General features: G+C 73.7%; 49 protein-coding genes (1 of these 49 only partly in view). 18 read left to right on the plus strand and 31 right to left on the minus strand.

What is annotated here, in order from left to right; all coding sequences use genetic code 11:
* Positions 1 to 78 precede the first annotated feature (78 nt).
* From CXR44_RS24925 to CXR44_RS39655, 10 genes are all read right to left on the minus strand, one after another.
* Positions 79 to 2,715, minus strand: coding sequence for an RNA polymerase sigma factor (locus CXR44_RS24925; RefSeq protein ID WP_101788542.1), 2,637 nt, complete (start codon positions 2,713 to 2,715; stop codon positions 79 to 81).
* Between the two features lie 74 nt (positions 2,716 to 2,789).
* Positions 2,790 to 3,767: a porphobilinogen synthase gene (gene hemB, locus CXR44_RS24930; RefSeq protein ID WP_101788543.1), complete on the minus strand. Its 978-nt coding sequence runs from the start codon at positions 3,765 to 3,767 to the stop codon at positions 2,790 to 2,792.
* Positions 3,768 to 3,769: 2 nt separating this feature from the next.
* Positions 3,770 to 4,570 (minus strand): aspartate/glutamate racemase family protein, encoded by an 801-nt coding sequence (locus tag CXR44_RS24935; RefSeq protein WP_101788544.1) that lies wholly within the window; start codon positions 4,568 to 4,570, stop codon positions 3,770 to 3,772.
* A gap of 1 nt (position 4,571) precedes the next feature.
* Positions 4,572 to 5,747 (minus strand): FAD-dependent oxidoreductase, encoded by a 1,176-nt coding sequence (locus tag CXR44_RS24940; RefSeq protein ID WP_101788545.1) that lies wholly within the window; start codon positions 5,745 to 5,747, stop codon positions 4,572 to 4,574.
* Positions 5,744 to 6,472: a maleate cis-trans isomerase family protein gene (locus tag CXR44_RS24945; protein ID WP_101788546.1), complete on the minus strand. Its 729-nt coding sequence runs from the start codon at positions 6,470 to 6,472 to the stop codon at positions 5,744 to 5,746. Before CXR44_RS24945 ends, CXR44_RS24940 begins: the two co-directional genes overlap by 4 nt.
* Positions 6,469 to 7,056: a hypothetical protein gene (locus CXR44_RS24950; protein WP_101788547.1), complete on the minus strand. Its 588-nt coding sequence runs from the start codon at positions 7,054 to 7,056 to the stop codon at positions 6,469 to 6,471. Before CXR44_RS24950 ends, CXR44_RS24945 begins: the two co-directional genes overlap by 4 nt.
* Positions 7,056 to 7,280, minus strand: a complete 225-nt coding sequence (locus tag CXR44_RS24955) for a hypothetical protein (RefSeq protein WP_101788548.1) — start codon at positions 7,278 to 7,280, stop codon at positions 7,056 to 7,058. Before CXR44_RS24955 ends, CXR44_RS24950 begins: the two co-directional genes overlap by 1 nt.
* A 25-nt stretch (positions 7,281 to 7,305) precedes the next feature.
* Positions 7,306 to 7,563: a hypothetical protein gene (locus CXR44_RS24960; RefSeq protein ID WP_101788549.1), complete on the minus strand. Its 258-nt coding sequence runs from the start codon at positions 7,561 to 7,563 to the stop codon at positions 7,306 to 7,308.
* 8 nt (positions 7,564 to 7,571) lie between these two features.
* Positions 7,572 to 9,161 carry an MFS transporter gene (locus tag CXR44_RS24965; protein ID WP_180903691.1) on the minus strand — a complete coding sequence of 530 codons (1,590 nt, stop codon included), beginning with the start codon at positions 9,159 to 9,161 and terminating at the stop codon, positions 7,572 to 7,574.
* On the minus strand, positions 9,158 to 9,916 hold the full coding sequence (locus CXR44_RS39655) for a hypothetical protein (protein WP_180903692.1): 759 nt from the start codon (positions 9,914 to 9,916) through the stop codon (positions 9,158 to 9,160). Before CXR44_RS39655 ends, CXR44_RS24965 begins: the two co-directional genes overlap by 4 nt.
* 228 nt (positions 9,917 to 10,144) lie before the next feature.
* On the opposite strand from CXR44_RS39655, the gene CXR44_RS24970 reads away from it, so the two are divergent.
* Positions 10,145 to 11,377: a helix-turn-helix domain-containing protein gene (locus CXR44_RS24970; protein ID WP_180903693.1), complete on the plus strand. Its 1,233-nt coding sequence runs from the start codon at positions 10,145 to 10,147 to the stop codon at positions 11,375 to 11,377.
* Between the two features lie 185 nt (positions 11,378 to 11,562).
* Complete coding sequence (locus CXR44_RS24975; RefSeq protein WP_245899383.1) at positions 11,563 to 12,363, plus strand: SAM-dependent methyltransferase; 801 nt, start codon at positions 11,563 to 11,565, stop codon at positions 12,361 to 12,363.
* Positions 12,364 to 12,399: 36 nt separating this feature from the next.
* Here the strand turns inward: CXR44_RS24975 and CXR44_RS24980 are convergent, their stop codons facing one another.
* A complete protein-coding gene (locus CXR44_RS24980) occupies positions 12,400 to 13,218 on the minus strand; it encodes a DUF4253 domain-containing protein (protein ID WP_101788553.1) in 819 nt (272 codons plus the stop codon).
* Positions 13,219 to 13,360: 142 nt separating this feature from the next.
* Here CXR44_RS24980 and CXR44_RS24985 point away from each other — a divergent pair, with 142 nt between their 5' ends.
* From CXR44_RS24985 to CXR44_RS41760, 3 genes are read left to right on the plus strand one after another with little or no spacing between them, the layout of a single operon-like run.
* Positions 13,361 to 14,896 (plus strand): carboxylesterase/lipase family protein, encoded by a 1,536-nt coding sequence (locus CXR44_RS24985; protein ID WP_101788554.1) that lies wholly within the window; start codon positions 13,361 to 13,363, stop codon positions 14,894 to 14,896.
* 11 nt (positions 14,897 to 14,907) lie between these two features.
* Positions 14,908 to 15,513, plus strand: a complete 606-nt coding sequence (locus CXR44_RS24990) for a response regulator transcription factor (protein ID WP_101788555.1) — start codon at positions 14,908 to 14,910, stop codon at positions 15,511 to 15,513.
* A complete protein-coding gene (locus tag CXR44_RS41760; RefSeq protein ID WP_281260298.1) occupies positions 15,510 to 15,632 on the plus strand; it encodes a hypothetical protein in 123 nt (40 codons plus the stop codon). Before CXR44_RS24990 ends, CXR44_RS41760 begins: the two co-directional genes overlap by 4 nt.
* A gap of 49 nt (positions 15,633 to 15,681) precedes the next feature.
* On the opposite strand, the gene CXR44_RS24995 is transcribed toward CXR44_RS41760, so the two are convergent.
* Positions 15,682 to 16,326, minus strand: a complete 645-nt coding sequence (locus CXR44_RS24995; RefSeq protein ID WP_101788556.1) for a TenA family protein — start codon at positions 16,324 to 16,326, stop codon at positions 15,682 to 15,684.
* 239 nt (positions 16,327 to 16,565) lie between these two features.
* Positions 16,566 to 17,681, minus strand: a complete 1,116-nt coding sequence (locus CXR44_RS25000; RefSeq protein WP_101788557.1) for a TIGR03118 family protein — start codon at positions 17,679 to 17,681, stop codon at positions 16,566 to 16,568.
* Positions 17,682 to 17,804: 123 nt separating this feature from the next.
* On the opposite strand from CXR44_RS25000, the gene ppgK reads away from it, so the two are divergent.
* From ppgK to hrpA, 4 genes are all read left to right on the plus strand, one after another.
* Positions 17,805 to 18,611: a polyphosphate--glucose phosphotransferase gene (gene ppgK, locus CXR44_RS25005; protein ID WP_101788558.1), complete on the plus strand. Its 807-nt coding sequence runs from the start codon at positions 17,805 to 17,807 to the stop codon at positions 18,609 to 18,611.
* 412 nt (positions 18,612 to 19,023) lie between these two features.
* Positions 19,024 to 19,410 (plus strand): hypothetical protein, encoded by a 387-nt coding sequence (locus CXR44_RS25010; protein WP_101788559.1) that lies wholly within the window; start codon positions 19,024 to 19,026, stop codon positions 19,408 to 19,410.
* A complete protein-coding gene (locus CXR44_RS25015) occupies positions 19,407 to 20,867 on the plus strand; it encodes a multicopper oxidase family protein (RefSeq protein ID WP_101788560.1) in 1,461 nt (486 codons plus the stop codon). Before CXR44_RS25010 ends, CXR44_RS25015 begins: the two co-directional genes overlap by 4 nt.
* Positions 20,868 to 21,108: 241 nt before the next feature.
* The gene (gene hrpA, locus CXR44_RS25020) at positions 21,109 to 24,981 is read left to right on the plus strand and encodes an ATP-dependent RNA helicase HrpA (protein WP_101788561.1); all 3,873 of its coding nucleotides are present in this window, start codon (positions 21,109 to 21,111) and stop codon (positions 24,979 to 24,981) included.
* A gap of 200 nt (positions 24,982 to 25,181) precedes the next feature.
* Here the strand turns inward: hrpA and CXR44_RS25025 are convergent, their stop codons facing one another.
* Positions 25,182 to 25,769, minus strand: coding sequence for a DinB family protein (locus CXR44_RS25025; RefSeq protein WP_101788670.1), 588 nt, complete (start codon positions 25,767 to 25,769; stop codon positions 25,182 to 25,184).
* A 28-nt stretch (positions 25,770 to 25,797) separates the two neighbouring features.
* On the minus strand, positions 25,798 to 26,805 hold the full coding sequence (locus tag CXR44_RS25030) for an RNA polymerase subunit sigma-70 (protein ID WP_101788562.1): 1,008 nt from the start codon (positions 26,803 to 26,805) through the stop codon (positions 25,798 to 25,800).
* A 158-nt stretch (positions 26,806 to 26,963) separates the two neighbouring features.
* Between CXR44_RS25030 and CXR44_RS25035 the strand changes: the two genes are divergently transcribed.
* The gene (locus CXR44_RS25035) at positions 26,964 to 27,629 is read left to right on the plus strand and encodes an HAD family hydrolase (RefSeq protein ID WP_180903694.1); all 666 of its coding nucleotides are present in this window, start codon (positions 26,964 to 26,966) and stop codon (positions 27,627 to 27,629) included.
* 43 nt (positions 27,630 to 27,672) lie between these two features.
* Here the strand turns inward: CXR44_RS25035 and CXR44_RS25040 are convergent, their stop codons facing one another.
* The 4 genes from CXR44_RS25040 to CXR44_RS25055 form a co-directional block, all read right to left on the minus strand.
* Positions 27,673 to 27,999, minus strand: a complete 327-nt coding sequence (locus tag CXR44_RS25040) for a DUF5709 domain-containing protein (RefSeq protein ID WP_101788563.1) — start codon at positions 27,997 to 27,999, stop codon at positions 27,673 to 27,675.
* Positions 28,000 to 28,032: 33 nt separating this feature from the next.
* Positions 28,033 to 28,599 (minus strand): hemerythrin domain-containing protein, encoded by a 567-nt coding sequence (locus CXR44_RS25045; protein WP_101788564.1) that lies wholly within the window; start codon positions 28,597 to 28,599, stop codon positions 28,033 to 28,035.
* Between the two features lie 22 nt (positions 28,600 to 28,621).
* Positions 28,622 to 30,187 (minus strand): gamma-glutamyltransferase family protein, encoded by a 1,566-nt coding sequence (locus CXR44_RS25050; protein WP_101788565.1) that lies wholly within the window; start codon positions 30,185 to 30,187, stop codon positions 28,622 to 28,624.
* A gap of 63 nt (positions 30,188 to 30,250) precedes the next feature.
* Positions 30,251 to 31,984: an ABC transporter ATP-binding protein gene (locus CXR44_RS25055; protein WP_245899384.1), complete on the minus strand. Its 1,734-nt coding sequence runs from the start codon at positions 31,982 to 31,984 to the stop codon at positions 30,251 to 30,253.
* Between the two features lie 71 nt (positions 31,985 to 32,055).
* Here CXR44_RS25055 and CXR44_RS25060 point away from each other — a divergent pair, with 71 nt between their 5' ends.
* Positions 32,056 to 32,475, plus strand: a complete 420-nt coding sequence (locus tag CXR44_RS25060) for a MarR family winged helix-turn-helix transcriptional regulator (protein ID WP_101788567.1) — start codon at positions 32,056 to 32,058, stop codon at positions 32,473 to 32,475.
* 36 nt (positions 32,476 to 32,511) lie between these two features.
* Here CXR44_RS25060 and CXR44_RS25065 read toward each other — a convergent pair whose 3' ends face one another.
* Entirely contained in the window at positions 32,512 to 33,636 is a 1,125-nt protein-coding gene (locus tag CXR44_RS25065; protein ID WP_101788568.1) for an amidohydrolase family protein, read from the minus strand.
* A 61-nt stretch (positions 33,637 to 33,697) separates the two neighbouring features.
* Positions 33,698 to 34,867, minus strand: coding sequence for a PucR family transcriptional regulator (locus CXR44_RS25070; RefSeq protein WP_144070075.1), 1,170 nt, complete (start codon positions 34,865 to 34,867; stop codon positions 33,698 to 33,700).
* A 101-nt stretch (positions 34,868 to 34,968) separates the two neighbouring features.
* Between CXR44_RS25070 and CXR44_RS25075 the strand changes: the two genes are divergently transcribed.
* A complete protein-coding gene (locus CXR44_RS25075) occupies positions 34,969 to 37,068 on the plus strand; it encodes a M6 family metalloprotease domain-containing protein (RefSeq protein WP_245899385.1) in 2,100 nt (699 codons plus the stop codon).
* A gap of 71 nt (positions 37,069 to 37,139) precedes the next feature.
* Entirely contained in the window at positions 37,140 to 39,662 is a 2,523-nt protein-coding gene (locus CXR44_RS25080) for an ATP-binding protein (protein WP_101788570.1), read from the plus strand.
* 132 nt (positions 39,663 to 39,794) lie between these two features.
* Here CXR44_RS25080 and CXR44_RS25085 read toward each other — a convergent pair whose 3' ends face one another.
* Positions 39,795 to 41,138: a hypothetical protein gene (locus CXR44_RS25085; RefSeq protein ID WP_101788571.1), complete on the minus strand. Its 1,344-nt coding sequence runs from the start codon at positions 41,136 to 41,138 to the stop codon at positions 39,795 to 39,797.
* A gap of 368 nt (positions 41,139 to 41,506) precedes the next feature.
* Between CXR44_RS25085 and CXR44_RS41135 the strand changes: the two genes are divergently transcribed.
* Together CXR44_RS41135 and CXR44_RS25100 are read left to right on the plus strand one after the other, a co-directional pair.
* Entirely contained in the window at positions 41,507 to 41,770 is a 264-nt protein-coding gene (locus CXR44_RS41135) for a zinc ribbon domain-containing protein (protein WP_342748598.1), read from the plus strand.
* Positions 41,771 to 41,790: 20 nt separating this feature from the next.
* The gene (locus CXR44_RS25100) at positions 41,791 to 42,573 is read left to right on the plus strand and encodes a tyrosine-protein phosphatase (protein WP_342748597.1); all 783 of its coding nucleotides are present in this window, start codon (positions 41,791 to 41,793) and stop codon (positions 42,571 to 42,573) included.
* A gap of 203 nt (positions 42,574 to 42,776) precedes the next feature.
* Here CXR44_RS25100 and CXR44_RS25105 read toward each other — a convergent pair whose 3' ends face one another.
* Entirely contained in the window at positions 42,777 to 43,850 is a 1,074-nt protein-coding gene (locus tag CXR44_RS25105; RefSeq protein ID WP_101788573.1) for a Gfo/Idh/MocA family oxidoreductase, read from the minus strand.
* A gap of 14 nt (positions 43,851 to 43,864) precedes the next feature.
* The gene (locus CXR44_RS25110) at positions 43,865 to 44,764 is read right to left on the minus strand and encodes a proteasome assembly chaperone family protein (RefSeq protein WP_101788574.1); all 900 of its coding nucleotides are present in this window, start codon (positions 44,762 to 44,764) and stop codon (positions 43,865 to 43,867) included.
* Between the two features lie 366 nt (positions 44,765 to 45,130).
* Here CXR44_RS25110 and CXR44_RS25115 point away from each other — a divergent pair, with 366 nt between their 5' ends.
* Complete coding sequence (locus tag CXR44_RS25115) at positions 45,131 to 46,135, plus strand: terpene synthase family protein (protein WP_144070076.1); 1,005 nt, start codon at positions 45,131 to 45,133, stop codon at positions 46,133 to 46,135.
* A gap of 15 nt (positions 46,136 to 46,150) precedes the next feature.
* Here CXR44_RS25115 and CXR44_RS25120 read toward each other — a convergent pair whose 3' ends face one another.
* The 5 genes from CXR44_RS25120 to CXR44_RS25155 form a co-directional block, all read right to left on the minus strand.
* Entirely contained in the window at positions 46,151 to 48,247 is a 2,097-nt protein-coding gene (locus CXR44_RS25120; protein ID WP_101788576.1) for an ATP-binding protein, read from the minus strand.
* Between the two features lie 295 nt (positions 48,248 to 48,542).
* Positions 48,543 to 49,007: a nitroreductase family deazaflavin-dependent oxidoreductase gene (locus CXR44_RS25130; protein WP_101788578.1), complete on the minus strand. Its 465-nt coding sequence runs from the start codon at positions 49,005 to 49,007 to the stop codon at positions 48,543 to 48,545.
* Between the two features lie 280 nt (positions 49,008 to 49,287).
* Positions 49,288 to 50,154, minus strand: a complete 867-nt coding sequence (locus CXR44_RS25135; protein WP_219601981.1) for an ABC transporter permease — start codon at positions 50,152 to 50,154, stop codon at positions 49,288 to 49,290.
* Positions 50,151 to 53,006 carry an alpha/beta fold hydrolase gene (locus tag CXR44_RS41140; protein WP_180903695.1) on the minus strand — a complete coding sequence of 952 codons (2,856 nt, stop codon included), beginning with the start codon at positions 53,004 to 53,006 and terminating at the stop codon, positions 50,151 to 50,153. The genes CXR44_RS25135 and CXR44_RS41140 overlap by 4 nt, the downstream gene beginning before the upstream one ends.
* A 318-nt stretch (positions 53,007 to 53,324) precedes the next feature.
* Complete coding sequence (locus CXR44_RS25155; RefSeq protein ID WP_101788580.1) at positions 53,325 to 53,732, minus strand: PaaI family thioesterase; 408 nt, start codon at positions 53,730 to 53,732, stop codon at positions 53,325 to 53,327.
* An 82-nt stretch (positions 53,733 to 53,814) separates the two neighbouring features.
* Here CXR44_RS25155 and CXR44_RS25160 point away from each other — a divergent pair, with 82 nt between their 5' ends.
* Together CXR44_RS25160 and CXR44_RS25165 are read left to right on the plus strand one after the other, a co-directional pair.
* Complete coding sequence (locus tag CXR44_RS25160) at positions 53,815 to 55,098, plus strand: cytochrome P450 (protein ID WP_101788673.1); 1,284 nt, start codon at positions 53,815 to 53,817, stop codon at positions 55,096 to 55,098.
* A gap of 95 nt (positions 55,099 to 55,193) precedes the next feature.
* The gene (locus CXR44_RS25165) at positions 55,194 to 56,363 is read left to right on the plus strand and encodes a hypothetical protein (protein ID WP_245899386.1); all 1,170 of its coding nucleotides are present in this window, start codon (positions 55,194 to 55,196) and stop codon (positions 56,361 to 56,363) included.
* On the opposite strand, the gene CXR44_RS25170 is transcribed toward CXR44_RS25165, so the two are convergent.
* Complete coding sequence (locus CXR44_RS25170) at positions 56,321 to 57,346, minus strand: copper resistance D family protein (protein WP_101788582.1); 1,026 nt, start codon at positions 57,344 to 57,346, stop codon at positions 56,321 to 56,323. The two genes, CXR44_RS25165 and CXR44_RS25170, sit on opposite strands and share 43 nt — an antisense overlap.
* Positions 57,343 to 57,393, minus strand: partial view of a copper resistance CopC family protein gene (locus tag CXR44_RS25175; protein WP_101788583.1) — the end only. It continues 840 nt past the right edge of the window; the window shows 51 of its 891 coding nt (coding positions 841–891); its start codon lies off the right edge, out of view; its stop codon occupies positions 57,343 to 57,345. The genes CXR44_RS25170 and CXR44_RS25175 overlap by 4 nt, the downstream gene beginning before the upstream one ends.

Raw genomic sequence — 57,393 nt, forward strand, 5'->3', positions numbered from 1 at the left:
CCGGCGGTGGGGCGCCGGCCGGGCCGTGCAGCGGTGTGGGCGCGGGCCGGGCCGGTGATGGGCGCGGTCGGCGGCGGATCAGTACCGGCCGCAGTTCGTCCAGGTGCCGCCGCCCTCGTCGCTGAGCATGTACGTGCCCGGGTCCCTGGCGATCGTCCACGTCACCCGCAGCCTGAGCGTCCCGCCGCCCGTCGCGGTGCCCGCCGTGGCGCGGCCGTCGCCCCGGGCGACACCGGTCCAGCGGACGAGGATCGTACCGGTGCGCGTGACGGCGGGGCCGGCGCAGCCGGGGAGCGCGGCCGGCGCCTTCACCCGGAACGTCCGCCCCGACACCACGATGCCGGACGAGCCGCGCGCCGACGTCACGCGGCACGACCCGCCCCTGCAGGCCAGCGCGAACGTGCCGGTGCGGCGGGAGCCGAGCCGGACCGCGGCCTGGGACAGGGACGCCACCGGAGGCCGGGGGCGGGGGAGAGCCTGCCGGGTGGGCCGGGGCTCCCGGTCCTGTCCCGCCTCGTTGCTGGTCATGGCGCCCGGCTCGGCCCGCTTCCGGGAGGCCGGGCTCATGGTCCCCGCCGGCGCCGGGCGTTCCGTGGCCTCGCGGGCGGGCGCCGGGGTGGGGGTCGCCGGGGCCGGGCTCGCGGCGAGGGAGGGTGCGCCGTCCCTTCCGCGTTCGGCGTCCCTGTCCTGCGCGGTGTCCCTGCCGGGCCCGGTGTCCGTCAGGGGCCCGGCGCCGGTACCGGCGTCGGCGGGCGGGGGGACCGCCACCGCAGGGCCGGGCGACGGGCGGTCCTGCGGGGCGGGGGTCACCGCGGGCCCCGGGGCCGACACCTCGTTCATCACCGGCATGCGCTGGCGGGCGTTGAGCCCCGACCAGGCCAGGCCCGCCACCAGGAGGCCGACGCCGACCAGCAGCCCGACGCGGGCCACGGCCCTGACCGTGAGCACGGTGTCCGGGTCCGCGTCGCCGGGGCGGTTGCGCCAGAACTCCTCGCCGCCGTGCAGGTCCACGATCTCGCCGAACTCGGCCCGGCGCGCGCTGGGGAACGGGACGCTCCCGGCCGCCGGAAGGCCTCGCGGCGGCTCGGCCGGACGGGTGCCCAGCGCCCAAGCCGGGGTGTCCGCCTGCCGCGGCACCGGCCGCCGGCCCGGCCCGTTCGCCGCGGGAAGCGCGGAGGGCGGCGCGGGAAGCGCGGAGGGCGGCGCGGCCCGCTCGGGGCGCGGTGAGACGGCCGGCGCGGGACGTGCCGGGCCGGGAGGGGCGGGACGGGGCCGGGGAACTCGCGCGGCGGGCGAGAGGGTGGGCCGCTCCCGGGGCGGGGCGACGGCGAGCTCGTCGCCGGGGATCGGGGCGCTGAGGATCAGGCGGTCCTTGGACGGGGTGCGGGGGGTGCCGGCCACGTGGCGGTCCGTGGGAAGGGCGGTGGGGAGCCGGCGGCCGGCGGGGGGCGGGGGCACCGCCGGGCGGCGCTGGGCGGGAACGGCGGCGGCGCCCGTCCCGCCGGTCCATGGTGGGCCATCGTCCGGGTGGTGCTCCCAGGGCGGGCCACCTTCGGCCCGGCGTGAGGGGTCCCGCTCCTGACCGGCCGGGCCGCTGCTGCTCCGGTCACGAACGGACGCCGCTGGAAGGTTCCGGTATGGCACGCCTCCGCGGTTGCGGCGGACGATGGCCCACTCTGGAGACCGGTCCGGGGACCGGTCGGCACCCGAAACCGCGCCGGCACCGTCACCGGCTCTCGCGCGGCCGCCCGCGCGAGAGCCCGTGAGGGAGCCGGTGGCGGCGTCCTCGCCGGCGGCCGGACCCTGGTCCGGCGGGCCCGGCCGGGCGTGCTTGCTGGTCGGGCGGGGCGCGGCCGGTTCAGGTGTGTGCTCCGGGCCGGCGGCGGCCGCGCCCGCCGCCGGCCCGGAGCTTTCCCAGGTCCCCGTCGTGGGGCCGGGGACCGGAGACAGCGGCGGGGGGACGGGCTCCCGGTGCAGGCCGTGCGCCTGCGCGGGGAACCCGTCCGCCCGCCACAGCCCGTCGTCGCCCGGGAGAGGCAGCGCCCAGGCGAGCTGCTCGTGCAGCGTGCCGGGCGCGGGCGCGATGGGCATCTGCCGCAGAAGCGTGTCCGCCACCATGGTGCGCGGCGCACGCCGGCAGGCGTCACAGTGGGCGATGTGGCGGCTGATCCGCGCGCGGGTACGCCTGCCCGGAGCCGAGGCCCAGTCCGTCACCCGCGACTCCAGCGCCGGGCACCCGTGGCGGGTCCGGGCGGCGATGACGGCCGCGAACCACTCCTCCAGCCCGTCGGCCGCCTCCAGCACGACCGTCTCCACCTCGTCCGGCGTGACATCGAAGATCGCCGCGATCTCGCCGTGCGTCAGCCCGTGCCGTACCGACAGGTCGAGCAGCTCGCGGTGCGGCGCGTCCAGGGCGCGCAGCGCCTCCGGCAGCAGGTCCGACATCCGGCCGGGCCGCGACCACGAGCCGACGCTGGTGGGGGTGGACAGGTAGGTGCGGTGCGCGCGGGCCAGCGCGTACAGCCAGGGGCGCAGGAGCGAGCTCTGGTCGACTCGGTCGGCTCGGGCGTGCGCCGACAGCAGGGCCCCCGCCACGGCCAGCTCGGCGTCGCTCGACGAGAGCTCCGTCCGGCAGTAGTCGTAGAGATGGGGACCGTAGCCGTCGCACAGCTCGCGGACGGCCTCGCGAGCGTCCTCCGACAGCGTGCGCCACATCCGAGTCGCCTCTCCTCCCGTGGTTTCCGGCGCGCCCGTGCGCGGTGGCCGGGCGCGGTGGTCAGGGGTGGTGCTCAGCGGAGCAGGTGCTCGGCGACCTCCGTCGCCCAGTACGTGACGACGCTGCCCGCCCCCGCCCGGCGGATCGCGGTGAGGCTCTCCAGGATGGCGCGCTCGCGCGCCAGCCAGCCGTTCGCCACGGCCGCCTCGATCGCCGCGTACTCACCCGACACCTGGTACGCCGCCACCGGGACGTTGACGGCGTCGGCGACCCGGCGCACCACGTCCAGGTACAGGCCGGCCGGCTTGACCATCACCATGTCCGCCCCCTCCTCCACGTCGAGCAGCACCTCGCGCAGCGACTCGCGCAGGTTCGCGGGGTCCTGCTGGTGGGTGGAGCGGGTGCCGACCAGCCGCGACTCCACCGCGTCACGGAACGGGCCGTAGAAGGCGGAGTCGTACTTGGCGGCGTAGGCGAGGATCGGCACGCGCTCGTGCCCGGCGGCGTCGAGGGCGCGGCGGATGGCGCCGACCTGACCGTCCATCATCCCGCTGGGCGCCACCACGTGGGCGCCGGCGGCGGCCTGCGCCTCGGCGACCCGGGCGTAGGCCTGGAGCGTGGCGTCGTTGTCGACGTCGCCGTCCGGGCCGAGGATGCCGACGTGGCCGTGCCGGGTGTACTCGTCGAGGTTGATGTCGCCGATCACCACGGTGGCGTCGCCCACCTCGGCGGCGACGTCGGCGATGGCGAGCTGGGTGATGCCGTCGGGGGCCCACGCGCCGCGTCCGTCGGCGTCCTTGGCCTCCGGGATGCCGAAGATCAGCAGCCCGCCGACGCCGGCCCGCACGGCCGCGGCGGCGGCCTTGCGCACGCTGTCGCGCGTGTGCTGGACCTGGCCGGGCATGCAGGCGATCGGGCGCGGCTCGTCGATGCCCTCGCGGACGAACAGTGGCTGGATCAGGTCGGCGGGGTGCAGGCGGGTCTCGGCGACCAGGCCGCGCAGGGCGGAGGTGCGCCGCAGGCGGCGGGGACGTTCTGCGGGAAAACTCACGGCTAGCCTCCGATGACCTTGCCGAGCAGGACGCGCTCGGCGTGTTCGACGGCGGCGGCGGGGGGACGCCGCAGCCAGTAACCGGCCGTGCTGCGCGCCGTGATGTGCAGCGCGCGCAGCTCGCACAGATGCTCGGCCGTCTTGATCGCCAGCCCGCCGGGGTCGATGACCGGCAGGCCGTGCAGCTCGTGGACGCGCAGGTGGACGAGGATGACGTTCGGGATGCCCTCGGCGGGCACCAGCCACTGCGCCCCCGCCTCGGCGGCGCGCAGGGCGGCCTGGGTGTAGGCGTCGAGGAACGGCTCGAAGTCGCCGTCCAGGGCCCGCTCGACGACCGCCCGGCCGTCCTCGACGACCTGGTAGGAGGCCAGGTCGGCGCCGGCGGCGCGGATGTTGTCGGTGATCGGCTCCCTCAGGTGGCCGATGAAGCCGAGCACGCCCAGCCGGTGCCGCTCCATCCGGGCGGCCTGCCAGACGGCGTCGCCGTACCCGACGACGGGGATCGACACGCGGGTGCGGGCCGCCGCCAGGCCGGGGTCCTGCCCGGCGCCGCTGATCCAGGCGGCGCAGCCGTCCCGCTCGGCCTGCACGGCCGTCCGGGCGAAGTAGTGGCCGAACAGCAGCCCGATCTCCCCGTAACCGACCAGGTGCTCGGGCAGCGCGGTGCCGTACGTCTCGGGCGGCAGCGTGTGGACCTCCACGGTCGTGCCCGGGCCGGTGACCATGGCCAGGTGCTCGGCGTACATCTTGTCCAGAAGTGCCGAACGGCCCTCGACGGTGTGCTTCTGGAACCAGATCCGCATGTCAGCGATTCCTTACCGCTTGGGGGAGGGTGTCGAGCATGGACGCCTGCGCCAGGTAGACGCGGGTGGCCCCCGGGTCACCGGCGATGGCCCGCAGTCCCGCCATCGCCGCGGCCAGGCGGGAGGTGTCGCGGTCCTGCACGCCGGCCACGCGCGCCTCGCTGCGCGGGATGACCTGGTCGAGCAGGACGGCCCGCCGCCGCGCCGCCCAGGTGTCGAGCGCGCCGGGCCCCGCCTCGCCGGCCAGCACCTCGGCGAGGGCCCGGCCCAGCTCGACGGCGTCGTGGATGCCGGCGTTCATGTTCAGCCCGCCGGCGGTGGAGGTCAGGTGCGCGGCGTCGCCGGCGAACAGGACCCGGCCGCACCGGTAGGAGGGCAGCACGCCGCGGGCCAGGCCGTACCGGTCGGCGCCGACGACGCGGACCGGGCGGCTGACGCCGGGCAGCGCCCGCCGGACGAGCGCGGCGACGCTGGAGGTGGCCAGGGGGTTGCGGGCGTCGCACGGGATGCGCACGACGATCCGCCAGTGGTCGGGCAGCGCGAGCAGGCTGCACGACTGTCCGACGTCGCGCACGTACGTGAGCGGCGCGAGCCGCGGCAGCAGCTCGTCCAGCGGCGAGTCGGTGAAGACCCGCAGCGCCTGGGTCGGGTAGGCGACGCGGTGGAACGGCAGGCCGAGCGAGCTGCGCACCGTGCTGTGCGCGCCGTCGGCGGCGACCACGTACCTGGCCCTGGCCCAGCTGCGGCCCATCCGGATCCGCACCCCGGTGCCGCCCTCGGCCAGGCCGTCCACCCGCGTCCCGAACCGCACGTCGGCCTCCGGGAAGGCCTCCAGCGCCGACAGCAGCAGCGGGGTGAGCGCCGACTGCTCGGCGTGCAGCCGGAACGGGTGCCGGGTCAGCCCGTCGAGGCTGCCCATCCCCATCTCGGCCAGCACGAGCCCGGCCCGGTCGCGCCACTGGACGCGGTCCACCACCCGGCCGCGGGCGATGAGCGGCCCGGCGACACCCAGGTCGTCGAGCAGGTCGAGCGTGGCCGGGTGGAACGTGGAGGCGCGCGACTGCGAGCCGAGCCCCTCCTCCCGCTCGAACACGGTGACCGGCACGCCGGCCCTGGCCAGCGTGAGCGCCGCCGTCAGCCCGACGGGCCCGGCACCGACCACGATGACGCCCTTCATGTCCGCTGCCCCTGCGCCGCCGGCCGGTACGGAACCCGGCCCAGCCCGATCGGCATGCCCGTCACCCGGGACAGCGCCCACCACGCGCTGCACAGGTTCGAGGTGAGCAGGACCCGGTCGTTCCCCGCGCCGATCGAGACCAGCGCGGGCAGCGTCAGCATGCCGGTGCCGCTGATCAGCACCACCGCGTCGTCCGGCAGGGCCGCCTGCTCGACCTGCTCGACCAGCTCGGCCTGGGTGACCTTGTACGGGGCGAACCGGCCGCGGGCCCGCACCTCGACCACCCGCCCGACGTGCACGCCCGCCGCCTTCCAGAACCGCTCGGCCAGCTCCGTCAGCCACGGCTCGTACGGCGAGACGAGGATGATCTCCTCGGCGCCCAGATGCTCGATGGCCTCCAGCGTGGCCAGCGTCGCCGTGGCGAACGGCACGCCGAACCTCCTGCTCAGCTCGTCGCAGGCGAGGCGGTCCTCGTCGGGGCCGAGCAGGTAGCGCGAGCCGCTGCACGCCGAGACGATCGCGTCGAGGCGCAGGCCGCCGAACGAGCAGATCATCGCGGGCAGGGCCTCGTTGTAGGCCTCCAGCCGCTCGGCGAGCGTCAGGCCGGGCCGTACCGGGAAGCGGGTGACATGCATGTCGGCGCGGGAGCCCAGCAGCCGGGCCAGCTCCGGCTCGGCCGCCGGGTTGGCCGGGGGCACGATCACGCCCGCCCTGCCGCGGCTCATGCGGTCCTCCCCTTCCGCGGCTCCGGCCGGGCGCGCCGGTCTCCGCCCGGGGCGCCCGGCGCGTCGAGGGCGAACAGGGCGCGCATCGCGTCGGCGTAGCTCTCGCCGAGCGGGGAGCCGGCGTTGCTGGTGAGCCGTGTGATGGGGCAGGCCAGGAACTCGTCCACCACCCGCTGGATCGCCAGCCGGACCTCGTCGCGCGCCTCCTCGTCCAGGGCGGGCGCCCGGGAGGCGAGCCGGCCCAGCTCGGCGTCGGCGACGGCGTCCGCCCTGCGCCGCAGCGCGACCACGACCGTGCGCGCCCCGGAGGCCGCCGTGCGCAGCCGCGACGCCGCCCGCCAGGCCCCGGCCGGGACCGCCTGGGCGCCCGGCGCGCCGTGCGGGTCCGGGGCCCGGCGGCGCGCCCCGAGCGTCGTCACCGGGGTCCTCGGCGTCGCGGTGCGGGCCGCCGGGAGGGGGACCGGCACCGTGCCGATCCGCGCCGTTCCGGCGGCGCCGATCGGGACCGGGCGGACCGGGACCGGGGCGTCGTCCCGGCCGCGGTCGTCCGGCAGGACCGGCGTGGGGGCGAGGGTGGCGGTCATCAGCAACCCGACCAAGCCGCTGCCCAGAAGGCCGCCTCCCGCCGGGCGGCCTCGTCCTCGGCGGTGGTGTCGTGCCGGGCGCCGTCACGCTCGCCGACGTGGAGCAGCACGCCGGTGCGCTCGGCGCCGAGCAGGTCCACCGCGGCCCCGATCACGGTGTCGGCGAACTCCCGCCGCTGGTCGGCGGCGACGTCGTCCGGGCAATCGACCTTGATGGTGACCATGGTCTCCTCCTGCGATGGGGGGTTGTCAGGACGCGTGCTCGAGCACCTGGTCGATCACGCTGATCGCCTGGTCGGACACCAGCCGGATGTGGTGCAGCCGGTGCACGGTCCGCTCGGGGGCGGGCTCCCCGGGGCGCTCGCCGGGCTGCGCCCCGGTGAACTCGCGGGCGGCCTCGATCCGGTCGCGGAGGGCGCCGGCAGGGGGAGGCGGCAGGCGCCGCTCGCCACGCGAGGTGACCTCGTAGGGGTGCGGGTACGGCCTGCGGACATCGTCGGCGATCATGACAACTCCTAGTTCTGGACGGCCCTATGTGGGGCCAGGTCGCGCGTGCCGAAGCGGGCGAGCTCCTCCTCGGCCTCGTCGCGCACCTGGACGAAACTGGCGCGGAGCTCGGTGAGGAGCCGCCGCAGCATGATGTTCTCGGCCTCCACCTCGCGCCGGGACATGCGCGCGGCCCGGCGGCGTGGCCGCCCGGCGACCCGCATCAGGGCCACGGTGCCGAGCACCAGGGCCACGACGAGGCAGCCGACCAGCACCGAGGCAAAGCCCGGCAGCGGCCCGTCGAGCACCGGCTGGTCGACCAGCGCCGAGGCGCCGGCCACGCCGAGCGCGCCGCCGAGCATGCGGGCGGTGTTGATCGCGCCGACCGCGGAGGCGTACTGGGTGGGATGGGCGGCCATCGTGCCGACCGTGAACGTGCCGGTGGACAGGGCGCCGAACCCGCCGCCGAGCAGCAGCGCCGCCAGCACCGTCCACCAGGTGGGGTAGGGGTGGGCGAGCATGAGGGCGCAGCCGCCGCCGAGCGCGAGCGCGCCGGCGTAGATGACGCCGTTGAGGCCGATGCGCCGGCCGGCCAGCATCGCCAGCGGACTGGAGACGATCATCGCGATCGAGATGGGCGTCAGCCAGAGCCCGATGGTGACCGGGTCGAAGCCTGAGGTGCGCAGGTACAGCGGCCCCATGGTGAGCACCACGAACGACGCGGCGCCGTACAGCAGCGACGCGCCGCCCGCCCACAGGAAGCCGGGGCGCCGCCACAGCCGCATGTCGATCGCGCCGGCCGCGTGCCGCCACGAGGTGGCGACGGCGCCGGCCAGCAGCAGCCCGGCCACCGCCGCGCAGGCCAGCGTCCGCCCGGACGTCCAGCCCCAGGTGCCGCCCCGGGAGACCGCGAGCACGAGCGCCGTGATGGCGCCGACCAGCAGCACCGTGCCGAACACGTCGGGCACGCGGCGGGCCGTGTCGCGGGAGCGGGGCAGCATCGGGGTGAGCATCAGCAGCGCGGCCGCCAGGCCGGCGCTGGGCAGGAACAGCCCCCGCCAGCCGTACTCGGCCACCAGCAGCCCGCCGCCGGCCTGCAGCGTCAGCGCGCCGATCCCCGACGACGCGCTCCACAGCGCCACGGCCCCGGCCCGCTTGTTCGCGGGCAGCTCGCCCAGCAGCAGGCCGAGCGAGGCGGGGAACATCAGCGCCGCGCCGACGCCCTGGGCCAGCCGGCCGCCCAGCAGCAGCGGCCACGACGTGGTCGCGATGACCGCCGCCGCGCCGAGCCCGTACAGGGCCAGCCCGAAGGCGAGCACGGTGCGCCGGCCGAGCAGGTCGGCGAAGCGTCCGGCGGTGGCCAGCAGCGCGGCCACGGCGGCGAAGTTGACCGTGCTCACCCAGGTGACCTCGGTCATCGGCAGGGAGGCGGCGATCGGGTCGCTGCCGAGCACGGGGATGGCCAGCGTCGTCGCCGTGCTGTCCGCCATGATCGCGATGACCACGCCACAGGCGATCAGGCGGAGCACGGCGAAACGTCCCCGGACCTGGGTCCGTGGCCGCGCCACGGGCCCCATGAACGGTCCGGCGACTCGCTCGCCGACGGGGGACAGCGTCATCGCGGCGTCTCCGCGAGGTCTCTGCGGGCGACGGTGACGGGGTCGGGGCGGGGGACCTCGGGACGGTTGGGCACGCTGGCCGCCACCATCCGCTCGGTCAGCCCGGTGTACCGGCCGGGCACCCGGGCCCAGGGCTGTGCCCGCCCGCCGACCAGCGACATGACGACCTGCGCCGCCAGGGTCAGGTGCTCCGCGCAGCGGCGGCTCACCTTGGCCTCCAGCCCGGCGACCTGGGCCAGGCGCAGCCGCAGCGACTCCAGGGAGGCGGTCCGCTCCAGGCCGTCCAGCTCGGCGAGCCGGTCGGGCCAGCGCAGCTCGCGGCCCAGCCGGGCGCGGACCTCCGTGGCGATCTGGTCGTCGGGGCAGTTCTCCTGGCGCAGCCGCGTGCCGATGGCGAAGGCCGTGCGGGCGGTGCGCCCGTAGTCGGCGAGCCGGCCGGACAGCGCCGCGTCGAGCACGCGCACCCGGTGGACGAGCAGTTCGGCGCTCCAGCCGAGCACCATGAGGCGCTCGGGGCTGACCTCGGTGTGCCAGCCGGCCAGCCGCAGTTCGCGGGCCATCCGGTGGTAGTGCACCCACCGGTCGCCGTTGCCGTCCACCCACACCTCCACGCCGCCGAGCGGCAGGTTGGCGACGTGGACGCGCTTGGTGTCGGGAACCACGCGGGCGCAGATGCGCTGGATCACCCGGTCCGGCGCCAGCACGGCCCTGGGCCGCCTGGCGAACCAGGAACCGTTCTGGGTTTCGACGGTCACCTCCGGCCACCTCCTCGCCGGCGACTCTCCAGAACCGTCCGGCTGTCAAGTCTCACTTTCCACGTGTCGCACTGATAGTGACGTCGTGCCCGAAGGTGTGTCAACTGGTACTTTTCAAAGGGTATGGACGACCGGCGGGCGGCCCGCCCGCCGGACCCGGGCGCGACACACGCGCGCCCGGCCTCCCCTACGCTGGTGGCCCTTGACGGGCGCGGCAGGAGGTGCGAGGTGGCGAACTTCGCCGAGCGACTGGACCTGGCGCTGAGAAGGCGCGGCTTCAGCGGCGCCCAGGTGGCGGCCGAGCTGACCGAGGCGGGCATCCCGATCACCCGGGCCTACGTCAGCCAGCTGCGCACGGGCAAGCAGACCAACCCGACGCTCCAGGTGCTGCGCGCCCTCGCCGCCTGCCTCCAGGTCAGCGTGGGCTGGCTGGTGGGGGAGGAGCGCCTGGAGTCGGGCGCCGCCGACGACCCGAGCCCGGAGGGGCTCGCGGGGCTGTCCGAGGGCTCACGTGAGGTGGTGCGCGGCGTGATCGAGCTGGCCCGCAGGGCCGAGGGCCTGGCCGAGCCGGCCACGACGGAGCCCGCCGGCGAGCCTGTCGTGCCGGCGCCCGCGCTCGCCGCGCCCCAGCGCGCGGCGCTCGGCGAGCGGCTGCGCGGCCTGCGGCTGGCCGCCGGACTGTCGGCGGAGCGGGCCGAGGCCGCCCTCGGGCGGGGCGCCGTCCGGATCGAGGCCGTCGAGGCGGGCCGCGCCGCGCCGCCGCCCGCCACCGTGGAACGCCTGCTCGACGTGTACGGCGTGGCCGCGCTGCCGGTCCGCGAGCACGTGCTGTCGCTGGCGCGCGGCGAGCGCGAGCCCGCCTGGTGGGACGCCGGCTCCGTCCCCGTCTGGCTGGCCACCACCTACGCGCTGGAGCAGCGCGCCTCGGTCATCCGCACCTATCATCCGCAGGTGGTGCCGCCGCTGCTGCAGACGGAGGACTACGCGCGGGCCGCGATCACCGTGGCCGGCCTCGACACGCTCGGCCAGGACTCCCTGGATGCCGCCGTCCGGCTCGTCCTGGCCCGCCAGGAGATGGTGGCCGAGGGGCGCGGCCCCGTCGTGTGGGCGATCATCGACGAGGGCGTGCTGCTGCGCGTGATCGCCGAGCCGCACGTCCACCTCGCCCAGCTCGACGCCCTCATCGCGCACGCCAAGCGGCCCAACGTCTCGCTGCACGTGGTCCCCATGCGGGATCCCGCCTATCTGCCGCGCACGGGGCCGTTCACGCTGTGGCGTTTTCCGGAGGCGTTCGAGCCCGACATCGCCTGCGCCCACGCCGTGGAGGCCGACGAACTGATCACCGATCCGGCCGCCGTCGAGGCCTATCACCAGGCCTTCGCCAAGCTCTCGGTCACCACGACCACGCGCGACGAGACGCTCGAACTGCTGAACACATACCGTGACGGCCTCGGCCGGTGATGATCAGCGATAACGCGGTAACAGATATTTCCCCATTCCGTTTCGCTCCAATGGGTTGTTTTGTTGGGACATTTGGCTCATTTTTAACTTGGTCTGCCGAGTAGGGGTCGAGGCCGGAACTTCCCGATAGAGGTTTGTCGGAGGGAAGGGGCGATACGCAAATGCGTCAACGTGCCATCCGAAATTTGGCCAAGCTGAACACGACCCAGGCGCGTATCACCCGTATGCTCGACGCGGCCGCGGGAGGCAAGAACAACTTCGTCGCCGACCGCGAGGCGGTGCGCCGCTACGACGAGGCCGCCCCCGTCACGACCGAGGCGGCGCGGGCCGTGCTCGGCTTCCTGGCACGGGTGGTCAGGCACCTCGCGATCCGCGGCGTCGACCAGTTCCTCGTCATCGGCAGCGGCGTGCCCAGCGGCCTGCCCGCCGGCCGCCAGCTCCACGACCTGGCCCGCCAGGCGCCCGGCCGCCCCGACGCCCGGGTGCTGTACGTGGAGAACGACCCGATGGTGCTGGCCAACGCCCAGGCCACCATCGAGCCGGTCACCGACCTCGTGCGGGTGGTCGACGGGGACGCCGCCGAGATCGAGGACCTGCTCGCCGACCGCGTCGTGCGGACCTTCATCGACTGGGACCGGCCCGTGGGCATGATCCTGGTCTCCACGCACGGCCTCGACGACGAGGAGGCGCGGCACGCGGTCAAGTGCCTCGGCCACGCCGCCGCCCCCGGCAGCTACCTCGCCCTGCTGCAGACCACGTTCGACGGGATACCGCCGGAGCTGCTGCCCGCCGTCGAGGACCTGCTGGCGATGACCCTGCCCGGCCACGTCGTCCGCGGCCGCGACGCGTTCGCCGCGCTGCTGGAGGGCCTCGACCTCGTGGACCCCGGACTGGTGTGGGTCAGCGAGTGGCGGCCCGACGCGACCGCCGGCTCCAGCCCGCCCGCCGTCTGCGGCAACTACGGAGCCCTCGCGCGGATCCTGTGACGGCCGCGCCGGCGTACGGGCCGACCCGGAGCCCCGTCAGTCCCACCAGAACGACCAGGTGTGCCGCCCGATGATCTGCTCCGCGTAGCCGCGCAGGTCACCCGGCCCCTGCACGACGTTGTCCGGGCAGAACGTCCAGTGCTCGGCGGCCACGTGCAGCGCGTGCTCGGCGTCCACCGGAGGCGCGGCCACGCTCAGCTCCAGGGTGTTGAAGCCGACGCACACCACCCGCGCGCCGAACCGCTCCTCCCAGCTGCGCACCACCGCCGCCAGCGGCACCATCCACTCGTTGTGGTGCAGCGCCCCCTGCCAGCCCATCACCGCCAGCGCGTCGGCGCCGCGGCGGGCCGCCACCAGACCGAGCGGCATGCCCCGGGCGGCGAGCTGGTCGGCGCACCAGTCGGCGACCTCGCCGGGGTCGGCCTTCGGCACCCCCGGAGCCGCCAGGCCGGGACAGAACGCCCCGTAGGGGTCGAGCTCCTCCAACGCGCCGGACGGCATCTGCGCCACCCACTCCTGCCACACCTCGGCCATGAACCCCTCGGCCGTGAAGTGGTCGATCTGCGCCGCCTCGTCCGGCACCACCTGACCGATCGACCACGGCTGCGCCGACTCGTCGAGCAGCACCGGCCACAGGCCGCTGCCGGCGTGCTCGGCGCGGAAGCGCGCCCACTCCCGGCCGGTCACCGGGACCTCGCTCATCCAGAACGCCGGCCGGGCCGGCTCGCCCTGCCCGGTGTAGCCGGCGTCGGGCCAGACGACGTCGCCCGGCGGGAGGGCGGCCCTGAGCGCCCGCCCCCTGCCGCCGTCGGCGAACAGCTGGCACAGCTCCTGCGGCAGCCGGTGATCGTTCATGCCCTACCGTTCCGATCTGGACCCGTCGGGGAGATGGTAATGCCGAGCACCGACACGCCCTCGGGGGCCAGGACATTTGTCCCACGCGATCCCGGATCCATGAACCTTCTGCCGGAGCAAGGCGGTCCGGGACCGTGGAGTCATGAAAATCTTCCTGGCCACGGCCGTGCTGCTCGCCGGATGCGCCACCGGCGCCGGGAGCCCGGCCGCTCGACCGGACACCGCGGACCCCGCGGTCGTCACGACGGACAAAGGCGCGGTGCGGGGCACCGTGACCCGGACCCACCGCCTGTTCCAGGGCATCCGCTACGCCACCGCCGGCCGCTGGGAGGCGCCCCGTCCCACCCCCTCCTGGCGGGGCGTCAAGGACGCCAAGCAGCCCGGCGCCCTGTGCCCGCAGGTCGGAGCCGAGTACGCCGACACCCGCAGCGAGGAGGAGGACTGCCTCTTCCTCAACGTCACCACGCCCGCCGGCCCCGCCACCGGCGGCCGCCGCCCGGTGATGGTGTGGATCCACGGCGACGGCGCCGTGGGCGGCGGCCACTTCTCCGACGCCGGTGAGCTGGCGGCCCGGGGCGCGGTCGTCGTCACCGTCAACTACCGGCTGGGCGTCTTCAACGGCTTCGGGTACCCCGGCCTGCGCGACCCCGGCACGTACGGACTGCAGGACCAGCAGGAGGCGCTGCGCTGGGTGCGCCGCAACGCGGCGGCCTTCGGCGGCGACCCCGGCAACGTGACCCTCTTCGGCGTCTCCTTCGGCGGCCTGGCGATCAACGCCCACCTGACCGCGCCCGCGTCCAAGGGCCTGTTCCACCGGGCGATCCTGCAGAGCTCCCCGGGCATGCTCGACATGCCGGCCGGCAGCATGGTGCCCGGCCTGCCCGCCATGGACTCCTTCGGGTACCGGACGGGAGCCGAGGTCACCGCCATGGGACAGCTGTTCGCCAAGCAACTCGGCTGCGCCGACCTGGCCTGCCTGCGCGCCCTGCCGGTGAAGAAGATCCTGGAGGTGCCGCAGATCATGAACGCCTTCCAGGTGTACGCCCACGGCGGCGGCGTGCTGCCCGACCGGCCCGACCGGGCGCTGCGCGCCGGGCGCTTCCACCGGGTGCCGGTGCTGGCCGGCGCCACCAGGGACGAGCACCGCATCTTCGTCGGGATGACCTACGACGTGCAGGAGAAGAAGCCCGACTATCCCGCGCTGGTGCGCACCGCGTTCGGCCGCGAGGCCGCGGCCGTGCTCCGCAGGTACCCCGTCAAGGCGTACGGGTCGCCGAGCCTCGCCTGGGCCGCCGTGCTGACCGACCGCATGTGGGCCCGCGGCACCCATGAGCAGAACACCCTGCTCGCCCGGCACGTCCCCGTCTACGGCTACGAGTTCGCCGACCGCGAGGCGCCGATGTTCCTGCCCTTCGAGACCGACTTCGACTGGGGCGCCTACCACGCGGGCGACCTGCCGTACCTCTTCCCCGAGCCGAAGGCCGTCTTCACGCCCGCGCAGCGCGAGCTGGCGGGACGGATGGCCGGCTACTGGACCAACTTCGCCCGCACCGGTGATCCCAACGGCCCCGGACTGCCCGCCTGGCCGCGCGTCGCGAAGGGCACGCTGTCGCTGGCCCCGGACGCGATCCGGCCGATCGACTACGCTGCCGAGCACCGGCTGGGCTTCTGGAAGTAGGCACGCACCCCGTGATCAGGATCATGATCGCCGAGGACCAGGGCATGATGCGCGACGCCCTGGCCCTCCTCCTCGGGCTGGAGGACGACCTGGAGATCGTCGCCCGGGTGCCGTCGGGCGACGCGATCGTGCCGGCCGCGCTGGAGCACCGGCCCGACGCGGCGCTGCTCGACATCGAGCTGCCCGGCCGCAGCGGTCTCGACGTGCTGCCGGAGCTGCTGGCCGCGCTGCCGGAGTGCGCGGTGCTGATCCTGACGACGTTCGCCAGGCCCGGCTACCTGCGGCGGGCGATGGAGGCGGGGGCCGCGGGGTTCCTGGTCAAGGACGGGCCGGTCGAGGAGCTGGCGGCGGCCGTGCGGCGGGCGGTGGCGGGGGAGCGGGTCGTCGACCCGGCCCTGGCCGCCGCCGCGCTGCACGCCGGCCCCAGCCCGCTGACCCCCCGCGAGCGCGACGTGCTGGCGGCGGCGCTCGACGGGTCCACGATCGCCGACATGGCGGCCCGGCTGCACCTGTCGGAGAGCACGGTGCGCAACCACCTGTCCTCCGCCATCGGCAAGACCCACACCCGCAACAGGATCGAAGCGGCGCGCCTGGCACGCCACAAGGGGTGGCTGTGACCCCTTCCGACGCGGTGCTCCGCGATCGCGACGGCGTCCTGCGCCGGTTCGACCGCGTCTACGAGATCGCCGCCGAGCGGGACCGCACCGCGGCCGACCTCGCGGCCGTGCTGCCCTGACCCGGCCTGCTAAGCCGACCGCGCGGCCGTGCTGCCCTGACCCGGCCTGCTAACCGGCGGCCATGTCGAAGAAGCGCCGCTCCAGCTCGACCGCGCGGGCGAACACGCCGAGCACCTCCCGGCGGCGCGGCTCGTCCATGCCGGCGCCCAGCCGGTCCAGCTCGCCGCGCAGGAACCGCACCCAGCCCCGGAACTCCACCCCGTCATGCAGCTCGATCCACTCGCGGTGCACGAAGCTCTCGGGCAGCGGCTCCACGGCCCGCGACGCCCACCCGAGGTAGGTCCACTCCGCAACGCACAGCACCGCGACGATCAGCGCGTAGTCCTGCGAGGCCCGCGCCTCGTCCATGAGCCGCCGGAAGTCCGCCGTCACCGGCTCGGGCGCCACCTCGGCGCGCCCGCCGAGCTCCGCCAGCGCCCGGTGGAAGTACGTCTTCTCCTCGGTCGTCGCCACCTGGCCGAGGAAGCGGCCGAACGGCACCCGCGCCTCGAAGGAGTCGGCGCAGGCCACGGCCGCCCCGAGCAGGGCGGTGAAGGAGTCGACGAACTGGAAGTCCTGCTCCAGGTAGCGCCGCATCGCGTCGTCGGGCACCGTGCCGTCGTTGATCGCCATCGCGAAGGGATGGGTCACCACGCCGGTCCACTCGTCCGCGCACTGCTCACGCAGCCAGTCGCTGAAGGGTCGCTCGCTCACCCGGCCACTGTAGAGGATCTCCGTCCGGCGCCCGTGGCGGGCCTGGCCTGCGGCATGGCCTGGCTTGTGGCATGGCCTGGCTTGTCGTGTGGCCTGGCTTGCGGTCCGGCCTGGCTTGCGGTCCGGCCTGGCTTGTGGTGCGGCCTGGGTTGTGGTGTGGCGCGGGTTGCGGTGCGGCCGGGTTTCCGGCACGGCCGCGCCGACCGTACCGGAAACGTCGGTGCCCGCGCCGGGAGCCGTCAGTAGCCGCCGTACGGTGATCCGCTCGACGACCTGGCGGGCGAGGTCGGCGAGGCGGAGGGCGAGGAGGACGGCGAGGCCGCCCGCGAGCCGCCCGATCCGGCCGGCCTGATCAGTCCCAGCAGGCCGTGCTTGCCGCCGTCGCTGCCGGCCGCGAACCACAGCGCGTCGTCGCCGCCGTTCTCCGCGGTGCCCACCTCCAGGTCCCACAGGCCGGGCAGCCTGATGGGACGGCCGTCCGGGCCGCGCAGCGCGCCCAGGTGGCGGCCCTGCCGGTAGGCGTGGACGGTGCCGTCGCCGAAGTTGCCGACCAGCAGCGCCCCGGCGTACGCGCCCCGCGGCGCGGCGGTGATCGCCCACGGTGCGTTGAGCCCGGTGCGCGCGATGCGGCCGGTCAGCCGGCCCTCGCCGTTGAAGCGGCTGACGAACCCCTTGCCGGCGCCCGGGACCGACTTGCCGGTCCGCGGGTCGCGCAGCGCGTACGCCACCCAGATGTTGCCGTTGGCGACCGCGACGTTGAACGGCGAGTAGTTCGACGGGAGCTCGGGGTCGCGGAACTGCCAGCGCTTGAGGCGCATCCGCTCGAAGTCGGAGTTCCAGGCGTGGATCCGCCCGCCCGCGAAGTCGGCGGCCAGCAGGTAGTCCTGGTCCTCGGTCTGCACGAGGGCGAGGCCCTTGTAGTCGGCGCCCCGGGTGAACGCCGCGATCACCGCGTTCTTCGGGTCGGCCTCGGCGTTCCAGCCGGTGATCGCCCCGCTGGGGCTGGCGAAGATGAACGTGGCGGGCTTGCCCTTGACGGTGAACCCCTCGGTGGGGTTGTGCACCTGCCCGGTCGGCGCGCCGCCCGGGATGGCGACCTCCGTCCGCTCCTTCCTGCCGGTGCCGGAGTACACGGTGGCGGTGCCGGTGCCCGTGCCGGACACCCACAGCGTCTTGCCCATGGCCAGCCCCCACGGGTTGACCAGCTTGGAGTCGGTGACCGGGGCCCTGCCCCTGACGTCGGAGACCAGGTTCACGACCTCGTACCGGGGCCGCGGGGTGGCGTGTGCGGGGGTGGCGAGCGTGGCGCCCAGAACGACCCCAACAGCGCAGAGTGTGATGATGCGTGGCCGCATCCTTGCCTCCTTGTTAGCGCTTGTGACGCGAGATACGCGGGAGCCGGGTCGCCAGGTTCAGTTAAGGTCCGGAAATATCGGCCGATACGTTTCTTGCGGGCCGTCTGCGGGAGAGGAACGGACATGAATGTGCTGGGAATCGACATCGGAGGCTCCGGGATCAAAGGGGCGCCCGTCGACACGACGACGGGACGGCTCGTCGCCGAGCGCCACCGCATTCCCACGCCGCAGCCGGCCGGGCCGGGTCCCGTCGCCGAGGTGGTCCGCGCGCTGGCCGCCCACTTCTCGTGGACGGGTCCGGTGGGGGTGACCTTTCCCGGGGTCGTGCGCGACGGCGTGGTCATGACGGCGGCGAACGTCGACCGCTCGTGGATCGGCGTGGACGCGGGCGAGCTGTTCGGCGGCGCCGCGGTGCTCAACGACGCCGACGCGGCCGGCATCGCCGAGATGACGTTCGGCGAGGGCAGAGGCCGGCGCGGCACCGTGCTCATGCTGACGTTCGGCACGGGCATCGGCAGCGCCCTCTTCGTGGACGGCGTCCTCGTGCCCAACACCGAGTTCGGCCATCTGGAGCTGCACGGCAAGGAGGCCGAGCACCGCGCCTCCGACCGGGCCCGCGAGGAGCACGACCTGAGCTGGGAGAAGTGGGCCGAGCGGGTGGAGGAGTACCTCCGGCACATGGAGATGCTGCTGTCGCCCGCGCTGATCGTGGTTGGCGGCGGCGTCAGCAAGAAGGCGGCCAAGTGGCTGCCGCACATCCGCCTCGACACGCCCGTCGTGCCGGCCGCGCTGCAGAACGAGGCGGGCATCATCGGCGCCGCCCAGACAGCCGCCCAGATAGCCGCCCAGGCGGGCGGCGGCCGGGCGGGCGTCCGGACGGCCGCTGGGGCCGGCCCAGGCGCTCCGGCGCAGTCGCCGGGCGACCGCTGACCTGCAAGATCGAAAAAGTCGTCCCGGAGGGCAACCACGGGGCGTCCTGGGGAGTCCAATCAGAGACCGCGACCGTCCACGACGACGACTCTGGGGAGAGTGGGCCCGCCGTGGGCGGTCGCGGTGCCCACCCCACACCCCACGGCCGCACCCCCACGGCCGCACCCCCACGGCCGCACCCCCACGGCCGCACCCCCACGGCCGCACCCCCACCCAGGCACCCCACCCCGGCGGCCCCACCCCCGGAACCGCCGGGCACCGCCGCTCGCCGGTGTCCGCGGCGCAGGGCGCGATGCGGCGACGGGTGTACTCCGGATGGCGTAGAACGGCCCGCGGTCATCCCGGCGTGGTACGCCAGGTCTCTCCTCCGGGGTGACGACCCGAAGCGGTGCGCCGGAGGACGATCACGTCCATGACAGCCACCGACAAGTCACCGACGTTCCTGCGCATCGCGCTCCTCCTGCAGACCCTGGCGCTCCTCCTCCAGGCGGTCACCGCCGGGCTGCTGCTGTCCTCGCCGGGCGGGCGGGCCGCGCACGCCGCCTCGGCGATCGCCGTGGCGGTCACGGTGCTGCTGCACCTGGTGGCCGCGCTCGTCATCCGGCGCCGGGACGTCATCCTGCCCGCCGTCGGCATGCTGGTCATGACGCTGGCGCAGATGGCGCTGGGCATGGCGCACCAGAAGACGCTGCACGTCCCGCTCGGCGTGCTGATGTTCGGCGGGAGCATGCTGCAGCTCGCCCGGGTCTGGGCCGGCCGCCGTGGCGCCGCCTCCACGGCCACCGCGGCGACGGCATGAGGGTGACCAGACGGCGGGCGCTGGGCTTGCTCGGCCTCGGCGCGGCGCTGACCGTCTCGGGATGCTCCCTCCTGGGCAGCACCCCGCTGCCCAGGATGCTGACGAGCACCGCGCCGCTGCCGGAGCCGTACACCGTGCCGCTGCCGCTGCCCGCGGTGGCGAAGCCCGGCCGGACCGACGCCACGACCGACTACTACGAGCTGGTCCAGCGCGCCGCCGAGGTGGAGATCCTGCCCGGCCTGCGCACCCCGATCTGGGGGTACGACGGCAGCTTCCCCGGCCCGGCCATCCGGGCGCGCAGCGGCCGCCGGACGGTCGTGCGCGTCTCCAACGGGCTCGCCGTGCCGACGGTGACCCATCTGCACGGCGGGCACACCCCGCCGGAGTCGGACGGGTTCCCCACCGACCTGGTCCAGCCGGGCGCACACCGCGACTACGTCTTCCCGCTGGAGCAACGCGCGGCCACGCTGTGGTACCACGACCATCGCATGGACTTCACCGGGCCGCAGGTGTGGCGCGGGCTGGCCGGGTTCTTCCTGGTCGGCGACGACGAGGAGGCCGCGCTGCCGCTGCCGGCCGGCGAGCGCGACGTGCCGCTGATGATCTGCGACCGCTCGTTCGACGCCGACGGCGCCATGCCCTACCCCGCCCGGCACGACGGGCCCGGCGCCCGCGAGGCGTTCATGGGCGGCGTGCTCGGCGACGTCATCCTCGTCAACGGCGCGCCCTGGCCGCGGCACGGCGTGGACCGGGCCCGCCACCGGTTGCGGCTGCTCAACGCCTCCAACGCGCGCACCTACGAGCTGGCCCTCTCGCCCGGCGGCAGGCTGATCCGGATCGGCGGCGACGGCGGGCTGCTCGCGGCCCCGGTACCGGCCGACCGGGTCCGGCTGGCGCCGGGCGAGCGCGCGGACGTGGTCGTCGACTTCGCCGCCTACCGGGTGGGCGAGCAGGTCGAGCTGCGCAACCTCCTGGGCGAGGGCGCCCAGGCGCGGGTGATGCGCTTCGTCGTGGAGCGTGACGCGCGCGACGACTCGGCGGTCCCGCGGACGCTCTCCCGGGTCGAGCGCCTCGACCCGGCCAGGGCCGCGGTGACGCGCGACTTCGAGTTCACCAGCGGCGACCTGCACGGCCACACCGGCTGGCTGATCAACGGCAAGCCCTTCGACGCCCGCCGCGCCGACGCCCGGCCGAAGCTCGGCCAGGTCGAGATCTGGCGGCTGACCAGCGACGTCGCCCACCCGGTGCATCTGCATCTGGACCACTTCCAGGTGCTGTCCGTCGCCGGCGAGCGCCGCGCCGGTCCACCCGAGTGGAAGGACACCATCGAGCTGAGGGAGGCGCAGACGGTCGAGATCGTCACCCGGTTCACCGGCTACCGCGGCCGGTACGTCATGCACTGCCACAACCTGGAGCACGAGGACATGGCGATGATGAGCACCTTCGAGGTGGTGTGACGGCCGATCTCTCCGCCCTCTGACCGGCCGCGCGGGCGCCGACGGTCGAGGTCCAGACGGTCGAGGTCCACCTGTTCGCGCCGCTCGCCGGCGGCGGGAGGGTGTGCCGGGCCGGTCCGTCAGCCGGACGGTGACCGGGGAGGAGCGACCGTAGGCGTTATTGGGATGCGGCCGGGCGGGTGGTCGGGCAGCATGGTGCGTTGGCTCCGGCCGCGCGGGGCTCAAATATCCTGAAAGCAGTATGGGAACCTCTGCGTTGTCCTCTCCACTCACCGAGCTCCAGTCCCGCCTGCCCGAGCTCATGCCCCGTGACCAGCGCCGGCTGCGCCGCCGGCTCGACGGCGCGCGCCGCGTGCGCTCCCGCGAAGCGCGGGAGAAGATCGCCGCGGAGATCCTCGCCGAGGTGGAGCGGGCCGAGCAACGGCTGGCCCGCCGCCGCGAAGCCGTCCCGGTGGTGAAATATCCCGACAACCTGCCGGTCTCGCAGCGCAAGGACGACATCCTCGACGCCATCCGCGACCACCAGGTCGTGATCATCGCCGGTGAGACCGGCTCCGGCAAGACCACCCAGATCCCCAAGATCTGCCTGGAGCTGGGCCGCGGCGTGCGCGGCCTGATCGGCCACACCCAGCCGCGCCGCATCGCCGCCCGCACGGTCGCCGAGCGCATCGCCGAGGAGCTCGGCACCGACCTCGGCGAGGTCGTCGGCTACAAGGTGCGCTTCACCGACCAGGCGAGCGACCGCACGCTGGTCAAGCTGATGACCGACGGCATCCTGCTCGCCGAGCTGCAGCACGACCGGCTGCTGGAGCAGTACGACACCCTCATCATCGACGAGGCGCACGAGCGCAGCCTCAACATCGACTTCATCCTCGGCTACGTCAAGCAGCTCCTGCCCAGGCGTCCCGACCTCAAGGTCGTCATCACCAGCGCCACGATCGACCCCGAGCGGTTCTCCCGCCACTTCGGCGACGCCCCGATCATCGAGGTCTCCGGCCGCACCTACCCCGTCGAGGTCCGCTACCGGCCGCTCGGCGACGACGACGACCAGACGCAGGGCATCGTCGAGGCGTGCCGCGAGCTGGCCGGTGAGGGCCCGGGCGACGTCCTCGTCTTCCTCAGCGGCGAACGCGAGATCCGCGACGCGGCCGACGCGCTGGTCAAGGCCGACTTCCGCAACACCGAGGTGCTGCCGCTCTACGCCCGGCTCAGCGCGGCCGAGCAGCACCGCGTCTTCCAGAGTCACACCGGCCGGCGCATCGTGCTGGCCACCAACGTGGCCGAGACGTCGTTGACCGTCCCCGGCATCAAGTACGTCGTCGACCCCGGCTACGCCCGCATCTCCCGCTACAGCCACCGCACCAAGGTGCAGCGCCTGCCCATCGAGGCGATCTCGCAGGCCAGCGCCAACCAGCGCAAGGGCCGCTCGGGCCGCACCTCCGACGGCATCTGCATCCGGCTGTACGAGGAGGAGGACTTCCTCAGCCGGCCGGAGTTCACCGACCCCGAGATCCTGCGCACCAACCTCGCCTCGGTCATCCTGCAGATGACCTCGATCGGGCTGGGCGACATCGAGGCGTTCCCGTTCGTCGAGCCGCCGGACCGCCGCCAGGTGCGCGACGGCGTCAACCTGCTGCACGAGCTGGGCGCGTTCGACGCGCAGGGCCGGCTCACCCCCGTCGGCCGGCGGCTCGCCACCCTGCCGGTCGACCCGCGCCTGGGCCGCATGGTGCTGGAGGCCGAGAAGAACGGCTGCCTGCGCGAGGTGATGGTGATCGCCGCCGCGCTGTCCATCCAGGACCCGCGCGAGCGTCCGGCCGACAAGCAGCAGCAGGCCGACGAGAAGCACCGGCGCTTCGCCGACCCCGAGTCCGACTTCCTGACCTACGTCAACCTCTGGCACTACCTGCAGGACAAGCAGAGGGAGCTGTCCTCCAGCGCCTTCCGCAGGCTGTGCAAGGCGGAGTTCCTCAACTACCTGCGCGTGCGCGAGTGGCAGGACATCTACAGCCAGCTCCGCCAGGCGCTCGGCGCCCACCCCAACAGCGCGCCCGCCGACCCGCACAGCGTCCACGTGTCGCTGCTGGCCGGGCTGCTGTCGCACATCGGCGTCAAGGACGTCGTGGACAAGCAGCGGCCCTCCGACGGGCGCCGCCCCATCCAGGAGTACCTCGGCGCGCGGGGCGCCCGCTTCGCCGTCTTCCCCGGCTCGGCGCTGGCCAAGAAGCAGCCGCAGTGGGTGATGTCCGCCGAGCTCGTCGAGACCTCGCGGCTGTGGGCCCGGGTCAACGCCAAGATCGAGCCGGGCTGGGTCGAGCCGCTCGCCCAGCACCTCGTCAAACGCTCCTACTCCGAGCCCCACTGGGAGAAGGACCAGGGCGCGGTCATCGCGCTGGAGAAGGTCACCCTGTACGGGGTGCCGCTCGTCGTCGGCCGCAAGGTCAACTACGGCCGCATCGACCCGGAGCTGTCGCGCGAGCTGTTCATCAGGCACGCCCTCGTCCAGGGCGAGTGGGACAGCCACCACACCTTCCTGCGCGAGAACCGCCGGCTGCTGCAGGAGGTCGAGGAGCTCGAGAACCGAGCCCGCCGGCGCGACATCATGGTCGACGACGAGGCCCTGTTCGACTTCTACGACCAGCGGGTGCCCGCCGAGGTGGTCTCCGCCCGGCACTTCGACTCCTGGTGGAAGAAGGCCAGGACCACCGATCCCGGGCTGCTCACGTTCTCGCCCGAGATGCTCGTCAACGAGGGCGCCGACGTCAGCACCCGCGACTACCCCGACACCTGGCGGCAGCTCGGCCAGCGGATGAAGCTGACCTACCAGTTCGAGCCCGGGGCCGACGCCGACGGTGTGACCGTGCACGTGCCGCTCCAGGTGCTCAATCAGGTCAGCTCCGAGGGGTTCGACTGGCAGATCCCCGGCCTGCGCGAGGAGCTGATCACCGAGCTGATCCGGTCGCTGCCCAAGCACCTGCGCCGCAACTTCGTGCCCGCCCCCGACTACGCCCGCCGGATTCTGGAGCACGTCCGCCAGGGCGGCGAGCCGCTGCTGGAGGCCGTCGAGCGGGAGCTGCTGCGGCTGACCGGCATCCGGGTGCCGCGTGACGCCTGGCAGCTCGACCAGGTGCCCGACCACCTGCGGATCACCTACCGGGTGATCGACGAGCGCAGGCGCACGGTCGCCGAGGACAAGGACCTCGACGCTCTCAAGCGCCGCCTGGCTCCCCGGCTGCGGCAGACGCTGTCGGCCGCCGGCGACGACCTGGAGCAGTCGGGCCTGCACACGTGGAGCATCGGCACCCTGCCCAAGGTGTTCGAGCAGGGCCGCATGAAGGGCTACCCGGCGCTGGTGGACGACGGCGACGCGGTGTCCGTCAAGATCTTCGAGACGGAGGCGGAGCAGCGTCGTTCCCACTGGCCGGGCACCCGGCGCCTGCTGCTGCTGGGCGTCACCAACCCGGCCAGGTCGCTGCTCGGCGGCCTGTCCAACCAGGCCAAGCTGGCGCTGTCCCGCAGCCCGCACGGTGGCGCGGTGGCCCTGTTCGAGGACGTGGTCAACGCCGCGGTCGACAAGCTCATGCTCGACATGGGCGGCCCCGCCTGGGACCCGGCCGGGTTCGACCGCCTGCACCGGCACGTCCGGGCCGAGCTGTACGACACGGCGGCCGAGGTGCTGGGCCGGGTGGAGCAGATCCTCGCCGTCTGGCACGCGATCGGCACCCGGCTGGGCGCGCTACGGCAGAGCGCCTCCACCGACGACGTCCGCGACCAGCTCGGCAGGCTCGTCCATCCCGGCTTCGTCACCGCGACCGGCCATCGCCGCCTTCCCGACGTGCTGCGCTACCTGCGCGCGATCGAACGGCGCCTGGTCAAGCTGCCGGAGGAGCCGTGGCGCGACGAGGAGTGGATGGACCGGGTGCACAAGGTCGAGGACGACTACCACGACGTGCTGCAACGCCTGCACCCCGCCCGCCGCTCCGACCCCGACGTGACGGAGATCCGCTGGATGATCGAGGAGCTGCGGGTCAGCTTCTTCGCCCAGACGCTCGGCACGCCGACACCCGTCTCGGAGAAGCGCATCGCCAAGGCGATGGAGAAGCTCCTTCCCTGACGCCTGACCCCTGACCCCTGACCCCTGACCCCTGACCCCTGACGCCTGACGCCTGACGCCTGACGCCTGACCCCGGCCTCGTCCCCTGGCTCCTGACCCCTGACCGTGCCCGCGGCCCGCCCGGCCGCCGCCGCGCGCGCGCGGGAGAGACCGCGCGGTCGACGGCGGGCAGGCCGGGGGAGGTCCGGCGGCGGAGCCGATCAGCGCACCTCGCCGGACCACTGCCACCGCCCTCGCGGCAGCCGGGCCAGGCCCGGAAGGGCGACGCGGCCGCACGCCCACAACAGCGTGAGCCCCGGCGCGTGGCCCGCCGGTGCCGCGGGGAACAGCCGCCCGACCACCGGCTCCGCCAGGTCGTCGGGCGGTGTCCAGCCGAAGCCGAGCGTGCGCGTCATGTCGTGGGCGTGCACGAGGATCTCCACGGCGGCCATCGCGGCGAAGCCCGTCCGGTCCGAGGCGCCCCACGGGTGGTACGCCCGCACCTCGGGCGCCGTGGCTCGCACGGTGTGCGACAGCAGGGTCGCCGCGATGGTGATCGACTCCAGGCGTTCGGCGACCGGAGCGTGCGGATCGGTGCCTGTGCGCAGCGCTATGTAGCGGTCCGCGGGCCGCGCGACGAGCAGCCCCGCGTACCCCATGACCCCCAGGGTGATGTGGTCGATCAGCTCCACCAGGCTCCAGCCGGTCTCGCCGGCCGGCCGTGACCAGTCCTGCTCCAGCCCCTTCTCCAGCAGGGGGAGCGCGTGGGCCGCGGCCGCGGTCGGCAGCTCGGGCCAGAGGGTCGTCACGGCGGTGGACTCCTTCGTCGGGATGCGGTCAGACATGGTCACCGGCCAGCGTCATGGGCAGGCCGAAGGTGCGGAACAGCGCCCGGTCCTCCAGCACCTCGATCCGTTCGAGGCCCGAACCGGTGATCGTCAGCACGTCGATGGTGTACGCCCGGTACTCGCCGCCGGGCGAGCGGCGGTAGACGCCGAAGCCGGGCCGGCCGTTGGCGGAGAGGGGGACCATCCGGCACTCGCCCATGGCCGGGCAGTGCTCCAGGAACCTGGCGATCTCGTCGGGCCCGTCGAGACGCGTGCCGGCGGGCCGCCGCTCGCACACGGTGTCCTCGGTCAGCAGGCGCACCAGGGCGTTGACGTCGCCGGTCTCGAACGCCGCGGCGTACTCACCGAGGAGCCGCCGCAGCCGCAGGTCGTCCACCTCGGCGCCGGCCGGCGCCGGGGCGGCCTGGGCGAGCTGGGCGCGGGCCCGCCGCAGCATGCTGTGCACCGCGCTGCCCGAGGTGCCGAGCAGTTCGGCGATCTCGTTGGCGTGCCAGGCGAGCACGTCGCGCAGGATCAGCACCGCACGCTGGCGCGGCGACAGGTGCTGCCACACCACGGTGAGCGCCCGCCTGCGGTCGTCGCGGGTGACCACGATGTCGGCGGGGTCGGCCGACAGGCCGAGCGGCGCGTCCCGGTCCGGCCGCCGTCCGGCGTCGCCGTCGAGCGGGCCGGGCGCGGAGTCGCCGTGCTCCGGCCGCGCGTCGGGCAGACCGGCGGGCACGGGCAGCCGCCGCCTGCCGTCCAGCGCGGTCAGGCACACGTTGGTGGCGATCCGGTGCAGCCAGGTCCGGACCGACGAGCGGCCCTCGAACTCGGCGTACGCCCGCCACGCCCGCAGATAGGTCTCCTGGACCAGGTCCTCGGCGTCGTGCGCCGAGCCTGTCATGCGCCGGCAGTGGGTGAGCAGCTCGGCGCGGAACGGGTCCACCAGCCGGGCGAAGTCCTGCCGGCGCAGGGCCTCCGCCGCCGTGGCGGCCCCGTCGTCACGTACCCGCACGCCGTCCCCCTGATGACATCTCGATTTCTCTCACCCTTGGTTAGACCATTCTGGCCGCGCCGATTCGTCGCGGAGCGCCGCGCGGACCCCCGTCCACCCCTGACTGCCGTGCACTGGGGCGAATCCGTACAGTTGGGGGCGAACGAGAAGGGGGTCCGATGGCCGGTCTGGTGGTCAAGGCAGTGGTGCTCGACGTCGGCGAGACGCTCATCGACGAGACGCGCATCTGGTCGCGCTGGGCCGACCGGCTCGGGGTGAGCCGGTTCGTGCTGATGGGGGCCCTCGGCGGGATGGCGGCACTGGACCGCTCGCATCGGGAGGCGTTCGAGCTCGTCCGGCCCGGCCTCGACATCGAGGCGGAGCTGGCGGCGTGGGAGCGCGACGATCCCGGCGGCCTGCGCAACCACTTCGACGCCGCCGACCTCTACCCCGACGTCCGTGACGCGCTCGGCGCGCTGCGGCGGGCCGGATACCAGGTGATCGTGGCGGGCAACCAGCCGGCCCGGGCGTACGACGCGCTGGTCGCGATGGAACTGCCGGTGGACTCGGTGCACACCTCGGAGGGCTGGGGCGTGGCCAAGCCCGCCCCCGAGTTCTTCGCCAAGGTGGCCGCCGTGGCCGGGCGCGAGCCCGGCGAGATCCTCTACGTGGGCGACCGGCTCGACAACGACGTGCTGCCCGCCGGCCGGGCGGGCATGCGCACGGCGCTGCTGCGCCGCGGCCCGTGGGGCTACCTGCACGCCGAACGGCCGCAGGCGAAGGCCGCCGACCTGGTGGCCGACGACCTGCACGCCCTGCTGCCCGCTCTGGAACGGCTCGGCTGAGTCCGGGCCGCTCCGCAGGGGCTCCGCCGGCGCGGCGGCGGGCTCATCCGAGCGGTTCGTCCGGCTCGACGCGGACGGCTCGCTCCTCGGCCGACAGGTCGCCGCTGTCGCCGCCCCAGTCCTCGCCCACCTCGTCCCCCTCCAGGTCCGGGGCCAGGCCCTCGTCGGGCTGGGTGAGGCGGTGCTCCGGCCGTTGCCCGCGCTCCGGGCGGTCGGGCTTCTCCCGCCACAGCCGCTCGTCGAGGGTGTCCTCGTGCCGCGGGTCGTCCTCCTCGATCCGGTGGTTCAGCCCGCGGTCGTCGGTCGCCGCCTCGACCTCGATCTGCTGTTCGTCGGCCAGGCCGTGCCTGTCCGGAGGTAGTTCGGTCATACGCGCCCCCTTTCCCAGGAATCTGTCCGAAACCTAGGACCCGGCCTTGCCGACCGCCTTCTCCAGCTCGTCCTTGCTCATCTGGGAGCGGCCCGGGATGTCGGCCTCCTGGGCCTTGCGGTAGAGCTCCTCCTTGGTGGGGGAAGCGCCGCCGGCCTGCGACGTCGCCGAGCCGTTCGAGGCGGCGAGGGCGCGCAGCTCCTCGTCGCGGCGCTGGGCGAAGGCGGCGCCGAGCTCCTTCAGCCGCTTCTCACCGGCCTGCTTGGCCAGCTCGGGAAGCAGCTCGTTCTCCTCCTCCTCGACGTGGTGGCTGACGGCCTCCACGAGCTTGACGAGCGTCTCCTCGAACTCGGCCGTCCCCGGCTCGGCCCGGACGAGCGAGTCGAGCAGCACCTCGGCCTCCTTGTGCTCCTCGACGCCGTGGTGGGCGTCGATGCCCGGGTAGACCCGGTCCTCCTCCGCGCGGGCGTGCGCGATCAGCAGGGCGTGCAGCTCGGCCACGGTGGCCCGCTGGTCGCCCTGCTTCTTCTGGAGCCGCTCGAAGAGCGTCTCCACCTTGCGGTGGTCACTGGTGATGAGAGTGATGACATCGGTAGTCATGGCGCCGGAGCTACCCGGAGCGTCACCGTCCAATCGCCGCGCCGACGAGTGACCGCGGATCCGCCGCGCCCGCGAGCATCCCGCCGGGCCGCACGTCGATCACGTGCGCGTGGCCGAACATGCTTCCGTACGGCCGCGCCGCGACGGGATGGCCGAGCGCGGCCAGCCCGTTTGCCCAGGGCGCGCCCTCCTCCACGTCCACCACCGTGTCGTCGGGGGCGTCCCAGGTGTCGAACCCGGTGCCGCCGGTGCCGAGCCGCCACCGGGGCGCGGCGACGGCCGGACCGGGCTCCTCGCCGTGGCGGAGCAGGCGGGCGATGACCTGGAGCAGGATCTGCGGCTGCGCGTCGCCGCCCATCGTGCCGAGGACCGAGCGCAGGGAGCCGTCGGGGCGGGTGATCAGCGCCGGCGTCAGCGTGTGCGGCGGGCGGCGGCCGGGCCCGTACTCCGCCGGATGGCCGGGCCGCAGGGAGAAGCCGATGCCGCGGTTGTGCAGGTTGATGCCGGTACGCGGCTCGAACAGCATGCTGCCGAAGCCGGAGGCGTTCGACTGGATGAGGGAGACGCCCATGCCGTCGCCGTCCACGACGCACAGGTACGTGGTGTCGCCCGGCTCGGCCGGCGCCCGCAGGCGCAGCCGGGAGGCCGGATCCACCAGCGCCCGCCGCCGCGCGATCTCCTCGGGGGTGAGCAGGTCCTTGGCGTTCTCGTGCAGGACCGACAGCCGGTCGTGGCCGCTGACCCGGGCGGCTTCGGCGAGCAGGTGGGCCCACGACGGGTGCCCGGCCGAGACGGGCAGCTCCAGCCCGTCGGCGATGCCGAGCGCCATCAGCAGCAGGTAGCCCTGGGAGTTCGGCGGCATGGACCACACGTCGTGCCCGAACGCCCGCACGCGCAGCGGCTCCACCCAGTCGGCGGCCGGGACGGCGAGGTCGGCCCTGGTGTACTCGCCGCCGCCCAGCTCCAACAGGCCCCCGCCGAACTCGCCCAGGTAGAAGCCGTCGCGGCCGGCCGCGCCGACGGCCTGGAGGGCACGGGCCACGCCGGGGCGGGTGACGCGGTCGCCTGGCGCGCGGGCGGCGGTGAAGTCGCCGCCGCCGGGGCGCCGCGCGGCCACGCGGGCGCCCGGGACCAGCAGGGGCGAGGCGGGGAAGCCGTCGCGGGCCAGCCGGACCGCCGGGGCGAGCAGGTCGGCCAGCGGCAGCCGGCCGTAGCGGGCGTGCAGGGCGGCCCACCCGTCGACGCAGCCGGGCACGGGCACGGACCGGATGTCGTGCAGGTGCGGCATCCGGTCGTGCCCCTCGGCGCGCAGCCGGTCGGGGTCGGCCCCGGACCCGGCCCGGCCCGAGGCGTTGAGCGCCCGTACGGCCCCGCTCCCGCCCGCCTCGCCGGGCGGCTCGTACACCAGGGCGAACAGGTCGCCGCCCAGCCCGCACATGTGAGGGGCGGTGACGGCGAGGACGGCGTTCACGGCGATGGCCGCGTCGGCGGCCGAGCCGCCGCGGTCGAGCACCGCCGCTCCCGCCGAGGAGGCGAGATGATCGACGCTGCACACCATGCCGGAAGGGGCGTATCGGGTGTTGTGCACCTCACGAGGGTAAGGCCGCCGGCCGCCGCCGGGGCAGAGGCCGCGGCGATTGCCGGCCGGTCGTCAGACGGGTTCGAGCGGCCGGTCGCGGCTCACCAGCCCGGCGTAGTGGCCGCCGAGCGCCACCAGCTCGTCGTGGGTGCCGCGCTCCACCACCCGCCCGCCGTCCAGGACGGCGATCTGGTCGGCGTCGCGGATCGTGGACAGGCGGTGCGCGATGGTGATCGTGGTACGGCCCTCGGCGAGGGTGTCGAGAGCCTCCTGCACGGCCCGCTCGGTCTGCGTGTCGAGGGCGCTGGTGGCCTCGTCCAGCACCAGCACCGGCGGGTTGCGCAGCAGCGTGCGGGCGATGGCCAGGCGCTGCTTCTCGCCGCCGGAGAACCGGTATCCCCGCTCGCCCACCAGCGTGTCGTACCCGTCCGGCAGCGCGGCGATGTGGTCGTGGATGCGGGCGGCCCGCGCGGCGGCCTCCAGTTCCTCGTCGGTGGCGTCGGGCCTGGCGAAGCGCAGGTTGTCGGCGATCGAGGCGTGGAACAGGTACGTCTCCTGCGACACCACGCCGACCGTCGCCGCCAGCGACTCGAACGTCAGGTCCCGGACGTCCACCCCGTCGATGGTGACCCGTCCGCCGGTCACGTCGTACAGGCGCGGCAGCAGGTAGCTGAGCGTGGTCTTGCCGGAGCCGGTCTCGCCGACGACGGCCAGGCTGGTGCCCGCCGGCACGACGAGGTCCACGCCGGTGAGCGTGGGCGCGTCGCCGTAGGAGAAGTCGACGTGCTCGTAGCGCACCTCGCCGCGCACCCCGGACAGCGTCCGCGTGCCCGGGTGGATGTCGACCGGCAGGTCGAGGTACTCGAAGATGCGGCCGAACAGCGCCAGCGAGCTCTGCACCTCCACCCCGAGCCGCAGCAGCGACACCGCCGGCCTGAACAGGCTCACCTGCAGCGTCGTGAACGCGACCAGCGTGCCGACGGAGATGGCGCCGGTGTGGCCGACCGCCCAGTAGGTCATCGCGGGCATCGCGGCCATGACGATCTGGATCGACGACTGCCGCCACCGGCCGGCCATGCTGGAGCGCACGCCGAGCTCGGCCAGCTCGTCCGAGGCGCCGGCGAAGCGGCTCGTCAGCTGGGGGGAGCGGCCCATCGTCCGGCCGAGCAGGATGCCACTGATCGACAGCGACTCCTGCACCATGGAGGCGAGCACGGCGAGCTTGCGCTGGCGTTCGGCGGTGATGCGCCGGCGCTCGGCCCCGACCTTGCGGCTGATCCACACGAACAACGGCAGCAGCGCCAGCGAGACCACGGTCAGCCGCCAGTCGAGCGCGACCATGGCGACGATCGTGGCGACCACGGTGGTGAGGTTGGAGACGATCGAGGTGGCGGTGGAGGTGACGACCGACTGCATGCCGCCGATGTCGTTGGCGATGCGCGACTGCACCTCGCCGGTCCTGGTGCGGGTGAAGAACGCCATCGACATGCGCTGCAGGTGTTCGTACACGGTGGTGCGCAGGTCGTGCATGACGCGCTGGCCGACCGTGGTGGACACGAACGTCTGCACCACGTCGAACACGCTGGTCGTGACCGCGACCAGGATCATGCCCAGCGCGAGCAGGGCGAGCAGGGTCGTGTCGCGCCGGGGGATGGCCACGTCGAGCACCTCGCGCAGCAGGAACGGCGAGGCCAGCGACACCAGCGACGACAGCAGGATGAGGAAGGCCACCAGGGCCAGCCGGCCCCGGTAGGCGCGGAAGAGCTTCACGATGCGCCGCAGCGGCGCACGGGGTTCGTCTGCCAAGCGGATCCCCTTTCTGATGTCCTCTCAAACGGAGGTTAGCTCATATTTGTTCCCGGCTCTAAGCTTGGGGCATGGACGACCCGGAGCTGCCCGAGCTCCTGCACCTGGTGAGCCGCCGGTTGCGGCACGGCTGGCTGCACCGGCTGGAGCCGCTCGGGCTGAGCCCCGGCCAGGCGCGGGCGCTGCGTGTGCTCATCGAGGCCGGCCGGCCGCTCAGGATGGTGCAGCTCGCCGACGAGCTGCGGATCGTGCCGCGCTCGGTCACCCCCGTCATCGACGCCCTGGAGGAGGCCGGTCACGTCCGCCGGGAGGTCGATCCGGCCAACCGGCGCTCCACGCTGGTCGTCATCACACCGTCCGGCCACGAGGTCTACGAACGGGCCCAGGAGGCGCGCAGGCAGGCCGGCCAGGACCTGTTCGCGGTGCTGTCGCAGGAGCAGCGCGACCAGCTCAAGGTGCTGCTCGGCGCGGTCGACGCCCAGTTCAGGTAGCGGCGGCGGCCCGTTCAGGTGGCGGCGGCGGCCTGTTCAGGTGGCGGCGGTCCGGGTGCCGTCGGTGCGGATCCGGCCGCCGACGACCGTGGCCAGGCAGTCGGGGCGGGCCAGCAGGGCGCTGTACGGGTAGCGGCCGCGCGCGTCGAACACCGCGAAGTCGGCGCGCCCGCCGGGGACGAGGCAGCCGATCCGGCCGGCGCCGCGATGCATGCCCAGGGCGCGCGCCCCGCCCAGCGTGGCGGCCTCGACGAGCCTGCGGTCCAGCCCGCGGGGGCGCGGCCCGAGAGCCCGCGCGCGTTCCCGGATGCCGCGCGCCTGCCCCAGCAGGCCGCTCCAGCCCGCGGCCCCCGTCCCGTCGCCCGTCCCGCTGCTCGTCCCGTCGCCCGTCCCGGCTCCCGGGTCCAGGGTGGTGCACAGGGCCAGGGGGTTGCCCTCGTCCAGCAGGGCGAGCACGTCGTCGGGCCCGGCCGCGGCGCCGACGGCCACCACGGTGTCGCGCAGCCTGAGCAGCTTGCGCTCGCCGGGATCCAGCGGCCGGTCGCAGGTGGCGTGGCAGTGCGGCCCGAGGACGCCCGCCTCGTCGAGCGCCGCCACGGAACGCGCCCCGAGGTCCACCAGCAGCCGCAGCCCGAACGTCCTGGCCAGCACGGCGATGTCCTCCAGCACCACCGGGTCCGGCGTCCGGGCGGCGATCCCGACGATGTGCGGCCGGTCGGACTCCCGCATCGCCGTGACGACGGCGTCGCGCCCGCGCCTGTCCCAGGCGTCCTCGTCCTCGCATGTCACCTCGACGTAGCCGACGCCGGGCAGCGCCGCGTGCTCGGCCGGGTCGGCGGCGGCGCCGCGCGACGACCCGCCGGTCACCACCCGGGCCCGCGTGGTGACCCCGTGGGCCAGCGCCTCGGCGGCGGAGGTGACGGAGGCGGCGTCCACCAGGCCGGGCACGATCATCCCCGGCCAGCGCCGCTCCCCGGCGCCGGGGAAGCGGGCCAGCAGGTCGCCGCGCGCGGCCACCTGGAGCACCCGCTCCCCTCGTACGGCCACGGCGCCGTCACGGACGGGGTCGCTGGCGAGGGGGAGCACGAGCGGGGCCGAGTGGACCACGACCGGCGCGGGCGCGCGCCTGCCGAAGATCGGCCTGGCACGCTGAGCAGGCATCCGCGCTCCTGTCGAAATGTCCCTTTTTGGTATTAAACGTGACGTCAGCCCGGGGGCGCAATCACCCGCCCGGCCGTCCGTCCCGAGGCCGGTACCGGCCCGACAGCCGCGCCAGCTTGAGGCTCAGATGCAGGGCGAGCCGCTCGCCGCCGTCCTTCAGATCCGTACGCGCCAGCTCCTCCACCCGCTGCAGCCGGTAGTACAGCGAGGTGCGGTGCAGCCGCAGCGCCCGCGACGCCGCCCCCGCGCTGCCCGCCAGATCCAGGTACGTCTCCAGCGTCTCCAGCAGCGGCAGGTGCTGCTCGTCGGCGAACAGGGGCGCGAGGCCCGGATGCAGCTCGTGGTGCGGCAGACCGGTGAGCATCCGGTACACGCCGAGCCGCGCCCACTCCACCGACCGGCCGAGGCCGGGCACGCGCGCGGCCACCTCGGCGGCGTGGCGCGCCTCCGCGTACGACTCGGCCGCCGCCACGAGCTCCGGCCGCGACCGCCCGATCCCGACGGTCACCGGCACGGACAGCACCGCGTGCGCCTCCTCGGCCAGCGCGGTCCAGGAGCCCGGGGCGCCGGCGGTCAGCAGCACGGCGTGGTCGTAGCGCACCAGATGCAGCGGATGGTGGCCGCCCAGCCGCCGCCGCAGCGCGAGCAGGCCCTGCTCCAGGGCGAGCCGGAGGGCGTCGTCCGGCTCGGCCGCCAGCGGCCGGGCCACGAGCACGGTCACCGGCTGCGCCTGCGGGAACGCCCCCGCCTCGATGAGCTGACGGGCCGCGTCGTGCTCGCCCAGCATCAGCCCCGTCACCGCCTCCAGCTCCCGGTGCGAGGCGAGCCCCGTGGCCAGGCTCTCGTGAAACAGCGCCAGGGCCAGCGCGGGCGCCGCCGCGGCCGCCTCGGCGATCTGCGCCCGCGACATGGCCGGGCCGGTGTCGATGAACCACAGGAAGCCGAGCAGCCCGGCATCGTGGCGTACCGGGACGCAGACCCGCGGCAGCAGGCCCAGATGGTCCGCGCCTGGCGTGCGCAGCGGGGCGACCGCCTCGTGGATGCCGGCGGCGCCCAGCCACTGCCGCACCTCCGGCGTGGTGCGCCTGCGCAGGATGGAGTCGCGCCGGATCTCGTCCATCGCGCCGCTCTGCTCGCTGTAGACGACGACCCGCTGCAGCCGGTCCTCCAGGAGCAGCGGCCGGCCGAGACGCGCCGCGAGCTCGTCCACGAGCCGCTGGAGGTCCGCCACCACTCACCTGGATGTTTCGACACTTGTCGGAAAGAGTGCTACAGCTCTTCCCTACAGCTGATCGGTGATCTCTGTCAACGGTCGGCTATAGCGTCCGATCCGTGACTGCCCCGAAGAAGCTGCTGAAGGGCCTCCTGGCGGCCTTAGTGCTGATCCCGGTGAGCCTGGTGGCGACCCCCGCTTCCGCCGCACCCCCCAGCGACCCCGAGCATCCCTGGCGCCAGGACCACTGGCCGCGGACCCAGCCGTGGCAGCGGGACGCGCCCGACGCGAGCGCGCTGCGCGGCCGCCCCACCGGCGGCATCGAGCCGATCGACCCGCAGAACTGGGAGAACCCCGACCACATGACGTGGGCGGACTACAAGAAGATCCCCGGCACGACGTGGAACGACCCCGCCGTCAAGGGCTCCCAGCGCACCTTCAAGGGCGCGCTCGTGCTGCTCGACTACCCCAACCAGCCGTTCGTGGTGACCCAGCCCAAGGGCTCGACGATCTTCAAGAACCCGAGCGCCGAGGCCCACGACGTCCCCCGCGAGCAGGTGGCGAAGTTCTACCAGGACTTCCTCAACACCCCGAACGACCTCAACAAGGGGCACACCATCCACGAGTACTGGATGGAGGACTCCGGGGGCCGCATCGGCGTGGAGCTGACCGGGTTCGGCCCGTACACGATGCCGGGCAAGGACCACGAGTACGCCATGGAGTACCAGGCGGACGCCTGCCCGGCGGGTGACACCTGCAACCGCAACCTGCGCGCCGACGGCAACGCCGCCTGGGTCGCCGCGGTGGGCGAGGAGACGGCCAAGCAGTTCGACTTCGTCTTCTACCTGAGCGCCGGCCAGGACGAGTCGTCCACCTGGCAGGAGTTCGGGATGATGAAGTTCCCGAACAAGGAGGCCGTCACCGACGACTTCGGCCCGCCCGACCCTGCCCTGCCCAACTGGTCCAGGACCCGCTACGTCGACTGGACCTCCTGGCAGGCCGGCTCCACCTTCTGGCCCAACGCCCGCTTCGGCGTCGACTCCGTCCAGGCCGAGAGCTCCGGCATGTCGGTCTACGCCCACGAGCTGAGCCACATCATGGGCGTCGCCGACAACTACAACAACCCGTACGGCACGCCGCTGCGCCGGGCGTACTCCGGCATCTGGGAGATGCTCAGCCGCGGCACGTTCAACGGCCCCGGCGGCCCGCACAGTCGCTGGCTGATCCCGCCCACCTCCGGCTCCTCGATGGGGGCCCAGCACATGCTCCGCAACAAGATCAAGCTGGAGATGGTCGACCAGGCCAACGTGCTCAACCTGTCCCGCGACGCGCTGGACGAGTCCGGCGTGGTCACCGCCAGGGTCACCGCCCGCGCCGTGCAGCCCGGGCCGGCCGGCCTGTCCGGGGTGAACATCGCCTTCGGCACCGGCGACCGCAGCCCCGCCTGCGACGCGCGCACCGACCCGCTGTGCGACGGCGGCGGCTACGACAACTACACCGTCGAGGTCGTCGACCGGATGGGCACCGACTCCTTCACCCCCGACTCGGGCGTCCTGCTGGCCAAGACCAAGAACCAGGACCGCGCCCCGTTCATCTGGGTGGTCGACGCCAACCCGCAGGACATCGGGATGACCGACTACGTGCTGCCCGACGGCACCCAGGTGCCGATCACGATGGGCGACTACCGCCAGCTGTCCGACGCCCTCTTCCACGCGGGCACGGACTCCGGCAGCGAGTACGAGTACGTGGACGAGGCCAACCGCCTGCACTTCTACGTCACCGACATCAGGCGCGACCGGGCGGGCGTGCTCTCCTACACGGTGGCGATCCGCTCCCTCGACGGGGCCGGCCCGCACCGCCGCGGCGTCAAGGTGCTGCCCGGGGCCGGCGTCCCCGCCGCCAAGGGCGTGTCCACCTGCACCTTCCCGGTGCTCAACACCGGACGTACGGCCGACGTCCAGGCCGGCCACCCCGAGGACGTCACCGCCTACCTCGGCTCCGACGTCTACCGGCTCAAGGCCGAGGTGCGGGGCAAGGGCTGGACCGTCCAGGTGCCCAACGCCCTGGCCGCCGTCCCCGCCGGCAAGCACGCCCCGGTCAAGGTCAACGCGGTGCGCGAGGCCGGCGGCGACCGGCTCGCCGAGGTCAAGCTGACCGTCACCTCCGAGAGCGACCCGGGCAGGACGGCGACGGCCACCTGTCGCGTGGTCGGCCTGTAGCCGAACACTGGGGTACGGCCTGGCGTGGGCCGTACCCCATCGGCTTGAATACGGGCTGTAGGGGGTGATCATTGTCCGATCGGTTACCTGACCCGCAGGAGCCCAGACGCCGCAGGGCGTCCCTGGCCGCCCCGGTGGCCGCGGGACTCGCCGCCGCCACCGCCAGCGCGCTGGCCGCCTCCCTGGAGTGGGAGCTGCCGCCCGAGGCGAAGATCGGGGTCACGGCCGCCGCCGCGGTCCTCGTCGGCCTGACCACCTGGGTGAGCACCGGGCACCGGCAGCGCCCCGCCGCGCCGAGGCCGCGGTTCCCCCGCGCGCCCGACCAATGGCCGCCCGTCCCCGAACACTTTACCGGCCGCACCGAGGCGCTCGCCGAGCTGCGGGCGGTCTTCACCGCCCGCCGCCGTGCCAAGGACGTCTCGCCGCCGCTCGTCGTCTCCGTGTACGGCCGGGGCGGCGTCGGCAAGTCGGCGCTGATCGCCCGGTTCGGCCAGGAGATCGCCGGCGCGTTCCCGCACGGCCGGCTGCACGCCGACCTGCGCGGCGGCGCGGGCGCCCCGGTGCGGCCGGAAGAGGTCCTGATCGGCTTCCTGCGGGCGCTCGGCGTCCGCCTGACCACCGACCCCGGCGGCCTGGAGGAGCTGCGCAAGCTCTGGCTCACCTGGACCAAGGACCGCAGGATCCTCATCGGCCTGGACAACGCGCACAGCGCCGACCAGGTCAAACCGCTCATCCCCGCCGAACCCGGCTGCGCCGTCCTGGTCACCTCCCGCCAGCCGCTGTTCCTGAACGGCACCCACGACAGCCGCCTCGGCGTGCTCAGCGAGGCGCAGGGCGTCGAGCTGCTGGCCCGGCTGGCCGGCAGCGCCCGCGTCGTCGACGACCTCCACGCCGCCAAGAAGATCGTCGAGCTGTGCGACCACCTGCCGCTCGCGATCAGCATCTGCGGCGGCCGGCTCGCCACCCGCGAGCAGTGGACGCTGCGCGAGATGGCCGCCCGGCTCGCCGACGAGCGCCGCATCCTCGACCAGCTCGAGCTCGCGCCCACCACCGACAAGAGCGTCCGCGCCTCCGTCCAGCTCAGCTACGACGACTGCACCGGCATGCAGCGCCGCCTGCTGCGCCTGCTGTCCTCGCTCACCTCACCCGACGTGCCCGGCTGGGTCGCGGGCGAGCTGCTCGACATCTCCGGCCTCGACGGCGCCGACCAGCTCGAAGCGCTCATCGACGCCCAGCTCGCCGAGTGCTCGGGCACCGACCAGACCGGGGCCATGCGCTACCGGCTGCACGACCTGGTCAGGGTGTTCGCCGCCGAGCTGGCCGCCGAGGACGGGGAGGAGCGCCGGCGGGCCGCCGTCGAACGGGTGCTGTCCGGCTACCGCCGCCGCGCCGAGGAGGCGGCGCAGGACCGCTGGCCGCAGGACTGGAGCAAGGGCGGCCGCCGTTCGAGCGCCGAGGGCCAGGTGCACGCCGGCGACTGGCTCAACGCCGAGCGGCTGTCCCTCGTCTCCATGGTCCACCTGGCCAGGCAGGAGGAGCTGTGGGAGCTGACCTGGGGGCTGGCGCGGGCGTTCTGCTCGCTGTGCCACTCGCTGCGCGCGTACTGGTCCGACTGGCAGGCGGTGGCCGAGCTGGGCTGCGAGGCCGCGCTGCGGATGGGCGACCGGCGCGCCCACGCCATCTCCCTGCTCGACCGCGCCGCCGTCCAGGGCGGGCTCGGCGCCCACGAGCTGGGCCGCGCGGACGCCGAGCGGGCGCTGGAGCTGTTCACCGAGCTGGGCGAGTCGTGGTGGGCGGCCAGGGCCCGGCGGACCGTCGGCATGACGCTGTTCTCCGACGGCCACCTCGACCGGGCCCAGGACCACCTGGTCGGCGCGATCGCCGCCTTCCGTGCCCAGGACGACCCGTGGTGGATGGCCCGTACCCAGCGCAACCTGGCCGAGCTGCGCCTGGCCGAGCGGCGCGCCGAAGAGGCCAGGGAGCTGCTGGAGGCCGCGCTGGAGGTGTTCAAGCACGCGGGCAACCGCTACTCCGAGGCGCAGACGCTGCGCGCGTACGGCGAGGTGCTCGCCGCCCAGGCGCGCGGCCTGCGGCGCGACGGCGACCAGCGGGCGGCGCAGGACGGCTTCGTCAAGGCGCACCTCAGCCTCGACCGGGCCGGCGCCATGTTCCGCCAGCGCGGGGAGCTGTGGGAGGAGGCGCGCTGCCTGCGCGCCGCGGGCGAGGTCGGCGACCCGTCCAACGGCCTGCGCGAGCTCGACTTCGTCCGGCGGGCCGAGGAGATCCTCGCCGCCCTGGGCGACTCCTGGGGGGTGGCCCGCACCGCCCTGTCCGCCGGGCGGGCGCTCGCCCGGCTGGGCCGCGTCGCGGAGTCCGAACGGGAGCTGCGCCGGGCCGTCCGGGCGTTCGAGGAGCTGGACGACCAGTGGTGGCAGGCGCTGAGCCTGCGCTACCTCGGTGAGACCCACCTCGACGCGGGCGGCGCGGCGGCCGCGCTGGAGCCGCTGAGGCAGGCCCGCGCCATCTACCGCAGCCTCGGCAACGAGGCCGGCATGCGCCGCACCCTCGAACTGCTCAGGAGAGCGGAGGCGTGACACACCGGCCACCGGCACGCCGTACCGGGCCGGGTCTCACACCCGGGCGGCGGTCACGACGGAGCGGGGGGATCCGGCCGGGCTCAGCCGAGGAGACGTCCGTGACAGGTGGGCCACACGGCCGTGACGGCGTCACGGCCGCGACGGTCGCCTGTGCGTGGCCGGCGACGTTCTGAACGGGTCCTGCGTGGGCGGGGACGGGGGCGCGACGGCCGGGCCGTCGGCGGACGGCATCCTGATCGGGATCGTCGGCGTGGCCGACTCGTCGGCGGGCGACGCCGCCCCCGCGTGCGCCGATGCCGCCGCATCACCGGCCCACCGCCCGGCGGACGGCGGCTCGGCGCGACTCGGGGCCGGGCCGGCGGCCGGAGCCGGGCTCGAGGTCGAGGACGGGGCCGAGTCCCGGTTCGAGGTGGGGGCCGGGCCGGCGGACGGAGCAGGGCTGGAGGCCGGGGCGGGGTCGGCGGCCGGAGCCTGAGCCGGGGTCGGGGCTGGGCTTGGGGCCGGTCGTCCGGCGGCGCCGGCCGCGGTCAGGTCGCCGGCCGCCGGAGCCTGTCGTGGAACCCGCGGCGCGGCGGCGGGCGCCCCAGGAAGGGGGTCGGTGAGGGACAGCGGCGACCTCAGCAGCTCCCCCGCAGTCCGCCGGGCCTCGTGGATGCTCTCCTCGAACAGCTTGCGCGCGTGCTGCGCCTGCTCGCCCAGCCGCCTGATGTGGTCGCGCGCCATGTCGTCGCGCACGGTGTCGGCGATCAGCCGCTGGTAGTCGGGCGTCCGCGCCGCCAGAGCCTCCAGCCGCTGGTGCGCGTGGAACACCTTGTCGGCCCGCATCACCCGCTTGGCGTACTCCTCCAGGTGGCGTACCCGCCTCGACAGCGACGTCCACGCGGCGTCCAGCGCCGTCGAGTACGGCTTGACCGCGTCCTCGAGGCCCGGCGGCAGCTCGCGCGGCACCAGCCGGCGATGCTCGGCGTGCATGGCCGACAGCCGCGCCAGACGCTGGGCGATCTGCCAGACCTCCTCCGGCAACGTCACCTGGTTGTCGATCGTGTCGATCAGCCCCGCCTGGTGCACCCGCGACCGCAGCACGGTGTTCACCGCGTCCTGGGCGCGGCGCAGCAGCCGCTGGCAGGGGTAGTCGAGGTCCTCCGGCAGGACGTAGCGGGCGGCGTGGTCCTGGGCGACCCGGAGGCTCCTGCGCGTCTTGCGGGTCGCGGAGCCGACGGCCATCCAGCGCATGAGCCCGATGGCGCCCATCGCGAACGCGCCGCCGATCAGGCCCGGCAGCCCGACGGTGACGAGGACCAGGACGAGCATCACCGATGCGACGAGGATCAGCGCCGGATCCAACGGCTGTTCCGGGCGCGCGCCGGTGCGGGCCATGCGGAGCACCTGCGGATTGGCGTGGAGCTGGGCCGAGATCTCCCCGGGCAGCGATGGATCGATCACCAGCCGTGGGGGCAGAGCGCGCGGATCCATCACCATCTCCCGAGGGGATCGTCGCCTTCAGGCGACGGGGGTGTCGGGGGCGGGAGGGCCGTCAAGGCCCGAGTGTGCGGGGACCCGCAGGTTCGGGGCATCGGAGATCTCCGTTCGTCGCGTATGAGATGCGTGACGCTGTGATGATGATCGCGTGACCCTGCGCACCTCCAAGGGCGCGGTGTATGACCTCGGGTACCACCTCGTAGGCTGCCCGACATGCCGCCGCCCGATCCTTGGGCGGGCGGGTGAACACGCACCAGGGGTCGATCCGGCCGTCGAGACGTGGGACGAACGGCCCGCCAGGGCGGGCGGCCGTGCGTAGGTCGTTGAAGTTCCCGTTGCGCCCCACCGCGAAACAGGCCGCCGTGCTCGCGCAGTGCACCTGCCCCCGATGCGGGCAGTGCGCGGCGGACGACCGCGTCGCCCAGGCCGCGTTCCGATGCACGGCGTGCGGGCACACCGCGCACGCCGGCGTCAACGCGGCGGTCAACATCCTCAGGGCAGGGCTTGCCCTTCGCGACGCTGCGGAAGCGGCCTGGCGAGAAGCCGCCCCCTTCAGGGAGCGGAGGAGTCACAGGTTCATGCTGCGTTATGACGGAGGAATTCGCTCACACTTGGCGGACATATAGGGTCAGATCTGATGAACGCGATGACGAGATGGATCGAGCTCGAAGGTGCCGTCAACGTCCGCGACCTGGGCGGACTACCCACGCATGACGGCGGCGTCACCCGTCACGGCCGCATCCTGCGGGCCGACAACCTCCAGGGGCTCACCGAGCGCGACGTGTCGCGGCTCGTCGGCGAGCTGAAACTGCGGCACGTCGTGGACCTCCGGTCGACGGCCGAGGTCACCCTCGAAGGCCCCGGCCCGCTCACCCTGGTGCCCGAGGTGACCCACCACCATCTGACACTGTTCGCCGAGGGCGGCCGGTACACCGACGTCGAGGCCGACACCATCGACGCCGAGCGGGTGCTGCCCTGGCAGACGCGCCGGCTGGACGAGGACCTGCGGATGACCGGGATCTACTACGGCTACCTGCGTGACATGCCGGACGCCGTGGTGGCGGCGCTGCGGGCCATGTCGCTGAACGACGGCGCGGCCGTGGTCCACTGCGCGGCGGGCAAGGACCGTACCGGGGTGCTGACGGCGCTCGCGCTGGAGACGGCCGGAGTCACCCGCGAGGCGATCGTCGAGGACTACACGGCGACGGGGGAGCGGCTGGAGTTGGTGCTGCGGCGGCTGCGCGCCAGCACCACGTACCGCGACGACCTCGACTCGCGCCCGGCCGACGACCACATGCCGAGGCCTCGCTACATCGAGCAGTTCCTGTCGGTGCTCGACGACCGCTTCGGCGGGCCGATGGGCTGGCTGAAGCAGCACGGCTGGACCACCGCCGACACGGACGCCCTCCGTACCCGCCTCCTCGCCTGACGGCCCGGAGCCCGCACGGGCCGGCGGGGCGTGCCTGCGGGACCCGCACGGGCCGGCGGGCGTGCCTGCGGGACCCGCACGGGCCGGCGGGCGTGCCTGCGGGACCCGCACGGGCCGAGGGGCGTGCCTGCGGGACCCGCACGGGCCGGCGGGCATGCCTGCGGGACCCGCACGGGCCATGGTGGTGCCGGGCGGGATCCGGGTCAGCCGACGGGGACGACGGCCCGTTCGGTCGCGGACCGGCGGGCCGCCTCCAGGACCGTCAGCGTGTCGATCACGCTCTCCGCGCTCACCGGCGGCGGCCCGCCGTCGCGCAGGCACGCCACGACCCCCCGGTAGAAGTCGAGGTAGCGCCCGGCCCGCGTGGGAGCGGCGGTGTGCCCCTCGCCGGCGCCGACCGTGCCCCACCGCTCCTCGGGCTCCTCGCCGAAGCCGGGCGCGCCGGGCGACATCCCGCCGCGCAGCCGTTCCTCCTGCACGTCGAGACCGTACTTCTCGTACGCCGCCGCCGAGCCGAGCACCCGGAACCGGGGCCCCAGCCGCGCGGCCACGGCGCTCACCCACAGATGCGACCGGGCGCCGCCGTCATGGGTGAGGGCGACGAACGTGTCGTCGTCGGCCCGCACGCCCGCGCGCCGCACGTCGCTCTCCGCGTAGACCTCCCGCACCGGGCCCAGCAACTGGATCGCCTGGTCGACGAGGTGGCTGCCGAGGTCGTAGAGCAGGCCGCCCACCTCGTCGGGGCCGCCGCTCTCCCGCCAGCCGCCCTTCGGCACCGGACGCCACCGCTCGAAACGCGACTCCAGCCGGTACACCTCGCCCAGCCTGCCGCCGGTCACCAGCTCGCGCACGGTCAGGAAGTCGCCGTCCCAGCGCCGGTTCTGGAACACGGTCAGCATGAGACCGCGTCCGGCGGCCAGCCGCGCCAGGTCACGCGCCTCACCGGCGGTGCGGGCCATCGGCTTGTCGATCACAACGGGCCGGCCGTGTTCGAGCGCCTCGGTGGCGATGGGCACGTGGGTGCGGTTGGGCGAGGCGACGACGACCAGGTCGCACCGGTCCCACAGCTCCGCCACGTCGGGCACGACCGCCGCGCCGTACCGACCGGCGGCGTCCTCGGCCCGCGCCGCGTCGCGCGTGACCACCGCCGACAGGGTCAGGCCGGGCGTGGCGTGGACGAGCGGCGCGTGGAAGTACGCCCCCGCGACGCCGTACCCGACCAGCCCGACCCGTATCGCGCCGTCCGGCGCCCCGGCCGGGTGCGCAGCCTCGCCCATCGCCGTCGCCCCCGTCAGTCCTCGTCCCGCTCGGCCAGGAACCGCTCGAACTGGGCGGCCAGCTCGTCACCCGTCGGCATCTGGACGGGTTCGGCGATCAGGTTCTCGCGCTCGGAGCCGCCCGCGAAGGCGTCGTACTGCTGCTCCAGCCCGTTGATCGCGGTCAGCAGCTCGGCCGAGGCCTGGATCTGCTCCTCGACCTCGGCGTTGGTGCGCAGCGCGGCCTCGCGCAGCGCGTCCATGGGGAAGACCAGCCCGGTGCCGCGCGTGACCGCCTCCAGCGCGGCGACGGCCGCGTGCGGGTACTCGGCCTGCGCCAGGTAGTGCGGCACGTGCACCGCGAAGCCCATCGCGTCCCGGCCCTGCTCGCCCAGGCGGTACTCGATGAGGGCGGCGGCGCTGCCCGGCACCTGGACGCGGCCGAACGAGCCGCTCTGGCCGTGGAGCAGCTCGGGGCGGCTGGCGTGCGGGGTGACGCCCAGCGGGCGGGTGTGCGGCACGGCCATGGGGATGCCGTGCACGGTGACCAGCCTGCTCACGCCGAGCCGCTCGACGAGCGCGCCGACGGCACGGGTGAACGCCTCCCACTCGCGGTCGGGCTCCGGCCCGGTCATCACGAGGAAGGGGGTGCCGGTGGTGTCCTGCGTGACGTGGACGGCGAGCCGTGGGCTCTCGTAGGCGACCCACCTGTCGGTGTCGAAGGTCATGATGGGGCGGCGCGAACGGTAGTCGAGCAGCCGGTCGACGTCGAACGTCGCCACGACCCGGTGCTCCAGCTCGGCCAGCACGTGACCCAGCGCGAGGCGTCCGGCCCCGCCTGCGTCGACGAAGCCGTCGAAGTGGTAGAGCAGCACCGGATCGGACAGCTCGGGCACATCGTCGGCGAGCTCGTAGAGATCCGTCGGGTCGAACACGGTTGGACAGCCTTTCCCTAGGTACTCACTGCTGAAACCCACGGCGAGCCGGAACGATTCCGTTCAGGGCACACTATCGAGGCAGAAACGAAAGACGCGGACGGGGATCCGGAGCCGGAGGAGCGCGCCGGACGGACACCCGCCCTGGCCAGGAGGGCACGACCGGCACGTCGCGCGCCTGCGGACGCGGTCGGCCCAGCCGACGGCAAGGTGACACTTCGCTGGTGCCGGCGGCACATGGCGGTCACGCCACGACAGTGCGCATGCTCGCCCAGCACGCTTCGACGACCAGCGCGACGGGCGTGACAGAAAAAACTCGCTTGACTCCCTATAGGCATCTCCGGGGATCAGCGCGATCATCGGGGGATGGCTAGTTCTGCGCGTCTGTCCAACGCCACGCCCCTCCGCATCCCGCCGCTGCGCTGCCCGTTCCCCAGCCGGGTGAACCCTCACGTCACCGAGGCCAGCGAGGACAGCTTCGCGTGGCTGCTCCGATCCGGCATGCTCGACGAGCCGGACATGCTGGAAAGGTATCGCAGCGCCAGGTTCGGCTGGCTCACCGCCCGCGCCTACCCCCTGGTCGAGCGGGACATGCTGAAACTGCTCATGGACTGGTGCATCTGGCTGTTCGCCTTCGACGACGGATTCTGCGAGTCGGAGGACCTCAGCAGGCACACAGCGCTCATCGCACGGGCCTTACCGCAGATGTTCAGGGTCTTACACGACATCGAGACCGACGAGCCGGTGACCAACGTGTTCGCCCGGTCGCTGCGGGACCTCAAGGCCCGGATCGCCGTCCACGCCCGGCCCGACCAGCTCGACCGGTGGTCCACGGCCACCAAGGAGTACATCTTCGCCCAGGTGTGGGAGGCGGCCAATCGCGAGTCCGATGTGGTGCCCACCCCCGAGGACTACGTCTTCATGCGCCGCCGCACCGGAGCGATGTACCCGGTCTACGCCCTCATCGACATCGCCGCCGGTCACCGTCTCACCCCGGACGAATGGCACCACCCCGATATCCGTGCGCTCACCGAGCACGCCAACGACCTCGTTGTCTGGGACAACGATCTCTTCTCCTATGCCAAGGAGCGCAAGCACGACAAGGCCCGGCACAACCTCGTCAACGTCCTCGTCACCCACCGCGGTTACTCGCTGCAGGAGGCCCTCGACGAGGTGGCCCAGATGCACGACCGCGCTGTGGCCGAGATGGTACGGCTGCGCCGGTCCGTGGAGACCTGGGCGGGAGACTCGGTGCTGGCGTACGTGGACGGGCTGGAGCACTGGGTGCGCGGGCACATCGAGTATTCGCTCGGCAGCGCCCGTTATGTCCACGCGTGGCCGAGCGACACGCAATGGACGCAGGCCGACTGACCGCCGGATCCGCGCCTAGAGCTCCTCCTCGCCGAGCGCCATCGCGGACGCCTCTTCGAGGTCCAGCCGCATGCCGGCCTCGAACAATCGCTGGTAGCGCTCGACGCCCAACGCCCTCTCGCACTCCTTGACGCACTTCTCGTGCTCCACCGTCAGGAACGGCGCCCCGAGCTGCGGCAGGCCGGCAGTCCTCCAGTTCTGCTGCAATGCGCCCAGCAGGCGTGTGGCGAGGTCCACCTCGTCGAGCGCGACGTAGATCCTGGCTGTGGTCTCCAATGCGATCAGGATGCCCAGCGTGTCGTGGAAGTGCCGCTTGATGCGCAGGCTCTCCTGGGCGTTCTTCAGCGCTTCTCCAGGCCGTCCGCCCGCCAGCCGTGGAAGGGACAGCGCCCAGTGCGCGTACGAGCTCACGAACAGCTCGCCGCGCTCCATGCACACCTGCAGACAGTCCTTGAGCAGCGACTCGGCCTCGTAGAGCTCGCCCTGCGAGGACAGCACCATCGACAGCTCGACGATCGCGGGCAGCAGGCCCGGGTTGAGCTCCTTGTTGTCGGTGTTGAACTCGATCGCCACGCCGAGCAGCGCGCTGGCCTTCTGCAGGTCGCCCTGGAGCAGCGCGGCCGTGCCCTGCATCTTGGAGGCCAGGATCACCGCCTTGGAGTCGCCGACCCGGACCGCCTCGGTGCTGCACTGCTCGGCCGCCTCCAGCGCGCCGACGCTGTCGCCCTGGGCGCTGCGCACGTACGACAGCACCCACAGCGCCTTGCAGCGTTCCTTGCTCGCGCCCGGGTTGGCCGCCAGGGCGCGCTCCAGATAGAGCCGGCCCTCGCGGGCGAAACCGCAGCAGACCCACATGAACCACAGCGACGACAGCAGCGTGAGCGCCAGAGGTGTCTCGCTGGGCGTGCGCAGCGCGTGTTCGAGGGCGACGCGGACGTTGTCGTGCTCCTGCCGCATCCTGATGAACCAGTAGATCTGGCGCGGACCCGACCAGGCGTCCTCGCTGCGCCGGGCGAGGCTCAGGTAGTACTCGAGGTGCTTGTGGCGCATCCGCTCGCGCTGGCCGAGCTTGTCCAGCCACTCTTCGCCGTACTCGGCGAGCGTGTCGATCAGCTTGTAGCGCACGCCTGCGTGGTTGCTGGTGATCAGCAGCACGGACTTCTCCACGAGCCCGGTCACCAGGTCGGTGATCCGGTCGGCCGGAAGCTGCTCGTCGGAGCAGACGGCCCGGGCCGCGTCGAGCTCGAAGTCGCCCGCGAACACCGACAGCCGCGCCCACAGCAGGCGCTCCGCGGGATCGCACAGCTCGTGGCTCCAGCCGATCGCCGCCCGCAGCGTCTGATGTCTCGGCAGCGCCGTACGGCTGGCGCCCGCCAGCAGGCTGAACCGGTCGGTCAGCAGCCCGAGGATCTGCTCCACCGAGAGCGCCCGCAGCCGCACCGCCGCCAGCTCCAGGGCCAGCGGGATGCCGTCGAGTCGCCGGCACAGCTCGGCCACCGTGCCGATGTTGTGCTCGTCCAGCACGAAGTCGGGCACCACCGCGCCCGCCCGCGCCGCGAACAGCTGGACCGACTCGTTGGTGAACAGGCTCTCGGCCGGGTCGTCGCCGGGCACCTGCAACGGCGGCACCGGCACCACGTGCTCGTACGGCAGGTGCAGCGACTGCCGGCTGGTGGCCAGCACCTTGAGGTTGGGGTTGCTGTTGAGCAGCTCCTCGACCAGCTCGGCGCAGCCCTGCACCAGGTGCTCGCACGTGTCGATGATGAGCAGCATCTGCCGGTCGGCGACCCACTCCGACAGCGTCTCGGACGCCGCACGGGAGGACTGGTCGGCGATGCCGAGCGCGGAGGCGATGGTGTGCTTGACCATGCCCGCGTCCTGCAGCCTCGCCAGGTCGGCGAACCAGACGCCGTCGGCGTACTGGGCCCGGACCTGGTGCGCGAACCTCAGCACCGTGCGCGACTTGCCGACGCCGCCGATCCCCGTGACGGTCACCAGGCGTGACTCGCCGAGGTGACGCTTGAGGTTGGCGAGAAGGCGCGTCCTGCCGACGAAGCTGGTGAGCTCGGCCGGCAGATTGCCTTCTCGTCGCCAGCCTGACGGAGTGGCCATGGGCAGCCTCACGGGGGTTAGGCGACAACCTGCCTTCGCATCGTACCCCTGGAGATCCCCGCTGTCCGGCGCCCTGAGTGGCGACCGGGACAGGTTTGTCCTCCTCTGTAGCATGTATGCCGTGAGCGATTTCCTCCCTGAGCAGACGGCCGACGACACGGACGCCGGCTGGGGCGACTGGCGCGAGACCGACCCGGACGCCTTCTACCTGGACAACAAGCCCCCGCACTGGTCCTGACCCGCCGTACCCCGCTGTGACGCGGGGCGCGGCGGTACGGCACGCGTCGCCGGAGCGCTAGCCGGCACCGGGATGGGCCCGTTCCAGCACCACGACCGGAATGGTCCTGCGAGTCTTCGTCCGATAGCGCTCGTAGTCGCCCCAGAGTCCCGCCATCATCCTCCACAGGCGTTCCCGTTCCTCGCCGGTCGCCTCCACGGCCGTGACCGCGAACCGCTCCGCCCCTGCCTGCACCTCCGCGGCCGGGTCGGCGAGCAGGTTGAGATACCAGGCGGGGTGCGCGTCCGCACCGCCGTTCGACGCCACGACGACCAGCCGCTCACCGTCCCTGCCGTAGATCAGCGCCGTCCTCCGTGGCCGCCCCGACCTCCGCCCCCGGGTGGTGAGCAGCAGCGTCGTCACTCCCCACCGCCGGTGCCCCTTGCGCCCGTCCGTCTCGACGTACTCCTTGATGTGCCGGGCAACCCAGTCGATCGGGCTGTCCGTGGGCTCCTCGGTCGCCCCTGTGGCCTGCGTCGCCATGCGCCCTCCTGTTTATGGTGTACACATCGGTGTGCAGCATATACCGAGCGCCGCGCGATGCGTCGAGTCAAGGAAGAGGTGTAGGACTGAGTGCGGCACTCAACTAAGAATCTGGACCAGTTTCGTAACGGATTTTGTCACGAACGAGCTCGTCGCCCGTCATGAGGGCCGGCGGTGGCGGCCCGGGGGGGCAGCGTGAAACGCGGCCGCCCGCGACAGACCGGCTCTCCGGGCGTCGCGGGCGGCGTGCGTGGTACGGGCGCGGTACGGGCGCGGCCCGTCAGCTGACCACGTCCTTCGTCCGGAAACGGCGGAAGGCGACCGCGATGAGGATGGCCGCGTACGTCACCGACACCGAGGCGCCCTTGAGCATCCCGCTCCAGTCGAGCTCGGGTGCGAGGGCGTCCAGCCAGGCGGTGTTCCAGAACGTGGGCAGGAACTCCCGCAGCGACCCCAGCGCCTCCACCGCCTGCAGGATGGTGCTCACGATCCACAGTCCCACCGCCCCGCCCACCGCGCCGAGGGGCGAGTCGGTGACCGTGGAGATGAGGAACGCCAGTGCGGCGACGACGAGCTGGCTCACCAGCGCGTAGCCGATCACGATGCCGAAGCGGGGCAGCACGTCGAGCGCCGCGATCGTCTCGCCGGTGCCGGGCACCTGGATGTCGTGCCAGCCGAACGCCAGAGTGCCCGCCAGCAACGCCATCAGCGGCAGGCAGATGATCGCCGTGGCGGAGTAGCCGAGGGCGACGATCAGCTTCTGTCGCAGCAGCCGGTCGCGGGGCACCGGCGCGGCCAGCAGGTAGCGCAGCGACGACCAGTTCGCCTCGCTCGCCACCGTGTCACCGCAGAACAGCGCGACGGCGACGACCAGCAGGAAGCTCACCGACACCGACAGCACGAACGCCGCGAAGTTGAGGCCGCTCGCCGACGCCAGGTCGGAGATGCGCAGCGACGGCTGCCGGTCGCCGCTGGCCTGCGGGCCGAACTGGAACGCCACCACGAGGATCCACGGCAACGCCATCAGCAGCCCGAACATGACGAGAGTGCGGCGGCGCTTGAACTGCCTGACGATCTCGACCTTGAGCGGCAGCGTCCGGTGCGGCGCGTAGCCGGGCGCGGCGGTCCCGGTCGTCGCGGGGGTCACGATTTCTCTCCGATGAGGTCGAGGAAGACGTCTTCGAGCCGGGGCCCGTGGCCGTTGGTGGACACGGCGCCGCTCAGCAGCACCGACACCGGCCCGGTGGTCACCAGCCGGCCTCGGTGCATGACGACGACGTGGCTGCAGGTCTGCTCCACCTCGGACAGCAGGTGGCTGGACACGATCACCGTACGGCCGTCGCGCGCGTAGCGCTTGAGCACCTCGCGCATCTCCCTGATCTGGGGCGGGTCGAGCCCGTTGGTGGGTTCGTCGAGCACCAGCAGATCGGGCAGGCCGAGCATGGCCTGGGCGATGGCCAGCCGCTGCCGCATGCCCTGGGAGTAGGTGCGCACGGCCCGCTCCAGCGCCTTGCCCAGCCCGGCGATCTCGAGCGCCTCGTCGACGTGGGCGTCGGCGACCGGCCGGCCGGTGGCGGCCCAGTAGAGCTCGATGTTCTCGCGCCCGGACAGGTGGGGCAGGAAGCCGGCCCCTTCGACGAACGACCCGAGCCGGGACAGCACGGGAGCGCCCGGCACCACCGGCTCGCCGAAGATGCGGATGTCGCCGTCGTCGGGCCGGATGAGGCCCATCATCATGCGCATCGTGGTGGTCTTGCCGGCGCCGTTGGGGCCGAGCAGTCCCAGCACCTGGCCCCGCTCGACGCGGAACGACAGCCCGTCGACGGCCAGTTCTCCGTTGCGGTAGGCCTTCGTCAGACCGCTGATCTCCAGCGGCACGTCGGCGTCCCCCGGGCCGCCGGCTGTGAGGCTCGCACCGTTGACCTTGGCCCGGGCACCGCCGCCGGCGCCGTTCGCCCCGTGCGCGACGGGAGCGGGAGACGCGGTGGCGGCGTGGTCGCCACTTCCGCCGTCACGCCCACCGGGGGCGGGGGTGGCGCCGAGGGAGGTGGGGGCGGTGCCGACGGTGGCCTTGGTGTCGGCGGCGCCGGCGGCGGTGGTGGTGCCCTCGGCGGCGGTGGCGCCTGCACTGGCGCCGACGGTGGCGGTGGTGCCCTCGGTGGCGGTGGCCGTGGTGCCGACGGGGGCCGGGCGCGATCCCGCGAGGGAGAGCCGGAGGCCGGAGCGGCGGCGGGCCGGGTTACGGCCCGTGGCCAGCAGGACGCCGGCGAGGACGACGGCCGCGAGCGGCAGCGCCCACACCCACCAGTCGACCCCGGCGGCCGGCGCCGCGAGGGCGGCGACCGTGGGGACGGCCAGTGCCGGAGTGACGAGGCCGACCTGGTAGGAGGCCGCCTCGACCGGTGTGGCGTAGCCCATGTCCGTGGTCGCCACCGTGAGCCGCAGCCGGTGGCCGACGGCGAAGGTGTGGTCGACGGCGGGCAGGGTGACGGTGGCCTCGACGCTGCCCGCGCCCTCCGGGATCGTCACCCGGAAGGGCGCCACCAGCCCGGCCGGCAGCGTGGGCGGCTGGATGCTGTCGGAGACGTCGAAGAGCTTGGCGAACAGCGTCACCTGACCCTTGCCCGACACCTTGACCTTGACGGTGGGGCTGCCCGTGAGCTGAAGCGGGGCGGTCAGCGGGCGCGACTCGAAGGAGGCGCTCTGGCCCGGCATGTCGAGCGAGAAGCTCGTGTTGCCCTGACCGCCGAGCAGGCCGCTGACCCCGGGGACGGTCGAGATGGCGGCGGGGGAGCCGCCGGGTGGGTTGACGACGTGCTGCTCCGGGCCGGTGAGCGCGACCTGGGTCGTGGCGGTGCCGCCGAGGCCCGGATAGGCGTCCGCCTCCGGGTGCAGGCGGATGCGCTGACGGGTGCCCGGGTCTCGGCCGCCGTCGCGGGTCACCGTGAACGGCGCGGCGACGGGCGAGCCGTCACGCTTGAGGTGGTGGCCGAACCAGGAGGTCGTCTGCTCGTGGAGCCAGTCGGCCTCGCCGTCGCCGCCGTCGTGACCGCCGTCGAACCACGCCATGCTCACCGGGGTGCCGCCTGCCGCGATGGCCTTGGCGTTGGCGTCGGCCTGGCCGAGCGTGAACAGCGAGTCGCGCCGGCCCTGGATGAGCAGGGTGGGCGCCTTGATCTGCCCCGCCACCGTCACCGGGCTGGACCTGCGCAGCAGCGTGATCGCCTCCGGCGTCGCCCGGCCGGTCTCGGCGACCTTCTGGTAGATGTCGCAGATCTCCGGCAGGAACCGGCCGCACCGCGCCTCATCGGCGGACAGGGGCTGCGGCCGCTGCGTGAGAGCGCCGAGCCCCTGGGTCTCAAGCCCCTGGACCGCGCCGCCGCCCCTGCCGAAGAAGAATCCGGCCCACATGCGCTTGAACACGCCGTTCGCGGGTCCCGAGCCGGTGGCGTCGGGGAAGAGCGCGTCGGCCAGGTCGGCCCAGGTGATCGAGGGGACGATGGCGTCCACCCGCTGGTCGTGGGCCGCCGTCATGAGCGCGATCGAGCCGCCGTAGGAGCCGCCCGCGATGCCGACACGCGGATCGCCCGAGGCGTCGAGCAGCACCTCCGGCCGTCGTGCCAGCCAGTCGATCAGCTGCTTGACGTCCTTGACCTCGTAGTCCGGCGAGTTGAGCGCGATCTGACCGGTCGACCGGCCGAACCCGCGCGCGGACCAGGTCAGCACGGCGTAGCCGTCCTGGGCCAGCCGCGTGGCCTGGCCGCGGACGCTCTGCTTGCTGCCGCCGAACCCGTGGGCGAGCAGCACGGCGGGCGCCTTCTCACCGCCCGGTGGCGGGAAGAAGGTGGTGTCTATCTCCACCCGCTGGTCGCCGGAGGGGCCGTCGACCACGGCGATGGTCTGCTCCTGACCTCGCACCTCGGGCGCCGACGGCCAGACGAACCAGCCGGCCACGGCGACGAGGGCGAGCACCGCGACGATCGCGGCCACACGTTTCATGGCGGTGAGCCTACTTTCCGCACCTGAGAGATCGCTGAGACGGAACGCCCGGGGCGCGGCGCCGAGAAGGTGACGACCGGTGGAGGACATGCGATCGAGAGCGTGCGGCGGCGGTCAGATCGGAGGCGGTCGTTGGTGGTGGTCGCGGGTGGTGGTGGGACGGTGGTGGTCGGGGTGGTGGTGGGAGGTGGTGGTCGGACGGTGGTGGTCGGACGGTGGTGATCGGACGGTGGTGATCGGACGGTCGGGATGAGGCGCTGCTGGTCGGGGTGGCGGCGAGGCGGTGTGGTGAGGCGGTGGTGGTGGGGCGGCGGTGGATCAGGCGAGGATGGCGTAGACCGTGGACGCCCGCGCGGCGGGCTCGGACGTGCCGTCCGGGGTGAGCGTGACCTCGGAGAAGGCCAGCGTCCGGCCGAGTTTGGTGATCCGCACGTCGATCAGCACGTCCGCGCCCACGACCGGCCTCTGGAACGTCGTGGACTGCTGCACGGTGGTCATGGGCACGAACCCGCCTCTGGCCGACGAGATGGCGATCACGGTGGCCGTGTCGGCGGCGGCCATCATGGCCTGCCCGCACAGCCCGCCGCCCTCTCGGGCGAGCGCGTCGGACCAGGGGAGCCGCACCACCGCGTGCCGCTCGCCGGTCTCCTCGACCCGCAGCCCGAGCCGCTGGATCCACGGAGCGAAGTAGTCATGGAGGATGGCGTCGCCTTCTTCTGGAGTCACGCGCTCATGATGCACGCTGGAGGCACGAACGAGGAGGGGGGCACGACCGCCTGTGGACAACTGCCGGCCCGACGGACCCGCTGTGGACAACCCGGCCCCTGGAACGAGCCGGGCGGCGGACGTCTTCCTGCCCGCCACGTACGCCCGAGGAGTGCCGTACGAGCTGTTCGCGCGGCTCAGGCGGGAGGCTCCAGTCTGCCGTGTCCCCGAGCCGGCCGTCGGACCGTGGAGGGAAGGGCCGGGCTACTGGGCGGTCTTCCGGCACGCCGACGTCAAACACGTCCTGCGCACCCCGGCCGACTTCTCCTCCCACCTCGGCGCCACCCAGATCCGCGACCCCGACACCCCGGCGGACCTGGAGTTCGTCCAGGCGATGATGCTCAACACCGACCCGCCCGACCATTCCAGGCTGCGCCGCATCGTGGCCGCCGCCTTCACGCCGCGCGCCGTACGGGCGCTGGAGGCGGCGATCGCCGAGCGGGCCGCGTCGCTGTTCGCCGCGGGCGAGTGCGATTTCGTCGAGGTCGCCGCCGACCTGCCCGTGTGGACGCTGGCGCACGTCATGGGCGTGCCCTCCCAGGACAGGCGGCTGCTGTACGACTGGGCGTCGCGGGTGATCGGCTACCAGGACGACGAGTACGCCGGACTGTCCACGGCCGACGCCGCGCGGCTCACCCCGATGGGCCGGCGGGCCGTCGCCGCGCGCCCCCGGCCCGTCCCGGGGGCGAATCCCCGGTCCCGGGCGGCGCTGCGCGACATGTTCGGCTACGCGCACGACCTGGCCCGCTCGCCGCAGGACCCGGAGTCGGTCATGTCGGCCATGCTCCGCGGCGGCCTCACCGAGGCGGAGTTCGAGAACATGTTCTTCCTGTTCGCCGTCGCGGGCAACGAGACGCTGCGCAACGGCATCCCCGGGGGGCTGCTGACGCTTCTGGAGCACCCGGCGCAGTTCGCCCGGCTGCGCCGCGACCCGTCGCTGCTCGGCCCGGCGGTGGAGGAGATGCTGCGGTTCTGGCCGCCGGTGATCCACTTCCGGCGTACGGCGACGCGCGACCTGACGCTCGGCGGCAGGCGCGTCCGGGCGGGCGAGAAGGTCGTCGTCTATCACGCCTCCGCCAACCGCGACCCGTCGGTCTTCCCCGAACCCGACCGGTTCGACGTCGCCCGCACCCCCAACGACCACGTCAGCTTCGGTTCCGGCCCGCACGTCTGCCTGGGGGCCCACCTGGCCCGGGTGCAGCTGCGCGCGGTCTTCGCCGAGCTGCTGAGCTGGGACGTGACCCTCGCGGGCGAGGCCGTCCGGCTCACCTCCAACTTCCAGAACGGGCTGAAACACCTGCCGGTACGCCTGCGACCCCGGACCTGAGCCGGAGCTCCAACCCAGGCGCGGTGTCCGATTCCTCCAAGAGCGCACCGTTCTCCCGGGTGGACGGTGCGGCGGATCACCGTAAGATGCTCGCCGTGAACGCACCAGCATTCGTCAAAGAAGCCGCCTCGTGGGCCCAGCCCCACTGGACCAGAGGGCCGGCGGGGCGCGAGACGCCGCCCGACCTGTTCCGGGTCCTCTACTACGGCTGGCTGGTGGCGCTCACGCTCAAACTGCTCGGCTCGGCGTGGGACGTCTCGTGGCACTTCAAGTGGCTGCGTGACGACCTGGCCCCGCCCCACCTGCTCAACTCCGCCGGCACCGTGCTGGCGCTCGCGCTGACCGTCGTCCACGGCTACACCGGCTACGGCGTCGACCGGACGGCCCTGCGGCTCATCCAGTGGGGCACCGGCGTCTTCCTCGTGGCGGTGCCCCTCGACCTGATCAACCACCGGGTCAACGGCCTCGACATCACCTCGTGGAGCCCCTCCCACATCCTGCTCTACGTTGGAACGTTCTTCATGATCGCCGGTGTCATCCGCGGCTGGTTCATGGGCGCCCCGCCCGGCCGGGAGCGCACGGTGCTGCTGGGCGCCTTCTTCGCGTTCTTCCTGGAGAACGTCCACTTCCCCGAGCAGCACCAGGAGTACGGCATCCTGTCGATCGGCGCGTGGGACAACAACGCCACCTACGCCGAGCCGATCCTGCTGCGGTTCGCCGCCGAGCAGATGGGCCGCCCGATCGACCGGGTGATGATGACCGGGTTCGCCCTGCCGGTGCCCGACGTGCTCTACCCCGTCTACGCGGTCGTCGCGACCGTGGCGGTGCTGGTCGTGGCGCGGATGATGATCGGCAGGGCCGGCGCCGCGACGCTGGTGGCCGCCGGCTACGTGGGGTTCCGCGCGCTCGTCTGGCCGCTGCTCACCTTCACCGGGTTCCCGCCCTCGGCCGTGCCGTTCTTCCTCGTGGTGGCGGGGCTCTGCGTGGACGTGGCGTTCGCGGTGCGGATGCCGCTGGCGCGCGCCCTGCTCGGGTCCGCCGGGGTGACCGCCGCCGTCTACGCCGCACTGGCGGCCCAGAGCACGCTCATGGGCTCCGTGTACGGCCTGCTCACGGGCCACGAGGGCCTGGCGGGCGCCCCGCCCCTGGCGACGGCGTCGGCCGTCTGGGCCGGGGCGGGGCTGCTGGCCGTGTGGCTGGCGTGCGAGTGGTGGTCGCGCCGTCAGCCGATCGAGGCGCGGGTGATGGCGACCGCCACGCCGTAGGACAGGCCCATCACGGCCAGCTCGGCCGTGGCCCAGGCGACCACGGCCGTGGTGGCGCCCCGGCGGACGGCGGGCAGCAGCCGAAACCTGATGTGCGCGGCCAGCGGCACCAGGAGCGCCACCAGCGCGGTCTTGGCCACCACCAGCAGCCCGTACTCACTGGTCACGATCGCGCCCGGCAGCCGCAGGCCGGGTGTCAGCGCCATCGTGGCGAGGCCCGTCACCAGCCCCGACAGGGCGACCAGCAGCAGGCAGACGCCGGCGATCCGGGAGAAGCGGGGCAGCACGTCGGCGAGCAGGTCCCCGCGCGGCGCGACGAACACCATGACCGCGGCCAGGCCGCCGGTCCACGCGGCCGCGCCCATCACGTGGATCTCCATCGAGATCATGATGGGGTCGTGCCAGACGGAGTTGACGGCGTGCCCGGTCACCGGGATCGGCAGCAGCCCGAACAGGGCGACGACGATCCGCAGCTCGGCCGGCACCTTCTCGCCGAAGCGCACCGCCATCAGGCCGATCCCCGCCGCGGCGAGCGCGCACGCGGCGCTGAACAGCAGGCCCTGGCCCGTGCCGACGGTGTCGACGTAGCCGGCGATCATGCCCAGGGTCGGCACCCCGCCGGGGTTGAGCTCCGCCGTCTGGAACACGATCGTGAGCAGCGCGCTGACGGCCCACGCCCACGCGGCGGTGACGGTCAGGGGGCGCGCCCGGCGCATGACGGGCTCGGTGCGCTCGGGGGCGTCGAAGCCGAGCAGCTTGGGCAGCAGACTCAGTCCGACGACCGCCACGGCGGCGATGTCGAGCGCCACCCGGACGACGGGCAGCCCGACCTCCACGACGGGGCCCGGCATGGGGATGCCGGGCACGGCCTCCTGGGCGGTCAGCGTGCTGGCGACCACGGCCGCGACGACCGCGCACACCGCGAAGACACCCGCGGGAACCCCGGTCCCGGCGCGCCGGCGCACGGGGACGGCGACACTCACGCGCCCGTCCCCTCACCGGACCGGACGGCGCCCGTCCCCTCACCGGA

The sequence above is a fragment of the Nonomuraea indica genome, assembly GCF_002850745.1.
Taxonomy (GTDB): domain Bacteria; phylum Actinomycetota; class Actinomycetes; order Streptosporangiales; family Streptosporangiaceae; genus Nonomuraea; species Nonomuraea indica.

What these genes read in the sequence shown, in the direction of transcription:
- CXR44_RS25040 (WP_101788563.1), bottom strand. Translation starts at nt 27,999, where the DNA reads ATGACCGAACTACCTCCGGACAGGCACGGCCTGGCCGACGAACAGCAG.
- CXR44_RS25105 (WP_101788573.1), bottom strand. Translation starts at nt 43,850, where the DNA reads ATGGGCGAGGCTGCGCACCCGGCCGGGGCGCCGGACGGCGCGATACGG.
- CXR44_RS24980 (WP_101788553.1), bottom strand. Translation starts at nt 13,218, where the DNA reads ATGAACGATCACCGGCTGCCGCAGGAGCTGTGCCAGCTGTTCGCCGAC.
- CXR44_RS24935 (WP_101788544.1), bottom strand. Translation starts at nt 4,570, where the DNA reads ATGCGGATCTGGTTCCAGAAGCACACCGTCGAGGGCCGTTCGGCACTT.
- CXR44_RS25085 (WP_101788571.1), bottom strand. Translation starts at nt 41,138, where the DNA reads ATGGATCCGCGCGCTCTGCCCCCACGGCTGGTGATCGATCCATCGCTG.
- CXR44_RS25060 (WP_101788567.1), top strand. Translation starts at nt 32,056, where the DNA reads ATGGACGACCCGGAGCTGCCCGAGCTCCTGCACCTGGTGAGCCGCCGG.
- CXR44_RS25065 (WP_101788568.1), bottom strand. Translation starts at nt 33,636, where the DNA reads ATGCCTGCTCAGCGTGCCAGGCCGATCTTCGGCAGGCGCGCGCCCGCG.
- CXR44_RS41140 (WP_180903695.1), bottom strand. Translation starts at nt 53,006, where the DNA reads ATGAAACGTGTGGCCGCGATCGTCGCGGTGCTCGCCCTCGTCGCCGTG.
- CXR44_RS25115 (WP_144070076.1), top strand. Translation starts at nt 45,131, where the DNA reads ATGGCTAGTTCTGCGCGTCTGTCCAACGCCACGCCCCTCCGCATCCCG.
- CXR44_RS24985 (WP_101788554.1), top strand. Translation starts at nt 13,361, where the DNA reads ATGAAAATCTTCCTGGCCACGGCCGTGCTGCTCGCCGGATGCGCCACC.
- CXR44_RS25000 (WP_101788557.1), bottom strand. Translation starts at nt 17,681, where the DNA reads ATGCGGCCACGCATCATCACACTCTGCGCTGTTGGGGTCGTTCTGGGC.
- CXR44_RS25100 (WP_342748597.1), top strand. Translation starts at nt 41,791, where the DNA reads ATGACGAGATGGATCGAGCTCGAAGGTGCCGTCAACGTCCGCGACCTG.
- hrpA (WP_101788561.1), top strand. Translation starts at nt 21,109, where the DNA reads ATGGGAACCTCTGCGTTGTCCTCTCCACTCACCGAGCTCCAGTCCCGC.
- CXR44_RS25035 (WP_180903694.1), top strand. Translation starts at nt 26,964, where the DNA reads ATGGCCGGTCTGGTGGTCAAGGCAGTGGTGCTCGACGTCGGCGAGACG.
- CXR44_RS24965 (WP_180903691.1), bottom strand. Translation starts at nt 9,161, where the DNA reads ATGACGCTGTCCCCCGTCGGCGAGCGAGTCGCCGGACCGTTCATGGGG.
- CXR44_RS24925 (WP_101788542.1), bottom strand. Translation starts at nt 2,715, where the DNA reads ATGTGGCGCACGCTGTCGGAGGACGCTCGCGAGGCCGTCCGCGAGCTG.
- ppgK (WP_101788558.1), top strand. Translation starts at nt 17,805, where the DNA reads ATGAATGTGCTGGGAATCGACATCGGAGGCTCCGGGATCAAAGGGGCG.
- CXR44_RS24940 (WP_101788545.1), bottom strand. Translation starts at nt 5,747, where the DNA reads ATGAAGGGCGTCATCGTGGTCGGTGCCGGGCCCGTCGGGCTGACGGCG.
- CXR44_RS24955 (WP_101788548.1), bottom strand. Translation starts at nt 7,280, where the DNA reads ATGGTCACCATCAAGGTCGATTGCCCGGACGACGTCGCCGCCGACCAG.
- CXR44_RS24945 (WP_101788546.1), bottom strand. Translation starts at nt 6,472, where the DNA reads ATGAGCCGCGGCAGGGCGGGCGTGATCGTGCCCCCGGCCAACCCGGCG.
- CXR44_RS25130 (WP_101788578.1), bottom strand. Translation starts at nt 49,007, where the DNA reads ATGGCGACGCAGGCCACAGGGGCGACCGAGGAGCCCACGGACAGCCCG.
- CXR44_RS25010 (WP_101788559.1), top strand. Translation starts at nt 19,024, where the DNA reads ATGACAGCCACCGACAAGTCACCGACGTTCCTGCGCATCGCGCTCCTC.
- CXR44_RS25120 (WP_101788576.1), bottom strand. Translation starts at nt 48,247, where the DNA reads ATGGCCACTCCGTCAGGCTGGCGACGAGAAGGCAATCTGCCGGCCGAG.
- CXR44_RS24950 (WP_101788547.1), bottom strand. Translation starts at nt 7,056, where the DNA reads ATGACCGCCACCCTCGCCCCCACGCCGGTCCTGCCGGACGACCGCGGC.
- CXR44_RS25045 (WP_101788564.1), bottom strand. Translation starts at nt 28,599, where the DNA reads ATGACTACCGATGTCATCACTCTCATCACCAGTGACCACCGCAAGGTG.
- CXR44_RS25015 (WP_101788560.1), top strand. Translation starts at nt 19,407, where the DNA reads ATGAGGGTGACCAGACGGCGGGCGCTGGGCTTGCTCGGCCTCGGCGCG.
- CXR44_RS24960 (WP_101788549.1), bottom strand. Translation starts at nt 7,563, where the DNA reads ATGATCGCCGACGATGTCCGCAGGCCGTACCCGCACCCCTACGAGGTC.